This window comes from Armatimonadota bacterium, assembly GCA_028871815.1.
In the GTDB taxonomy this organism is placed as follows: Bacteria; Armatimonadota; Chthonomonadetes; order Chthonomonadales; family Chthonomonadaceae; genus REEB205.
Genome location: JAGWMJ010000003.1, coordinates 57672 through 115342 on the forward strand (window position 1 = coordinate 57672; position 57671 = coordinate 115342).

Annotated in this window: 53 protein-coding genes (2 of these 53 cut by a window edge); 28 read left to right on the forward strand and 25 right to left on the reverse strand. The window is 60.6% G+C overall.

Translation table 11 applies throughout. From position 1 onward, the window contains the following. The 3 genes from KGJ62_04690 to tsaB all read left to right on the forward strand — a co-directional run. On the forward strand, window positions 1-629 hold the 3' portion of the coding sequence (locus tag KGJ62_04690; protein MDE2125867.1) for a DUF2961 domain-containing protein. Its footprint begins 2161 nt before the window's first position; the window shows 629 of its 2790 coding nt (coding positions 2162-2790); its start codon lies beyond the left edge, outside the window; its stop codon occupies window positions 627-629. Beyond that, window positions 626-1090 (forward strand): tRNA (adenosine(37)-N6)-threonylcarbamoyltransferase complex ATPase subunit type 1 TsaE, encoded by a 465-nt coding sequence (gene tsaE, locus KGJ62_04695; protein ID MDE2125868.1) that lies wholly within the window; start codon window positions 626-628, stop codon window positions 1088-1090. The genes KGJ62_04690 and tsaE overlap by 4 nt, the downstream gene beginning before the upstream one ends. A 92-nt stretch (window positions 1091-1182) precedes the next feature. Beyond that, on the forward strand, window positions 1183-1896 hold the full coding sequence (gene tsaB / locus KGJ62_04700; GenBank protein MDE2125869.1) for a tRNA (adenosine(37)-N6)-threonylcarbamoyltransferase complex dimerization subunit type 1 TsaB: 714 nt from the start codon (window positions 1183-1185) through the stop codon (window positions 1894-1896). Here the strand turns inward: tsaB and sucD are convergent. Together sucD and KGJ62_04710 are read right to left on the reverse strand one after the other, a co-directional pair. Continuing rightward, window positions 1872-2753 (reverse strand): succinate--CoA ligase subunit alpha, encoded by an 882-nt coding sequence (gene sucD, locus KGJ62_04705; GenBank protein MDE2125870.1) that lies wholly within the window; start codon window positions 2751-2753, stop codon window positions 1872-1874. The genes tsaB and sucD overlap by 25 nt on opposite strands. Next, window positions 2754-3269 (reverse strand): hypothetical protein, encoded by a 516-nt coding sequence (locus KGJ62_04710; GenBank protein ID MDE2125871.1) that lies wholly within the window; start codon window positions 3267-3269, stop codon window positions 2754-2756. Between the two features lie 218 nt (window positions 3270-3487). On the opposite strand from KGJ62_04710, the gene KGJ62_04715 reads away from it, so the two are divergent. The 5 genes from KGJ62_04715 (at window position 3488) to KGJ62_04735 (ending at window position 8182) form a co-directional block, all read left to right on the forward strand. Beyond that, window positions 3488-4237, forward strand: a complete 750-nt coding sequence (locus KGJ62_04715; protein ID MDE2125872.1) for a DUF1080 domain-containing protein — start codon at window positions 3488-3490, stop codon at window positions 4235-4237. A gap of 194 nt (window positions 4238-4431) precedes the next feature. Next, on the forward strand, window positions 4432-4887 hold the full coding sequence (locus KGJ62_04720; protein MDE2125873.1) for a DUF1844 domain-containing protein: 456 nt from the start codon (window positions 4432-4434) through the stop codon (window positions 4885-4887). After that, window positions 4880-6328 (forward strand): bifunctional UDP-N-acetylglucosamine diphosphorylase/glucosamine-1-phosphate N-acetyltransferase GlmU, encoded by a 1449-nt coding sequence (gene glmU / locus KGJ62_04725; GenBank protein ID MDE2125874.1) that lies wholly within the window; start codon window positions 4880-4882, stop codon window positions 6326-6328. Before KGJ62_04720 ends, glmU begins: the two co-directional genes overlap by 8 nt. Before the next feature lie 31 nt (window positions 6329-6359). Then, a complete protein-coding gene (locus KGJ62_04730) occupies window positions 6360-7325 on the forward strand; it encodes a ribose-phosphate pyrophosphokinase (GenBank protein MDE2125875.1) in 966 nt (321 codons plus the stop codon). A gap of 20 nt (window positions 7326-7345) precedes the next feature. Continuing rightward, complete coding sequence (locus KGJ62_04735; GenBank protein ID MDE2125876.1) at window positions 7346-8182, forward strand: MBL fold metallo-hydrolase; 837 nt, start codon at window positions 7346-7348, stop codon at window positions 8180-8182. On the opposite strand, the gene KGJ62_04740 is transcribed toward KGJ62_04735, so the two are convergent. Continuing rightward, window positions 8179-9162, reverse strand: coding sequence for a hypothetical protein (locus KGJ62_04740; protein MDE2125877.1), 984 nt, complete (start codon window positions 9160-9162; stop codon window positions 8179-8181). The two genes, KGJ62_04735 and KGJ62_04740, sit on opposite strands and share 4 nt — an antisense overlap. 68 nt (window positions 9163-9230) lie before the next feature. On the opposite strand from KGJ62_04740, the gene trxB reads away from it, so the two are divergent. The 6 genes from trxB (at window position 9231) to KGJ62_04770 (ending at window position 14047) form a co-directional block, all read left to right on the forward strand. Continuing rightward, window positions 9231-10226: a thioredoxin-disulfide reductase gene (trxB, locus tag KGJ62_04745; protein ID MDE2125878.1), complete on the forward strand. Its 996-nt coding sequence runs from the start codon at window positions 9231-9233 to the stop codon at window positions 10224-10226. A gap of 155 nt (window positions 10227-10381) precedes the next feature. Next, entirely contained in the window at window positions 10382-10690 is a 309-nt protein-coding gene (locus KGJ62_04750; protein MDE2125879.1) for a hypothetical protein, read from the forward strand. Window positions 10691-10698: 8 nt separating this feature from the next. Continuing rightward, window positions 10699-11484, forward strand: coding sequence for a segregation/condensation protein A (locus tag KGJ62_04755; GenBank protein ID MDE2125880.1), 786 nt, complete (start codon window positions 10699-10701; stop codon window positions 11482-11484). Further along, the gene (scpB, locus tag KGJ62_04760) at window positions 11471-12043 is read left to right on the forward strand and encodes an SMC-Scp complex subunit ScpB (protein MDE2125881.1); all 573 of its coding nucleotides are present in this window, start codon (window positions 11471-11473) and stop codon (window positions 12041-12043) included. Before KGJ62_04755 ends, scpB begins: the two co-directional genes overlap by 14 nt. A gap of 35 nt (window positions 12044-12078) precedes the next feature. After that, the gene (hslU, locus tag KGJ62_04765) at window positions 12079-13602 is read left to right on the forward strand and encodes an ATP-dependent protease ATPase subunit HslU (protein ID MDE2125882.1); all 1524 of its coding nucleotides are present in this window, start codon (window positions 12079-12081) and stop codon (window positions 13600-13602) included. 79 nt (window positions 13603-13681) lie between these two features. Beyond that, on the forward strand, window positions 13682-14047 hold the full coding sequence (locus KGJ62_04770) for a VOC family protein (protein MDE2125883.1): 366 nt from the start codon (window positions 13682-13684) through the stop codon (window positions 14045-14047). Window positions 14048-14133: 86 nt separating this feature from the next. Here KGJ62_04770 and KGJ62_04775 read toward each other — a convergent pair whose 3' ends face one another. The 3 genes from KGJ62_04775 to KGJ62_04785 form a co-directional block, all read right to left on the reverse strand. After that, window positions 14134-15426: a DUF1501 domain-containing protein gene (locus KGJ62_04775; protein MDE2125884.1), complete on the reverse strand. Its 1293-nt coding sequence runs from the start codon at window positions 15424-15426 to the stop codon at window positions 14134-14136. 30 nt (window positions 15427-15456) lie between these two features. Further along, window positions 15457-16836: a DUF1800 domain-containing protein gene (locus tag KGJ62_04780; protein MDE2125885.1), complete on the reverse strand. Its 1380-nt coding sequence runs from the start codon at window positions 16834-16836 to the stop codon at window positions 15457-15459. Between the two features lie 352 nt (window positions 16837-17188). Further along, window positions 17189-19423, reverse strand: a complete 2235-nt coding sequence (locus KGJ62_04785) for a DUF5060 domain-containing protein (GenBank protein ID MDE2125886.1) — start codon at window positions 19421-19423, stop codon at window positions 17189-17191. A gap of 137 nt (window positions 19424-19560) precedes the next feature. On the opposite strand from KGJ62_04785, the gene KGJ62_04790 reads away from it, so the two are divergent. Then, a complete protein-coding gene (locus tag KGJ62_04790; GenBank protein MDE2125887.1) occupies window positions 19561-20379 on the forward strand; it encodes a deoxyribonuclease IV in 819 nt (272 codons plus the stop codon). 12 nt (window positions 20380-20391) lie between these two features. Continuing rightward, entirely contained in the window at window positions 20392-21156 is a 765-nt protein-coding gene (locus KGJ62_04795; GenBank protein ID MDE2125888.1) for a phytanoyl-CoA dioxygenase family protein, read from the forward strand. Between the two features lie 5 nt (window positions 21157-21161). Here KGJ62_04795 and KGJ62_04800 read toward each other — a convergent pair whose 3' ends face one another. The 11 genes from KGJ62_04800 to mnmE form a co-directional block, all read right to left on the reverse strand. Then, entirely contained in the window at window positions 21162-22607 is a 1446-nt protein-coding gene (locus KGJ62_04800; protein MDE2125889.1) for a SpoVR family protein, read from the reverse strand. Continuing rightward, on the reverse strand, window positions 22604-23773 hold the full coding sequence (locus KGJ62_04805) for a DUF444 family protein (protein ID MDE2125890.1): 1170 nt from the start codon (window positions 23771-23773) through the stop codon (window positions 22604-22606). The genes KGJ62_04800 and KGJ62_04805 overlap by 4 nt, the downstream gene beginning before the upstream one ends. A gap of 28 nt (window positions 23774-23801) precedes the next feature. Continuing rightward, the gene (locus KGJ62_04810; GenBank protein ID MDE2125891.1) at window positions 23802-25748 is read right to left on the reverse strand and encodes a protein prkA; all 1947 of its coding nucleotides are present in this window, start codon (window positions 25746-25748) and stop codon (window positions 23802-23804) included. Between the two features lie 376 nt (window positions 25749-26124). Continuing rightward, window positions 26125-29238 carry a hypothetical protein gene (locus tag KGJ62_04815; protein ID MDE2125892.1) on the reverse strand — a complete coding sequence of 1038 codons (3114 nt, stop codon included), beginning with the start codon at window positions 29236-29238 and terminating at the stop codon, window positions 26125-26127. Further along, the gene (locus KGJ62_04820; GenBank protein MDE2125893.1) at window positions 29222-30586 is read right to left on the reverse strand and encodes a hypothetical protein; all 1365 of its coding nucleotides are present in this window, start codon (window positions 30584-30586) and stop codon (window positions 29222-29224) included. The genes KGJ62_04815 and KGJ62_04820 overlap by 17 nt, the downstream gene beginning before the upstream one ends. Continuing rightward, window positions 30583-31320: a 16S rRNA (uracil(1498)-N(3))-methyltransferase gene (locus tag KGJ62_04825; GenBank protein MDE2125894.1), complete on the reverse strand. Its 738-nt coding sequence runs from the start codon at window positions 31318-31320 to the stop codon at window positions 30583-30585. Before KGJ62_04825 ends, KGJ62_04820 begins: the two co-directional genes overlap by 4 nt. Further along, the gene (locus KGJ62_04830; GenBank protein MDE2125895.1) at window positions 31320-32030 is read right to left on the reverse strand and encodes a 50S ribosomal protein L11 methyltransferase; all 711 of its coding nucleotides are present in this window, start codon (window positions 32028-32030) and stop codon (window positions 31320-31322) included. The genes KGJ62_04825 and KGJ62_04830 overlap by 1 nt, the downstream gene beginning before the upstream one ends. Window positions 32031-32269: 239 nt before the next feature. Beyond that, window positions 32270-33379 carry a molecular chaperone DnaJ gene (gene dnaJ / locus KGJ62_04835; protein MDE2125896.1) on the reverse strand — a complete coding sequence of 370 codons (1110 nt, stop codon included), beginning with the start codon at window positions 33377-33379 and terminating at the stop codon, window positions 32270-32272. Window positions 33380-33442: 63 nt separating this feature from the next. Beyond that, the gene (gene rpoZ, locus KGJ62_04840; protein MDE2125897.1) at window positions 33443-33922 is read right to left on the reverse strand and encodes a DNA-directed RNA polymerase subunit omega; all 480 of its coding nucleotides are present in this window, start codon (window positions 33920-33922) and stop codon (window positions 33443-33445) included. Between the two features lie 152 nt (window positions 33923-34074). Beyond that, window positions 34075-35106 (reverse strand): zinc-binding dehydrogenase, encoded by a 1032-nt coding sequence (locus KGJ62_04845; GenBank protein MDE2125898.1) that lies wholly within the window; start codon window positions 35104-35106, stop codon window positions 34075-34077. Window positions 35107-35125: 19 nt separating this feature from the next. Next, window positions 35126-36547 carry a tRNA uridine-5-carboxymethylaminomethyl(34) synthesis GTPase MnmE gene (gene mnmE, locus KGJ62_04850; protein ID MDE2125899.1) on the reverse strand — a complete coding sequence of 474 codons (1422 nt, stop codon included), beginning with the start codon at window positions 36545-36547 and terminating at the stop codon, window positions 35126-35128. Between the two features lie 80 nt (window positions 36548-36627). On the opposite strand from mnmE, the gene KGJ62_04855 reads away from it, so the two are divergent. From KGJ62_04855 to KGJ62_04865, 3 genes are read left to right on the forward strand one after another with little or no spacing between them, the layout of a single operon-like run. Then, on the forward strand, window positions 36628-37605 hold the full coding sequence (locus KGJ62_04855; GenBank protein MDE2125900.1) for an SMP-30/gluconolactonase/LRE family protein: 978 nt from the start codon (window positions 36628-36630) through the stop codon (window positions 37603-37605). Window positions 37606-37607: 2 nt separating this feature from the next. Continuing rightward, window positions 37608-38477: a sugar phosphate isomerase/epimerase gene (locus KGJ62_04860; protein MDE2125901.1), complete on the forward strand. Its 870-nt coding sequence runs from the start codon at window positions 37608-37610 to the stop codon at window positions 38475-38477. Further along, a complete protein-coding gene (locus KGJ62_04865) occupies window positions 38474-39190 on the forward strand; it encodes a gamma-glutamyl-gamma-aminobutyrate hydrolase family protein (protein ID MDE2125902.1) in 717 nt (238 codons plus the stop codon). The genes KGJ62_04860 and KGJ62_04865 overlap by 4 nt, the downstream gene beginning before the upstream one ends. On the opposite strand, the gene KGJ62_04870 is transcribed toward KGJ62_04865, so the two are convergent. Genes KGJ62_04870 through KGJ62_04890 form a run of 5 tightly spaced genes read right to left on the reverse strand, consistent with a single transcriptional unit; the run spans window position 39180 to window position 45111 of the window. Beyond that, window positions 39180-39986: an inositol monophosphatase gene (locus KGJ62_04870; GenBank protein MDE2125903.1), complete on the reverse strand. Its 807-nt coding sequence runs from the start codon at window positions 39984-39986 to the stop codon at window positions 39180-39182. The two genes, KGJ62_04865 and KGJ62_04870, sit on opposite strands and share 11 nt — an antisense overlap. Then, the gene (locus KGJ62_04875) at window positions 39967-42066 is read right to left on the reverse strand and encodes a hypothetical protein (protein ID MDE2125904.1); all 2100 of its coding nucleotides are present in this window, start codon (window positions 42064-42066) and stop codon (window positions 39967-39969) included. The genes KGJ62_04870 and KGJ62_04875 overlap by 20 nt, the downstream gene beginning before the upstream one ends. After that, window positions 42053-42859 (reverse strand): RDD family protein, encoded by an 807-nt coding sequence (locus KGJ62_04880; protein MDE2125905.1) that lies wholly within the window; start codon window positions 42857-42859, stop codon window positions 42053-42055. The genes KGJ62_04875 and KGJ62_04880 overlap by 14 nt, the downstream gene beginning before the upstream one ends. Further along, complete coding sequence (gene zwf, locus KGJ62_04885) at window positions 42859-44463, reverse strand: glucose-6-phosphate dehydrogenase (GenBank protein ID MDE2125906.1); 1605 nt, start codon at window positions 44461-44463, stop codon at window positions 42859-42861. The genes KGJ62_04880 and zwf overlap by 1 nt, the downstream gene beginning before the upstream one ends. Before the next feature lie 60 nt (window positions 44464-44523). Next, complete coding sequence (locus tag KGJ62_04890) at window positions 44524-45111, reverse strand: hypothetical protein (GenBank protein ID MDE2125907.1); 588 nt, start codon at window positions 45109-45111, stop codon at window positions 44524-44526. Window positions 45112-45231: 120 nt separating this feature from the next. Here KGJ62_04890 and KGJ62_04895 point away from each other — a divergent pair, with 120 nt between their 5' ends. The 3 genes from KGJ62_04895 (at window position 45232) to mnmG (ending at window position 49728) form a co-directional block, all read left to right on the forward strand. Next, window positions 45232-47010 (forward strand): helix-turn-helix domain-containing protein, encoded by a 1779-nt coding sequence (locus tag KGJ62_04895; GenBank protein MDE2125908.1) that lies wholly within the window; start codon window positions 45232-45234, stop codon window positions 47008-47010. Between the two features lie 100 nt (window positions 47011-47110). Then, a complete protein-coding gene (locus KGJ62_04900; GenBank protein ID MDE2125909.1) occupies window positions 47111-47806 on the forward strand; it encodes a carboxypeptidase regulatory-like domain-containing protein in 696 nt (231 codons plus the stop codon). Beyond that, window positions 47803-49728 carry a tRNA uridine-5-carboxymethylaminomethyl(34) synthesis enzyme MnmG gene (gene mnmG / locus KGJ62_04905; GenBank protein MDE2125910.1) on the forward strand — a complete coding sequence of 642 codons (1926 nt, stop codon included), beginning with the start codon at window positions 47803-47805 and terminating at the stop codon, window positions 49726-49728. Before KGJ62_04900 ends, mnmG begins: the two co-directional genes overlap by 4 nt. A gap of 103 nt (window positions 49729-49831) precedes the next feature. Here mnmG and KGJ62_04910 read toward each other — a convergent pair whose 3' ends face one another. Beyond that, window positions 49832-50269 carry an acyl-CoA thioesterase gene (locus tag KGJ62_04910; protein ID MDE2125911.1) on the reverse strand — a complete coding sequence of 146 codons (438 nt, stop codon included), beginning with the start codon at window positions 50267-50269 and terminating at the stop codon, window positions 49832-49834. Between the two features lie 32 nt (window positions 50270-50301). Further along, entirely contained in the window at window positions 50302-52386 is a 2085-nt protein-coding gene (locus tag KGJ62_04915; GenBank protein MDE2125912.1) for a HEAT repeat domain-containing protein, read from the reverse strand. 151 nt (window positions 52387-52537) lie between these two features. On the opposite strand from KGJ62_04915, the gene KGJ62_04920 reads away from it, so the two are divergent. The 6 genes from KGJ62_04920 to KGJ62_04945 all read left to right on the forward strand — a co-directional run bounded on the left by KGJ62_04920 (window position 52538) and on the right by KGJ62_04945 (window position 56806). Next, window positions 52538-53095, forward strand: a complete 558-nt coding sequence (locus tag KGJ62_04920) for an HDIG domain-containing protein (protein ID MDE2125913.1) — start codon at window positions 52538-52540, stop codon at window positions 53093-53095. 26 nt (window positions 53096-53121) lie between these two features. Beyond that, on the forward strand, window positions 53122-54141 hold the full coding sequence (locus tag KGJ62_04925; protein MDE2125914.1) for a Gfo/Idh/MocA family oxidoreductase: 1020 nt from the start codon (window positions 53122-53124) through the stop codon (window positions 54139-54141). Next, window positions 54141-54512, forward strand: coding sequence for an MGMT family protein (locus tag KGJ62_04930; protein ID MDE2125915.1), 372 nt, complete (start codon window positions 54141-54143; stop codon window positions 54510-54512). The genes KGJ62_04925 and KGJ62_04930 overlap by 1 nt, the downstream gene beginning before the upstream one ends. Continuing rightward, window positions 54509-55525, forward strand: a complete 1017-nt coding sequence (locus KGJ62_04935; GenBank protein MDE2125916.1) for a sugar phosphate isomerase/epimerase — start codon at window positions 54509-54511, stop codon at window positions 55523-55525. The genes KGJ62_04930 and KGJ62_04935 overlap by 4 nt, the downstream gene beginning before the upstream one ends. Window positions 55526-55660: 135 nt before the next feature. Beyond that, window positions 55661-55876: a hypothetical protein gene (locus KGJ62_04940; GenBank protein MDE2125917.1), complete on the forward strand. Its 216-nt coding sequence runs from the start codon at window positions 55661-55663 to the stop codon at window positions 55874-55876. Window positions 55877-55996: 120 nt separating this feature from the next. Then, window positions 55997-56806, forward strand: a complete 810-nt coding sequence (locus tag KGJ62_04945) for a DUF1559 domain-containing protein (GenBank protein MDE2125918.1) — start codon at window positions 55997-55999, stop codon at window positions 56804-56806. 12 nt (window positions 56807-56818) lie between these two features. Here KGJ62_04945 and KGJ62_04950 read toward each other — a convergent pair whose 3' ends face one another. Next, window positions 56819-57671, reverse strand: partial view of an ABC transporter permease gene (locus KGJ62_04950; protein MDE2125919.1) — the 3' portion only. Its footprint extends 350 nt past the window's final position; the window shows 853 of its 1203 coding nt (coding positions 351-1203); its start codon lies off the right edge, out of view — the gene reads right to left on this strand; the stop codon is at window positions 56819-56821.

Here is a 57671-nt window from a genome sequence, read left to right on the forward strand (position 1 = left end):
GCAAAACCCAGGTTTCAATCGATGGGTTGCCTGCGGGCACGTTCGGGCCGCTTCCGGCCACGTGGGCGGGTACTTCACACCGCATGTTTCTGGGCCAGATGAACCTCAGCACGGGCGAGCACTTGCTCACTTTCGCACGTCGGATCGGGTCCACAATACCGCTCACACTGGACTACTTTGCGGTGAAGTCGGGCAAGTATCCATTCAGCGTGGAGGCGGAGGATCTCAAGGTGCTCAGCGCTGATGGCGGCGATGCGAGCACGCAGCAACTGCCCTCCCCGGACCACGCGTGGAGCGGCGATGCGCAGTTCTGGTTCGTGGCGGATCATCCAAATGCGTCGGCGACGCTCCAGCTGCCTGTGGCTGCGCCTGGTAAATACACGCTGGTCGTATACTTCACTACGGCAAAGGACTATGCCCAGGTACAGACGCTGGTGGATGGCGCGCCCGTAGGTCCGGTGGTCGACTGCTACACGCCAACCGTCAGGCCAAAGGGCCGTACCGTACTTGGTGAGGTGACGCTTTCCGCTGGCGATCACAAGATTACCTTCCGCGCTGCCGGGAAAAATGCTGCATCCACCAACTATCTGATTGGAGTAGATGCTATCGGACTTGAACCCGTGAAGTGAGTGAAGAGTTCGTATGCGTTTCAGCCGCCATGACGGAGGCGGCCGGCGAACGGCTGGGCCGCGAAGCCGAGGCGGGTGACCTTATCGGCCTACAGGGCGGCATTGGTAGCGGAAAGACAACATTCGCTCGCGGTATCGCCCGGGGGATCGGCATCGAAGCGAGTGTTACCAGCCCTACATTTACTCTGGTTAACCAGTACTCCGGGCCTATCGCCATGCTGCACGTAGACGTATGGCGATTGGACGATGCCGACGAGGTTCTTTCGTATATCGAGGCGCAGACAAACGCGCCCGCGATCACCGTTGTCGAGTGGTCCGACCGGCCCTCCGCCAATTTGCTTCGGCCGGATGTGACCATCCGGCTGGTACAGGGCGATTCACCGAATAGTCGCCTTCTTACCGCCGTCACGAATACCGCGCGTGGGATAGCCCTTGCGACCGCACTGCGGGCATCCGCGTAGCGAACCACGGAACTCATGCCACGTGTTACCGATGCACCACGCCGGTCCATTGCCGGAATGCCGTGTCATACAAGAGCGGAGAATTGATCAGTATGCCCGCACCGAAAGTGCTCGCACTTGAGACCTCAGGTGAGATCTGCTCTGTTGCTGTAGCCGTCGGTGCGTCTCTTCAATGTGAGCACACATTCAGCCACCGCATGACGCTTTCGATACGCCTGATGGGGGTTGTTGACACTGTACTGGAGTGTGCAGGTGTCGAGCTTTCAGATCTGGACGCGCTGGCGTGCGACGTAGGGCCCGGCTCGTTTACCGGGGTACGGATCGGGGTTGCTGCCGCTGCGTCACTCTCCATGGCCACCGGGTTGCCGGTATATGCGGAAACGGCCTTAGGCACGGTGGCGGCGCGGTTGATCGGTACTGGCTTGAGTGAGGTAGTTGCTGTTGTTCCACACAATCGCGGTGCGGTATCGGCCCAAAGGTTTCGCAATGGTGTGGAAGCCATAGGCCCTCCGGAAGCGATCGCCTTCACCGAGTTCGCTCGCTATCTCGGAACGCAAAACGATGCGGTGGTGCTCTGCGGGCCGGGCGCAAGGTCCACTTTGCCGCATCTTCACACGGGCATACGCATAGCTGCCGAGGAGTGTCCGCAGGCACGGGAGATTGCGATCCGTGCGGCCCGCCGAATTACCGGTGGCGAAAGCGGACTGGACCCGGAAGAGCTACGTCCGGTGTATATAGCGCCGCCAGCGATATCCACGCCAAAGGCTGTGGTCGGGCCGCGTCAGGCTCCGCCGCCGAGCGCCTGACGAACCAGGTCCGGGATTTGACTGGGAGCATCGGCGATGACAACGCCCGCTGCTTGAAGTGCCGCAACCTTGGCCGCCGGCGTGCCGGATGATCCGGAGATAATGGCGCCGGCGTGGCCCATTCGCTTACCCGGTGGCGCGGTGCGGCCGGATATAAAGCCGACGACGGGCTTCGTCATCGTGCGGATGTATGGCGCGCAATCCTCCTCGTCGCTCCCACCTATCTCGCCTACAAGCACTACTGCCCGGGTCTGCGGATCTGCTTCAAACATCGGCAGCACATCCCGGAACTTGGTTCCAATCATTGGATCACCACCGATTCCTACGCCGCTCGATTGGCCCAAGCCGGCGCGCGTCAGGCCATCGGCGATTTCGTAGGTAAGGGTGCCGCTCCGCGACACCAACCCGACCGGCCCTGGCGTGAAAATCTCCCCCGGTATGATGCCGGCCTTGCAGATGCCCGGGCTTATGAGGCCGGGACAGTTAGGCCCGATGAGGCGTACGCCGTTCTTCATCCGCAGTACCGCATTGACCCGTATCATATCCTGGGTCGGTACGTTCTCAGAGATGCACACGATCAGGCGGATTCCGGCGTCGGCAGCTTCCAGAATAGCATCCGCCGCATTGAGTTTGGCCGGTACGAAGATCACGCTGGTATTTGCCTCGCCGGCAGCCACTGCTTCACGCACCGTGTCGTACACCGGCACGCCCTGAGCCGACTGTCCGCCCTTACCGGGTGTAACTCCTCCAACGACATTCGAGCCGTAGGCAATCATGTGGGCCGTGTGAAACCCACCATCACGCCCGGTGATGCCCTGCACAATCATTCGCGTCGATGCGTCAATCAGAATCGCCATTTACCTAGTTTGCTCCTGTGTCGCGTCCACCGTCACATCACCCATCAAAACGCCGTCGGAATCGTAAAACCCCACGTCCGGCGCAAATGCGATACCGCTGCAGGCACCGGCCACCACTTGTACAAGGTCGGCAAACGCATCCCAGGCAGGATGATCGTCATCGGCTGTCATCGCAGGCATCACGGCAACGGTAACCACCGAATTCACCGCCAGAAGCAGTGGCAGCAACTCAGCCTGAAGGTCGCGATCGGTAGACCTGTTCAGCCAGACGCACGCTGCCGCAACTGCTGTTTGAGCCGCCTCGTCGGTCGCAACCGCCCCACGTTCCAGATACCATGTGTCGTGCACCTCAGGCTCTTCCCAACGCACAAACGCTGCTTCCCAGTCGGAGGATGCAAGCTCGGCAGGTGTTGCCGGTCCAGCGCCGGAGACCGAAAAACTGACGGGCATGTCTGAGGCGTGAAGAGTACCCAGCAACATCTCGAGGGTGGGGTTCGGGCCGGCAGGAGCGAACACATATATGGTTCCTGGATCGAGCATCGTGGTATCAGCGCCCCGAACCGGCCGGTAACGAGATTTGGATTATACCTGCCGAGATGTCCGCCGTCCGCCGGCGTTGTTGCGGGTACTCCGGCAGGATTCTTCTGTCCTCGGTGCGAACTGCCGTGGACGTGCCCGTGGCGCCGTTCGCACTGCGGCTACGGGTTAGCAACCATTTGGAGGACCTCCGATTCATGCGTCTCACTTTCGTTGGGTGTACAGCCGGCATCGCACTGATGGCGTGCTTCAGTCAGCTTGCTGCATTGGCAGGACCGGTCCGTCGGCAAACCAGTGGCCCGGTCGGGGTAGGAGCACTGCCGCCGAAGGTACCAGGAGTCCACGTTCTTTTCAGCGGTGACCCGGAGCAGGTTACAGCAAACTTCCGCAACTTCGGCGCTCCCGGCCCGGCATCCTGGACCGTGAGCAACGGCGCCATGATCGCCGCCAACGGAAACATCGTAACGAGGCTCAAGCTCACAGATTTCCAGCTGCATCTGGAATGGAAGGAGCCTTACATGCCTAATGCGCACGGTCAGGAGCGTGGAAACAGCGGAATTGGCCTGGATGAGCGCTACGAAATCCAGGTGCTCGATTCGTACGGCATCGCCTCGCCGGGCAGCGGTGATTGCGGGTCGGTTTACGGGCAATCGGCCCCCCTGATCAATGCGTGCAAACCGCCGCGCGTATGGCAAAGCTACGACATCATCTTCCGCGCGCCGCGCTGGGATGCAAACGGCAAGAAGACTCAAGACGCCCGTGTCACCGTGTTCCAGAACGGAATGATCGTGCAAAATAACACGCGCATACAGGGCACAACCGGCATAGGTCGCGGCAGCGAAGGAAACAGCCCAGGCGGCATCATTCTGCAGTACCACGGCAATCCGATGTCGTTTCGCAATATCTGGGTGGTATCTCTGCCACTCAGTGGCGCGGCGCACTACTAGAACCGAAACGGAGGGCCGTACCATTTTCTTCCCGTATGGCCCCACCGTACATAAAAGCCGCAATCGCGCGCCTTAATCCGGCGCCGGCTTTTGCGCGAGCGCGCGGCTGGAGCGCGGGTATACTCATTTGAACCCACGCCGGCTTAAGTGTGCCGGCATCAGCTCCACAGCGTTATCCAGGAGAACCGCGTGCGATGAACGAGGAAGATGCGCCAGGATTTACGGTTGTGGATCGGCGCAGCAGCGGCGATGATGTTGTGGAGGCAACGGACGAAACCGTCGCTTCAATGCCGGAAGTTGCACCCGACGTCGACCAGACCGATGCGGAGCCCGAGCTGCAGATGCCGCCGCCCGAGTACTTGCTCAATCTGGCATGCCTGAGCCTTTCGGTTACGGAACTCTGCGCTACGCTGGTGTTTGTACTGGACCAGAAAGCCCGTATCCATATGGGTCTCCTGGCGGACCCCAATACGGGTGAGGTGAAGGTTAGCCTGGATGACGCCCGCCTGGCGATCGACCTTATCCAATTCCTTGCGCCAAGGGTTCGTCGTGAGATACCGCCTGAGGCAGCCGCAGAGCTGGATCGGCGCACCAACGATTTACGAATGAACTTTGTGACTCGCAGCCAGGGTCCCACGAAAGATGGGTGACGCCACGCTTTCCGACTCGACGGCGGATGATCGACGTCCGCTGGCGGCCGTGGTGCTGGCGGCGGGAAAATCGACCCGGATGCGCAGCGCCACGCCAAAGGCGCTGCACAACCTGTGCGGCATACCCATGGCGCAACACGTTGTCAGAGCGTGCAGGGCCGTTGGGGCCGGCAATATTCACGTAGTTGTTGGCCACCAGGCAGAACTGGTCCGCGCGGGCCTGGGTGATGACGTGGAGTACGTTGATCAACCGGTCCAGCTAGGCACCGGAGACGCTGTTGCGCAATGCCGGCCGGCGTTGGGCAGATGGCAGGGCGACATCCTGGTGATGGCCGGAGATGTGCCGCTTATCCGCGGCGACTCGCTTGAATCCATGCTCCGTCTGCATTGGGTATCTGGAGCCGCGGTAACACTGTTGACGGCGGTGCTCCCGGATCCTACCGGGTATGGTCGCGTCGTGCGCAACGAACAGACGGACGAGATAACCGGCATCGTCGAGCACCGCGATTGCAGCCCGCAACAGCTGGCGATCCGCGAGGTGAATCCCTCGATCTATGTGTTCCGCGCTGATGCCTTATGGACCGCTCTGGAGCGCATTACCAACAACAACCAACAGGGCGAGTACTATCTGACCGATACGCTCCATCTGCTGCGAGATATGGGAGAAAAGGTCGCCGGTCTGCCGGTACGCGATCACACCGAGGTATTCGGCGTTAACAACCGGATCGAGTTGTCACAGGCCGCTGCGATACTGCGCGGACGTATCCTGGACGCGCTGATGTTGTCGGGCGTATCCATCACCGACCCGGCGACGACCTGGGTGGACCTCGACATCACGGTTGGCGAAGATACGGTGATCGAACCGAACACACTGCTTTCGGGCAATACGCATATCGGGGCGGGATGCGTGATTGGCCCTGGAGCGCGCATCGTATCCAGTACCATTGGCGACGGCAGCGTGATCTGTAGTTCTCAGGTAGTGGATAGCCGCATTGGCGCAGGATGTAAAGTGGGCCCATTCGCACACCTTCGGCCTGGGACAGTACTTGGTCAGGGTGTGAAGATTGGCGACTTTGTAGAGATCAAGAATTCCCGTTTGGAGACCGGCGCGCAGGCTTCGCATCTGGCCTATATCGGTGATGCCGAAATAGGCCGCAGTACAAACATCGGCGCCGGCACAATCACCTGCAACTACGACGGCGCCCACAAACATCGGACACGAATCGGCAGCAACGTTTTCGTCGGCTCCAACTCCACGCTGATCGCGCCGCTGGAGATTGGGGATGGGGCGTTTATTGCAGCAGGTTCGGCTGTTCCGGAGGATGTTCCAGCCGATGCGCTCGTGATTGCACGTGCCCGGCCTGTTACGAAGCCTGGCTGGGCCGCGGCGCGACGAGCGCAAGCTATGGCCACAGCCTCGCCGCAAAAGCCGCAGCCTTAGGCGACACTGAAGACCCGACAGGAGCTTTCGCGTGGAATTCGATTCAGGCTTCCGCATCTTCGCAGGTAACGCCAATCCGCAACTGGCCAGGGACATCGCTGCCGTCCTCAAGGTTCAGCTTGGTGCCATTACCGTCAGCAGATTCGCCGACGGTGAAAGCCGCGTCAAGATCGAGGAGAGCGCCCGTGGGCAGGATATCTTCATCGTGCAGCCGACCTGCGCGCCGGTGAACGACAACCTGATGGAACTGCTCATCATGCTGGATGCATTCCGTCGCGCTTCGGCCCGAAGAATTACCGTTGTGCTGCCTTACTATGGTTATGCCAGGCAGGACAAGAAGATCAAGCCGCGGGAACCGGTTACGGCACGACTTATCGCCAATCTGATTTCGCAGGCGGGCGCCACGCGCGTACTCTGCGTTGACCTGCATGCCGGGCAGATACAGGGCTTTTTTGACGTGCCGGTCGACCACCTGTACGCCGGACCCCTTATCGCCGAACATCTCGTGGAGGAAGACCTGAAGGACGGAAACACCGTGGTTGTCTCCCCGGATGTAGGCGGGGTAGCGCGAGCGCGCGCTCTGGCCGAGCATCTTAGCACGCCCATAGCGATCATTGCTAAACGGAGACCCGAACCGAACAAAGTTGAGATCATGGAGATCATCGGCGATGTGGCCGGCAAGCGGTGTGTAATGATCGACGATATGATCGACACGGGTTCCAGCATCGTGCAAGGCGCCGTCGCGCTGATGGACCGTGGCGCTGAGGAGGTGCACGCCTGCTGCACGCACGCCATACTAAGCGACCACGCTGTGGAGCGGCTCAAGGAGTCACCGCTGAAATCGGTAGTCGTTACCGATACAATCCCGGTCCCGCCGGAACGCCGATTTCCGCGCCTCAAAGTGCTGTCGGTGGCCAATCTGCTGGCCGAGGCGATCCACCGGATACATGACGATATGTCGGTAAGCGAGCTGTTCCGACATTATGCTGCGCACTAGAAGTGCAGCAGGAGTCGACCGTGGCAAAGGTTCAGATAGCGCGGACGAATGCGGCGCTGATCGCCGATGTTGACGGCACATCATCGCGAGCGGGTGGCGGTTGCTTCTGGTGGCTGGGCCAGCACTCGTTTATCGTTAAGGTTGGCGGCAGGGTTGTGTACATCGATCCTTTCCTCTCCCCGTTGCCGGCGCGCCAAACACCGCCGCTGCTGCTGCCATCCGATGTGACCAATGCCGACCTGGTGCTTGTTAGCCATGGCCATCTCGACCACCTGGATCCTTTTGCCCTTCGTGGAATCGGCAGCGCCTCGCCGGATGCCGTGTTTGTTTGCCCGAAAACGGAGGCGCACCGGCTCGTAGAGGAGGCGGGTATCGCAGAATCTCGCATCCGCGCCGCGTCGGCAGATGAGCATCTCCACGAGGCAGGTTTCGCGGTCACCACCATCAAGGCGAAGCACGAGTTCTTCCATGAGGACCCCGAACTCGGCTTCCCGTTTCTGGGATTCGTACTGGAGCGCGATGGCGCCCGCCTCTATCACGCCGGAGACACAATACCGTGGGACGGGCTGGAGGCTCTGCTGCGGACATGGCCTCGCCTCGATGCTGCTCTGGTTCCGATTAATGGACGGGATGCCGAGCGCCTGAAGAACAACATAATGGGAAACCTGACGTTTCAGGAAGCGGCAGAACTAGCAGGCGAGCTCAATGTTGGTCTTGCCGTGCCCGCGCACTACGACATGTTCATTGGCAATCAGGAAGACCCGGCCCGATTTGTGGATTTCCTGGAGGCTAAGTATCCGCACGTGCCGCACTGGGTTGGTTCGGCGGGCGAGTGTGTCCCGTTTGGAGCGCGCTAGGCGGTCCTGCCCGAATGGTAACCGTCGGGTCTTGCCGGAACGCTGCCAAGTTCCGCACAGCCGCGCTCAACGCTTTCCAGAATGGCCCCATGGAGCGCCGGTTTAGCCGCGGCGATCAACGTGCCGAAATTCGAAGGCTGCGTATCCAGCAGATCCCACCGATCGATCGGCAGACCGTGAGCGTCCGTAACACAGGCGCCTGCCTGGAGAGCGATGTACGCGGCTGCCGCCGCGTCATATGGGCACAAAGCGATCGGTCTCCCGTCGCCGTACGCATTGAATCGAGGCTGTAACCAGTCAAGCTCATGCAGCAGTCTGGCGCGAACGTCCACAACGGCCGAAAGCTGGCCAGTGGCCAGGCGGGTCAATTCAAACGCAGTGCTATTCAGTACAAAGAGACCGCCGCGGAGCGTGCAGCCGCTCACTACCTCATTTAGCACGCGGAAAACCACGTCGAGCGGTGCGCCAACCACATCCACAGCGACTCCCGCTCTGCCCGGCTCCGCCCCTTCTCGGAGCAGAACCGGCAGTTCATGCCCGTCGTACCGGGATCTGGTCACGCTGCCACCCGAAGCAGCAATGCAATCGCCGGTTAGCAACTCCACAACCACGGCGGCATCCACGTCGCCGAAACATGGCCTTGCCAGCCCCGGAGCTGCCGCGATCGAAACAACGCAGGCTTCCAGACCTGCCATTGCGCTGCGCGTGCCGTCAATCGGATCGATGATCAACACCCTCTCATACGAACTTCTGCCGCCAGGTACCCGCAGCCCGCGATCCTCCGTATACACTGCCCAGGGCAGGTGCTGCCGAGCCATGAAGCCTTCAATCGCTTCTTCGGCGACTTCGTCGATCTGAAAGGTGGTGTCGCCGCTTGATGCCTGGCCGGTGACGGTGCGTCCAGTTGCCGAACCAAGAAAAGGCAGCACCGCCGTGCGGACCGTATTCGCAAGCTGGGTCATCAAACCACAGGTATTCACAGGCGCCTATCCTCAGGTATCGTTAGCACACGCTCGCGATGGGGCGGCATGAAAGGCAAGTTTACCGTATGACGCGTGACCTCATTATCCTCGGCTCGGGACCTGCCGGCTACACAGCGGCACTCTACACCGGCCGCGCCAATCTGAAGCCGCTTCTCATTGATGGCGGTGCCGGGCATGGTCAGGACCTTCTCGGTGCTGGTGGGCAGCTTACAATCACCACAGAGGTTGAGAACTACCCTGGATTCGAGCACGGAATACAGGGCCCAGAGTTGATGGAGATCATGCGCAAACAGGTGCTGCGTTTCAACGTCGATCTCGTGGAGGATCTGGCAACGCGCGTGGATCTTGGCAGCCGACCATTTAAGGTATGGGTCGGCGACGAACTGTATGAGTCCAAAGCGCTTATCGTCACGACTGGAGCGTCGGCGAAATGGCTGGGCTTGCCGGAGGAGCGGCCGGTCTGGGAAGGCGGACTTGGCGGCGCCGGTATCTCTGCGTGCGCAACCTGCGACGGCTTCTTCTTCCGCAATATGCCGGTTGCTGTTATCGGTGGTGGTGACACGGCGATGGAGGAAGCGCTGTACCTCGTGAACCATGCCGCGCGCGTTTTCGTCATCCATAGGCGCGACACTCTGCGAGCGTCCAAGATTATGCAGGACCGGGCGAGCAATCACCCCAAGATTGAGTTCCTCTGGAATAAACGAGTGGCGGAAGTACACGATCCTGCCGAAAAAAAGCTTTCTGGTTTGACGTTGGTGGATACGGAGACGGGCGATCGCTCGGAGCTTGCAGTGCAGGGCATGTTCGTAGCTATCGGTCACAAACCGAATACGGACCTGTTTGTCGGACAGTTGGAGTTGGATGCTGCCGGCTACATCGTGACCCACCATAACGTTCGTACCACCCGATTCGGTGTTTACGCGGCGGGTGACGTGCAGGATCCCGAGTACCGCCAGGCCGTAACGGCAGCAGGAAGCGGCTGTATGGCGGCAATTGAGGCCGAGCGACTGCTTGAGCTTGAGAGGGCCGTCGGACCAGAGAATGCGGCTGCCGGATGGTGATAGCTCAGCGATGACGCGTGCGCAGCCGCTGCATGACCCTGCGTGTCGCGGCGTCCGCGCTGGTTTGCATTAGCTCAATGCCGGTTCCATTTTGTCCTGGGAAAATGCGAATGCTATCTTGTTTGCGCTGTTCAGGCCGTTCGAATCGCGCTTCTTTGCCATTTGGAGTCTGCTCGATCACGTGGGTTGCTGAAGGGAATGCCGAACGGTACCATGCCGTCACGGTGCTGTACGACGCCGGAGTATTGTATACGGCAATCGAAACCGTCGGCATCTCTACGCGCATCGGCTGGCCACTGTCGTCGATGAGTGGCTTCGCGCCCGGGAACAGAGGCATTCCCATAAACGCGCCGGCCGCGCGACTCGCCGGCGAGACCCTCATTCGCGACGCGCATCCACATATGGTGAACGGAATAACGGCGGAGACCAGCAACGCACACCGACACCACACGGTGCGACAGTAGGTCCGGCGATGGCTCAAATCAATCTCCAAGGGTCAAACGTAAGTGCGGCTGGCGTTACGATAAGCATTCCCGTATTCGAGGGTCCGCTCGAACTGTTGCTGCAGTTGCTGCGCCAAAACCAGGTAGAGATCTATGATATCCCAATCGCCGTGATAACCGCCCAGTACCTTGAGCTTGTCAGGCTGGTTCAGCTGCACAACCTGGGCGAGCTCGGAGACTACCTGGTGATGGCGGCCACGCTCATAGAAATCAAGTCACGCATGCTGCTGCCGCGGCCGCCTTCCGTTGATGCAGACGATGAAGACGACCCGCGTGCCGAGCTGGTGGCCAGATTGCTCGAGTACGAAAGAGTTCGCGATTCAGCCGAGTATCTCGCAGAGTGTGAGGCAGCACGACGAGATCTCTGGTTCCGGCTTGGCGGTTCGGTTGTAGACGGGTGGGCAATCCCGCTGGCGCAACCGGATGCCGACCCGATGACTTTGCTCAAGGCCCTACAGCGAGTTCTGGCGCGTGTGGGAATCGAGGATCGCGAATCCGCGCCGCCTCTGACACGGCGCCGCGTTTCACTTCGCCTGAAGATGGCGGAGGTGCTGCAACAGTTGGAGAGCGCATCGGGTTCCCTGGCCTTCGATGATCTTTTTAACGTCGAAACGCGCATCGGCGAGATTGTAATCACATTTCTTGCCCTGCTGGAACTGATGCGGCGCGGCCGCCTACGTGCCGTTCAACGGGCACATGACGCGCCGATACGCATCCGGCTGACGCCGTCGGAGGAACGCGTTGCGACGCACTGACGCAGCCGCTCCTGTATCGCCGGAACAGACCTTCGTACCGGTGACGGAAGGACTCCTGTTCGCAGCCGATCGTCCGCTGACGGTTGAGGAGGTTGCCGCGGCGCTCGAGACCGAGCCATGGCTCACCGAGGATGTGCTGCGGGCCGTTCGCAGGCATCTGGATAGTACTGGGAGCGGTTTGCAGCTTCTTCAGATCGCCGGCGGATGGCAGCTGGCCACCAGGCCCGAGCACGCTCCAGTGATCGCCCGCCTGAGCCAACAATCCGCCCAACGCCTATCCAGAGCAGCACTCGAAACTCTCTCAATTGTGGCTTACCATGCCCCTGTCACCATCCCGGAAATCGAGGCTGTCCGCGGTGTATCGTCGGGCTCGGTACTCAAGACGCTGCTGGATCGCGGCCTGATTATCGAGCAGGGGCGCAAGGATGCTCCCGGCCGACCAGTTCTGTATGTCACCACCGATGAGTTCCTGCACTACTTCGGGTTGGCAACTCTGGATGATCTGCCGCCCCTACCAGTCGCGGAAGCCACCTCGGAAGCCGATACGGTATCGGTATAATATCGGTTCGCACCAAGGGACTGTCGCACGTCAATATGCCAGAAATCACCGAAGACCTTACACCGAGCCAGATTGTTCTGGAACTGGATCGATATATTGTTGGACAGGCTGCCGCAAAGCGAGCCGTTGCCGTCGCGCTGCGCAACAGGTACCGGCGCCGCCTTATGCCCGATGACCTCCGCGACGAAGTAATACCGAAAAACATCCTGATGATCGGGCCAACGGGCGTTGGCAAAACGGAGATCGCCCGGCGTCTTGCCACACTGGCCGCAGCTCCATTCGTTAAAGTGGAGGCCACCAAGTTCACAGAGGTCGGTTACGTAGGGCGCGATGTGGACTCGATGATTCGCGATCTCACGCAGGTTGCGGCCCGGTTGGTGGAAGCTGAGAAGCGCACAGAAGTACGTCCGGAGGCACAGCGTCGAGCCATCGAACGCCTACTGGATATACTACAGCCGGCCTCTGGGGAGAGTGCGGCTGCCAAGCAGCGCCCACGGGAGGGTGAACCCGGCGACGTCATGGCACAAATGCGCCGATTGGTAGGTTCGATCTTCTCAAGCGAAGATGGTCCGGTGGTTGCGCCGACCGTGCCGGAACCGCCGGCAGAGCCGGAGGCCGAGCTCACGCCGGAAGCCGCCGATAAGAAGAAACGTGACGCTGAGCGCCGAGCAAGAATCCGCGAGCGGTTGAAGGAGCAACTGTTAGCGGGGACACGCGACGAGGAACTGATAAGCGTCACCGTCGCGGATCGCGGGCGTCCACCGATGATGCAGTTCTTCGGGCCACAAGGGATGGAAGAGATGGGCATGGATATGAGCAGCTCATTGGGCGGGATGATGCCGCAAAAGCGGCGAACGCGTAAAATGACGATCGGCGAGGCAAAGGCCGTCTTTACCGAGGAGGAAGCTGCCGCGATTATCGATCGTGACGCGGTGATGAAGGATGCGGTGCTGCGCACCGAACAGACCGGCATCGTATTTGTGGACGAGATCGATAAGATTGCGGGAAAGAGCGGTCCTGGTGGTGCCGGCGGACCAGACGTTTCGCGGGAAGGCGTGCAGCGCGACATCCTGCCAATTCTCGAGGGATCGACGGTAAACACCAAATATGGGCCCGTAAAAACGGACCACATCCTCTTTATCGCTGCCGGAGCCTTCCATGTGTCCAAACCGTCCGACCTGATACCGGAACTCCAGGGCCGCCTGCCGATCCGGGTTGAGCTTGAGAACCTGAATCAGGATGACTTTGAGCGGATCCTGGTTGAACCCAGGAACGCGTTAACGCGGCAGTACACCGGGTTACTTGCAACCGAGGGAGTTACTTTGGAGTTCACTGCCGAGGGCATTGCCGAGATAGCCCGGGTTGCGGCCGCGGTCAACCGCTCCAGTGAGAACATCGGCGCGCGGCGATTGCACACCGTGATGGAAAAGCTGCTGGAGGATGTGTCGTTTGATGCTCCCGATCTGGACTCTCCCGTGATCCATATCGATGACGAGTATGTTCGGACGCGATTGTCCAAAATCGCAAGCGATGAAGACCTGAGCAGATACATCCTTTAGATCGCCAGGTTGCGGAACCGAGGTACATCCGTTGGTTAACGGGAAGCAACTGGCTGGGCCCTCCTGCACAATAGCGCCGATGCTCTCAGTGCGGCGAGGCTCGGATGCAGTCGATTTCTATCAGCGCGCGTTTGGCGGCGCCGTTGTATTTCGGATTGACGCGCCGGATGGAGCCGTTGTCGCCCGCCTCGCCATTGCAGGCGCTGAGTTCTGGGTTGCTGATGAATCCCCGGAGCACGCCAACTACAGCCCGGAAACGCTGGGCGGCTCTACCACGCGGATGGTGCTGGTGGTGGAAGACCCAGACGGTTTGCAGGCGGCGGCTATTGCCGCCGGCGCTGCCGAGGTTCAGTGCGTTGAGGACAACTACGGCTGGCGTCTGGGCCGGATTGTAGATCCCTTCGGGCACCACTGGGAGATCGGACACCCGCTGGAAGCCGGATGACGGGTGGGCCGTAATGTTGAGGCCGTAGGCCCGTGTCGCATGCCGAGGTGGCCCGGTGGGCCCGGCAGCAACCGGACTCTGTCCGCCTATACGAAGGGCAAGTGATTGAAGCTGCCGTTCAGGATTGAGGCTGACGGCGTTTTCAACCAGACGTCCATCAGGGTGGCGTACACCTGCCGGAAGTCGACATTGTACTTCAGGTCGCCCTCGTCCAGATCGGCCAACGACGGATACTCACCGTAAAGGCCGCCCTTGACTGCGCCGCCCATCACGAACATCGGGCCGGCCTGGCCGTGATCCGTTCCGGCCGATGCGTTTTCCTGAACTCGGCGACCAAACTCCGAGAACGTCATCACCACCACATCATTCTGCGCACCTATCCGCGACAGCTCCGCATAGAAGGCGGCCAGTGAGTCGCCGACATCCTTCAACACACGGGCCTGTGTCGGTGGTTGGTTGGCATGTGTATCGAACCCGCCCGTCGATACGTAATAGACGCGCGTTCCAATGCCGGCGCCGATCAACTGCGCCACTGCCTTCAGGTTTCGCGCCAGAAGTGAGTTTGGCATGGCTGCTGGAACCAGCGTGCTGTTTGCCGGCGAGCCCGCATCCAACGCCTGGCCGCTGGGCGTCCCCAGTTCTTCGGCAGGAGCTGGTTTGGCTAGCAGCACCTTTCGGACCCTCTCGCTTGTGGTGTAGGCGTCCAGCCCAATTTTGCGCACCAGATCCACCACCGAGTTCGCCATGGTGCCCTGCTCATAAAGCTGTGTGAACGCCCGGATCTCGGGGACCTTCTCTGGGTAGGCGATTGTCTGCAGCTGGTACGACTGCGGGTTTTGCATCGAAACAACCGAGCCAAAGTCGCTGTGAAGCGTCTTCGGCACTTCACCGCCGAAATTGACTCCGATCAACGGGTTGGACTTCAAGTGGCCGTCGGCATCAAACCAGCGGCCCAACCAGCCGTCAGCTTCTACTCTGGCAGTAGGATCGGCCGTCTGCCATATCTCCATGCTCCGGAAATGCGAACGATTTGGGTCGGGATAACCGGCGCCCTGCACAATTGCCAGCCGTCCCTGATCGTAGATCGGCTTCAGCGCTGCGAGGGATGCGTGCAGACCGATCTTTGGTGAGATGCTTACAATGTCCGCGGCGTTGACGCCGATTGTGGGCCTATAGCGCCGGTAGAGTGGATCGGTATAGGGAATGACGGTGTTCAACCCATCGTTTCCACCACTCATCTGCAGCACCACAAGGATTCTGCCATTGCTTCCGCCAGCCGCCGCCTGTGCCGCCGCTCGGGCAACAATGGAGGGAGCTGCCATTCCAAGCGATACGAATGTGAGTCCGTTCTTGATACATGCCCGGCGAGTGAGTTCCATCTCGTATTCCTTATGCCTGTCTGGCGGCGCCTATACCAGCTGATATTCCGGCGTCAACATAACCATATGCAGCAGTCCATGTATCTTGCGAACAGCAACGGCGCGCTCGCGTCCCGGTCCGTTGATGTCAAACGGCTCCTGGTCGCCATCCGGGCCGGTTTCGAGATAGGTAAGCAACACATTGCGAGTTGCCGCCGATAAGTTCCGGTTCATGAGGCGCATCGAGCAGTAATCCACCGCCTCTTCGGGCGACGTGATCACGCCGGAATCAAGCTGCTGGTGGATGTCGCGAATGAGCGGTGCGTTGGCTTCGTTCATCCTGGCGAGTTGCATCGCGAAGTTGAACCGCGTGAGCAGTGTGGTGGTGTTGATCCACGTCATTCCACCGTCCCAGCCCTTGACGTTTGGCGGGTTGAACAGCTCCTGCCCCATAGATTTCATGGCGTAGGGTGCGGCGCGCATCGGCCCCTCCGCCCCTGTATTTCGAAGGGTCCCAACCACAAACTCGGCGGGGCTCCTGGCCTTGCCGTATACGGCAAGCGGTGAATAGAACTGATCGGAGCGAAAGATCGCTGCCATCACCGGCTTGATCTCGAACCCGCTCCGTGTAAACAGCTGTGCAAACGGCTCTACATCCTCCGGAGTCGGATGGTCGTGTACAAAGAACTTGAACAGCTTGGTAGCGATAAACCGCGCGCAGGCGGGATTATCCACGACCATGTTCACAACGTCGCCGCCGTCCCAGTTGCCTGTTTGGCCCAGAAACGTCTTCACTCCATCATCATGAACACGTGGTCGAAAGAAGAACCGTCCCGTCAATGGCTGGCAGCTCCAGCCGGTGAATGCCCGGGCGCCCTCGTGAACATCCTCTTCGGTATAGTTACCGATGCCGAGCGTAAAGAGCTCCATCAACTCGCGGCAATAGTTTTCGTTTGCGTGGCCCTTGCGGTTTGTCTGGTTGTCCAGATAGAGGATCATCGCAGGATTCTGAGAGACCGCCAGCGTCAGCGCTTTGAAGTTGCCCAGCGCGTGCTGACGGAACAGCTGATTCTGCTGGAACATCAACAGAGGCTGGTTTACTTTCGAAAACCCGGTGGCGAAGTGGCCATGCCAAAACAGCGTCATCTTCTCTTGCAAAGGATTTGCGCTGCGCACCATCTTGTCAATCCACCAAACCTGCAGATCGGCAAAGTCGCGAAAATCGACCAGGTTCTCCATCAGCCGATCTGCCACGTGATCGTATGTGATCGAGGAGGGGTCCGTGTCAAAGCTCAACAAGCGGTCAATCGTCTTCTGAATGCCATCGCCCACCGCGGCCGTGACCTCATCGTGCGTAGCGCCGAAACCGGCCCGACGGAACAGGTGTGCGATCCTGTCGTACTCCGTGAGAGTTGTTGCCGCACCGCTCATAGCGTGCTCCTGCTGCGTACAGAGTTCCGCCCGAAAATCGATGCCGTGCCGGGCGGCACGCGAGTGTAGACGCAACAATAAGTGAAATGTTTACTGGCAGCAGAATGGTTACGCCCCAATTTGCGTGGCCCGGTACTCAGGGAGCGTTTTAGACTGGGCACACCGCAATAACAGGGTCGTGTGGCTTCGGCCGGACAGGTCCTTCGCTTCGCTCAAGACGACGGTTGGCGGCAGGCGTGGTGGCGCAGACCAAACGGCACTGCAAGCGCAGAGGCGTGGCCAGCACAGCACTCCGCTACAAGGCCAGGCCGCCGGCGAGCGGCCGTGACGCAACGATCACACAGTAAGAGGCTCAGCGGTTCGCGCGCTTGCCTGCCTTGCGGGACGCGGTCGCCGCGGCGCTTCTCCGCGTCTCGACGTAGAACGCCACATCGCGGCTTACGGCCGGCACATCCACATTCTGCTGAGCGGCGGCTGAACGTGCCGCGGTAAAGTCGGTACTTCCGGCCAATTTCCCCGCAGAGGTGTCCCACCAGGTGATCCTGTAACTGCCTGCAGCCAGGTGAGGCAGCATCAGTTTGCCGGCTGCGGGCGCGTCGGCGCGGTTGTACAGCCAGCCCGCTGCATAGTTGCGGGTCGCCAGCATCTCTCCGCCAAGGGCGGAAGCGTAGTGCGTTAACGCGATGCGGTTCAGCGTAACCCAATCTGCGCCGGTGTTGGAGATCGTAATGGTGTGGCTGCCCGCCGGAACCGGAGCGCTCAAAACGGCGTCTTTGCTTAACGGCGCGTAGTCGGCATTGCCGGGCGCGAACGATCGTGAAACGGGCACGCCATCCACGGCGACGACTAACCGAGCGCCAGACCTGGCGACCTGGCCAACGGTCACCCTGCATGTGCCGGGTTGGTCATAGGTCACTTTGAAGGTGAGCGGCGCCGGCTGCATGTCACGGTGCCCGATACCCTGTAGAAACGACGGAAACCGATCTATTCCAGTGGGCGGTCCCTCTGGCGTCACAGTAAATGCGGACGCCGCTGCCGAGGCAGACGCCCATCCACCACCAGGTGCAAATGCCAACGTCGCTAGATTCTGAGTCGTCGTATTGGCGGTTATCGGAGTCAACCTGCCACGGGATAACATGCCTGAGGCATCCAGGAAATCGGCCGCTGCTCGATAGGTGGAGTAGAGGTTCTGCTTATCCACCGCGTCCCAATCCCACCAGCACGCTGCGCCGGCAGCTCCACTGAACAGGCTTGCCCACAGCCCGTTATGCAGTGCCGGTTCGGCAGGTCCGCTGAAGCTGGTCGACCCGAACTCACCAACGAAAACGGGCTTGTTGAAGCCGGCGGGTGGGGCGCTCCCCAGCGCAGTGATCAGGTCCGCCGCGTAGACGTGGCGTTGCGCGTAGTCCACCGTTTGCCAAACGTCGCTCGAATACGGTATGGATGGCGAAGCGCTGGTCGTGATGAGATGCTGCCACGGGTCGGTTGCCCGAAGGTAGAGGGCCATTTCGCGGTGCCACATCGCGATGTCGTCCCACTTCTTGCCATGGGCGGCATCCGTATTCTCTACCTCGTTAAACAACTCCCACGCCATGATATGCGGCGAGTATCCCCAACGAGCCACAATGTACGAAAGCAGGCGCTTGGTATAAGCGCGGGCGGTGGGATCGGTAAAGAACGCATCCGGCCGTGACAGAAAGCCTCCAGTCTTGATGTTCCAGGGATTGTCATGCCAGGCGGGATTCACGTTACTGGAATCGGAAAACCCTCCGCTACTCGCGAACATACCGTGGTAGAAAATGGTGACCTGGAGATAGATTCCGTACTTGTCGGCCGCCTGAACGATCGCGTCCCATTTGCGCGCTGCAGGCAGGTCGATATCACCCGCCGGAACCTTATTGGTAGCCGATTCACCGAGGAGGTTGCGCCCATCCCACTCGGTCATCCAAACGCGCGCCCAGTTCTCGCCGGCAGCATGCATTTTTGCGAACATCGTCGGGATATCGGGGGCGCCGGTGTTCTGCCATGCCTGGTCTTGCCCTAAGGGGAAGAACCGTCCGCCGTCGCCGAAAGCAAAGGCGCCGTGATTTGCCAAATCGATACGGATGAAGCCAGGTCCAGGCTCGCCGGTGACATTCCACGACGCCGGTGTGAGGTTTTGTTCGTGGACGATCTGCTTGTTCACCAAAACGGAGACTACGGACCAGGCACCCGGAAGGGTGGGGCTGTACCGCATCCTCCAGGTCGACTGGCCATCATAAAAGGCGGTAACGTTGGCGGTTCCTCCGCTCGGCCGCTTCAGCGTTACCTGCACCAACTCGGACGTCGGATCGAACGGGTTTCCCTTCAGGCCGGCGAGGCTGAACGAACACTCGATCATTGGATATACGCCCTTGCCGATCACGCGGTCTGCCTGCGTCTGACCCCCACGATATCCGGCCCCGAGAGGCGTGTTATACGGTGATCCGATGTCGCCGCCAAGACCCTGGCCCAGCGTGGAGATATCCTGGGCGCCGCCACATCCGCCCAGCAACAACGCAACTGCGAGCACGCCGATAATCGCAATCCCGGACCTCAAGATAGACAAACGAGGGCAATCCGTTTCCCATACACGCTCAACTTTGTATCGCGTTACAGCCATTTCGCACTCCAATTAAACCCATTATAACACAGCCGGGCCCGCCGCAAAGGAGCCGCGGCCACAGTTGGAGAAAGATGCCGGTGATGTTAGCCGGACCGCACATTGACCCACCACTCGCGGCGATACCAGCGCTTCTGAATGAGCACCGGCTGACCTGCTTTCAAACCACCCTTCGCAACCCAATCCGCCTCGGCAAAGATGGCGTACCGGATAAGGCCGATCAGGAAGCCTGGCAGGCACGGACCAGCACGCCCGCACTCTGGGGCATTGTTCACGCCTCCCTGATCACCAACCTGGCTTCCACCGATCCCCGGATACGAAATGCTTCTGCCGGCGCGCTCGTAGCGGATGCCAACCTTGCCGCACGGTTGGGCATGCAAGGCGTGTGCTTTCATGTTGGCTACGCCAAGGGCCACGCGTCGCGTGAGGCGGCGCTCGAGGCCGTCTGTTACAAGCTGCGCGAGGTCGTCTCCAGGCTGGACCGTGGTGCGCGAGTTCTGCTGGAAAACGGTGCCGAGCGCGGTGAACTGGGTGAAACTGTGGCCGAGTTGGCTGCTGTTATAAACGGAATCCAGGCGTCGTCTGCATCCGTAGGCATTGTGCTGGATACCTGCCACCTGCATGTTTCCGGCTTCGATATGGCGGCAGCTGACTCCGCCGACAGGCTGGCCGGCCAGCTTGAGGATGCCGGACTGCTTGGGTTTGTGACCGCCTTTCACTTGAATGACGCACTGGCGGAGTGTGGCAGCTACCGTGATCGCCACGCAATCCCAGGCCAGGGCACCATTGGCGCCGGCCTTAAGCGGCTGGTGGCTAATCGAGCGTTTGCCGAGATGCCCTGCATCCTGGAGCTCAAGCTGGATGGCGCCCTCGCCGGCATTTCGTGGTTGCGGTCAACTTGATGGAGACAACCGATGCAGCTTTCTTACGCACAGAAGAGGCAGTTTGTGGATCTTGGCTACGTGGTTGTTCCTGGGGTGGTGCCCACGGCTCTCGTAAACGCGGCGCTACGTGCCATCAACGCTTGTCTCGACCAGGGACTGCCGGCCGAGCGCATGCAAGAGATGCGGGCGCAAAGCTACTGCAAAGAGATTCAGACGCAGCCTGTTATTTCAGACCTGTTTAACCGGTCGCCGGCGCACGCGCTGCTTGAGTCGATGGTCGGTGAGGGCACCATACCAGAGGCCACGGGCGCCCAGATTGCGCTCCGCTTCCCATCGCTAGCCGATCCTCCGCGACCGCCTTCACCGCACATCGACGGCATTCACACCCCCACGAACGGTGTGCCAAAAGGTGTGATCCAGAATTTCACGGGCCTGGTTGGCATCTACCTCTCCGGCGTAAATGAGGAGTATGCCGGCAATTTCGCCGTTTGGCCCGGGAGCCACGCCCGGCTGCAGCAGTTCTTTCGCGACACGAGTCCCGAGGCAATCCTGGATGGTATGCCGAAGATTGATCTGGGCGAGCCAACACAGATTATGGCTCAGGCCGGAGACGTTGCAATCTGCCACTATCTGCTGGCGCACAGCGCATGTGCCAATGTCTCGCCGTTCATCCGTTATGCCACCTACTTCCGGATGCACAAGCAGGGCCACGCCGAGCGGCTTCGGAGCACGATGGTGAATATGTGGGAGGAGTGGGACGGGCTGCAAGACATGCTGCTGGAGGAGGGGCGGTGAGCCGCTTACGGAGCGTGCGACGCGGCTGTATCACCATCGTGGCATAACACTACGTTTTGGCCAGACTGGTTGGTGGCAAGGTGTACCGGTTTTCGCCAAATGCGTGCGAGATACGCCAGAGTTCGTGATGTGTAATCTACATCCAGGTCCTTGCCGTCCCACGCATGCCGCAGCAGTAACTCGCCGCGGTGCATATAGTCGTCATCCTCAACAGTGATGATCGGTAAGCCGAAGTTGGTCATGCTGTCCACCAGGGTATCGCGTACCTTCTCCCAACCGGCGTCCTGCACTACCCACCTGGCTTCGCCACCAGAGTCATCGCGCCGGTACGTGTAGAGGTCCAGCCTCTCAACCAACGCGCGCGTCAGGTACTTACGCAGAAAGGTTACATCACACTCCATACTTCGAACCTCGAACAGCTTCTCCATGCCGCCGCCAGCCGCACGCTGGATCGGTTCTCCGCGCCAGTTTTCCTCTGGCGCCTCGTCACTGGTTTCGCCGTTCCAGCGCCGCTCGATGTCCCGCAGGATGGTGTAACCCACATAGTAGGGGTTGATGGTCATGCGTGATCCCGGGGAGATGACCGAAGCATGCAGCCGGCGGAACTCGAGGTGCTCCTCCGGCGTCAACGGAAGACTGGTGAGAATTCGCTCATGCCAGAACGAGGCCCAGCCCTCGTTGAGGATCTTTGTGCGCATTTGAGGGATGAAGTAAAGGGTCTCATCGCGGACGATATCGAGGATGTCGCGCTGCCACCGCGCCAGACTGGGCGCACGGTCACGCAAGAAACCGAGGAGATCGCGCGTCGGCTCCGGGGCTGCAGGTGAAGCGTCTCCGGCCGGCCGCTTTTCTACGCGGATATTCCATAGGTCATCGTATTCCGTGCCGGACAGCGAGGATGGCGCCTTACCACTGCCTTCATCCGGTTCAACCGGCGGGCGAAACTCGGCAGTCAGGCCCGGGTCAAAGTTGTCGGCAAGCGCAAGCGCTCCGTCGAGAAACAGCTCTACGGTATCCGTGCCGATGGTCTCCTCATACTTTCTAATCCGGTTACCATGTACACGAACCTGCTCGACCATCTGTCTGTTCGTACGCTCAAAGTAGGTGTTGTTCTTGAAGAAGTCGTTGTGCCCCAGCACATGCGCCACCACAAACTTGTGCGCGAGCATAGAGTTGCTGTCCAGCAAGAACGCCTGGCACGGATCGGTGTTGAACACAATCTCGTAGATGCGGGCAAGTCCGTATTCGTAAAGCGTCTTTTGGTGATGGTAGTCGCGGCCAAACGTCCAGTGCGAGAATCGCGCGGGCAGCCCGTAACTACCGAGCTCGTAAATGACGTGGTCCGGCGCCACCTCAAAGTGGGTTGGATAGAAGTCGAGGCCGCTCTGATGCGCTGCCTCCTGAATCAGGTCAATCCACCGTTCCAAATCGGCCCTTTCGGATGCGTTCATGATGCCACCTTCGCCATGACGCCCGGCTGCCGGCTGAAGAACCGTTGGAGAGCCGGCCAAACATCCTCGCGCGAGTTGATCTTGACCAGACACACACGTGGCTCACCGGCAAAAGCCTCGGCATAAGCCTGGCCGAGCGGGGCAAACTCGAGAGACCTGCTCGCAACATCCTCGGCGATCTCGCCGTAGCCCACGAGATTACAGATCTCCACCATTTGGCGCATCAGATCGACACATTCTGCGTCACCCCAGTTGTAGCCATCGGAGAACAGGAACGGATAGATGTTCCACTCTCTAGCGTTGTACCGACGCTCAATAATCTGCAGCGCCAGCCTGTACGCTTCACTCATCCGCGTTCCGCCGGAATCGCCGAGGCCAAAAAACGTATGCTCGTCTACCTCGTGCGCCTCCGTGTGGCACGTGATGAATACGATTTCAGCGCTCGCGTACCGGGTCTGGAGAAACCGCAGCATCCAGAAATAGAACGATCGGCATATATATGCCTCAAACTCGCCCATCGATCCGGATACGTCACGCATCGCGAATACCACCGCGTTGCGGTGGGGCTCCGTAACCATCTCCCAGGTCTTAAACCTCAGGTCTTCCCGGTGCACGCTCCAGCCCGGCGTACCGCTCCGCGCATTGCGCCGCCATGCCTCAAGCAAGGTCCGTTTGCGGTCGAGGTTGGAAGCGATTCCGCGCCGGCTGATGCTGTTGAATTCCGCCTGCTCGGACGGAATCTGCTGCACGCCACGCTCCTGCAGGTTCGGTAAGAACAGGTCCTCAAAAACCAGTTCCGCAAGCTCCTCCACCGTTAGCTCCGCTTCGTAGAAGTCGACTCCCGGCTCGGTCCCCGCCTCCTTGCCGGTTCCTTCCGCGGAAGCTGGCGCACGCCCGATGACGTCCCCCGGGCGTGTGCCCCCCGGACCCTGGCCAACATGCTCGGTGTCGTTGTCACCGTATCGGATTCGCGGCAGCTCCAGCCCTCGCACCGGCAGCTTGACGATTTTGCCCTGGTCAGCGGTGATGATATCCTGCTGACTGATAATCGCGCCAAGGTTACGCCTAATAGCCTCTTTAACCTTTTGGTTGTGCCGCTCCCGATCTCGATCCGCGCGGTGGTGCAAGTCCCACGCATCGGTGCTCAGCGAGAAGTCAGCGTCCATTTGTCCAGCCTCCCAACGCCGCCGCCCCTCACCGGTTCAGCAGCGTACCAACATACCGCAGCAGCTCATTGGCCGATTCCGGCACATAGCCCTGTTCACGGCACATGCGCTCTACCACTTCGTTGACCTTCTTCTGCTGCTCGATGTCCGGCGTCTTTGTGTTTGTAGTTATTTTTACGATATCCTTGAGATCGGTGAACAGCTTCTTTTCAAGCGCCTCGCGCAACCGCTCGTCCGAGGCCACGCTAAAGGCCTGTCCGCGACGCATCAGGGAAGCGACGCTGCGCATAATGCCTTCCCGGAACTCGCGCTTGGCGTTCTCGGTGACGCTGATCTGCTCTTCAATGGATCGCATCAACCGCTCGTCGGGATCCACATCCTCGCCGGTGATCGGGTGCTTCACCTTCTCATGGTTGCAGAACGCCTCCACGTTATCGATGTAGTTATCGAGCAGGGTCCGGGCTGACTCTTCGTAGGAGTAGACGAACGCGCGCTGCACTTCCTTCTTGGCCATCTCATCGAACTCTTTGCGGACTTCGTCGATGAAGCCCATCAGCCGATGCCGCTCCTCCTCGCTTGTGGTGTACTCCACCACGCTATCGCGAAGCGAGCGCAGAACGTCGATTGGTGTAACGAAGTGGCGGCCACTCTTCACCAACACGGCGGATATCCGGTTGATGATAAACCGCGGTGATACACCGTTCATGCCCTCATCCTGAAACTCGTCGTGCAGTTCTCGCACGTGTCTCTGGTCCCAGTCGCCGACCTGCTTTTCGCCGTCGTAAAGCTTCATCTTGGCCACCAGCGAGAGCCCGGCCTTCCGGCTGGCTTTCAGCCGGGTGAGTATTGCGAACATGCTCGCGACTCGCAGCGTATGCGGCGCAATATGGATTCGCGCCAGGTCAAGATCCGATCCCACGTCGTGGACGTCGCTTTGACCGATGAGCTTTTCGTAGATACGAACTTCCTCAGAGACACGCAGGTTGTATGGCACCTTGACCACGAAGATGCGATCTATCATCGCCTCGTTCTCTTTGTTTCCGAAGTAGGAGTTGTATTCGTACTCGTTGGTGTGCGCGATGACCATGACGTCGCAGTAGATCAGCGCAAACCGGCTCGCTTTGATAGTCTGCTCTCCCGCCACGGTATTCAACTCGTACAGGAACCGCTTTTCCGCCTTCAACATCTCGATGAACTCCATAACACCACGATTCGCGATGTTGAGTTCGCCGTCAAAGTTGTAAGCGCGCGGATCCGACTCGCGTCCGAACTCGGTAAGCGCCTGAATGTTGACGCTGCCGGTGAGCTCTGCCACATCCTGGCTTTTTGGATCCGCAGGTTTGAATGTGCCAATACCGACGCGGTTCTTTTCCGAGAAAAAGATCCGTTGCACCGGTACACCCTGCGTGTTGCCGTGCCACTCATGGTCCAGCCGGTACCTACAGACCGGGCATAGGTCGCCTTCGATATACACCCCATAATCGCGCCTGAAATCGGCGCGCAATTCATCCGGAACAAGATGCAGTGGCTCTTCATGCATCGGGCAGTCACGGATGGCGTACATGGCGCCGACGTCGGTTCTGGAGTACTGCTCCATACCACGCTTGATCAGCGAGACCAGCGTCGACTTTCCGCCTCCAACGGGTCCAACAAGCATGAGGATCCGCTTGCGAATATCCAGCCGGCGTGAAGCCGGGTTGAGATACTCTTCCACAAGCTGCTGCAGGGTCCGCTCCAGGCCGTACAGTTCGTCAAGGAAGAAGCGGTACCGCCGCGGCTGGCCCTCCGGCGTCTCCTCCATACCCGCCGCCATAATCATGTTGTATGTTCTGGCGTGAGCAAGGTCCACCACCGCACGCTTCTTGCTGACGATATCGAGATACTCGGCAAACGTGCCTTCCCAGGCAAGCGCGCGCTCCTGGCTCCGCTGCTCCTCGACTCGCTTCAAAAACTCGGTCGGATTCTGCTGTTCCATCTTCCTGGCTCCCATACTCTAAGCACAACTGCCACCGAAGTACCGCGCCGATTAATGAATACGCCCCGGTTCTGCCGAAAGGCATCACCGGGGCGCGTAAACGTTACTGCTGTCCGCGTCTGTGCCGACGCACTCGGTACTCGGTTCAGTACCTACCCGGTGCCCGCCCAATCCGACCGTCTGGTGGCGTCATCCGATATTCTTTCCTTTGCAGCGCATCCTCTATGAGGAGTGCTGACAACCTGTAGTACTGAATCACGGTGGCTGAATACACCCGTGACTGTACCGTATATCACATCTGAGCTACTGCGGCCAAGCGTACCACATCGCGTTTTTGGCGATAGATCGCTGCACCGTGTTCCATGTGTGTGGCCACTCATCGCCAACTGACGCGCACAACAACACCATCCGGGTCGTTTGGCCAAACGACGAGTACCGATCTACTGCCGTCATCCTGGATCAACTGTACAGGAATCTGCCGGCCAAGCATATCCACGCCACGGGCACCGATGGGCGTGCGACCTGCGGCAGAAATCCGAGCCGCCCCGTCAACGCCACGGGGACCGCGTACATACATCCCCGTTCGATCGGTGCTTTCCATTGTGGCCACAGTGCGGCCAGAGATAAAGTTGATATGTGGAATCGTGGGATGCGTAGACAGCTGGCACAACAGAGCCGTAGAGTGCGCCGGTAGATCACGAGTATCGGCTACCGCCAGTGTGGGCGAAAACAGGTCGATGGTAGGATCCGAGACGTGCACACCGCGGGCCCAGGCATGAATGGCCGTAAACTGGCCGCGCTGCACCCTCAAAGCGCCCGGCTCGCTGTAATCACCCCCTGCGAGCTGGTAGGCATACTGCGTAAGCGCGCGCAAAAGCCCGGCGGCACGCTCGCTGCTGCTGAAGAACGCCGCGGGTACGCCGACATTAATAACGGCGCCTTTGCCGAAGCGCTGCATCCAGATTACACTGCCGCCAGACCGCAGCGTATAGAGACAACCACTCGTATGGTTTGTATTATGATCAATGCCAGAATACAGCGTTGCCGGCCAGGTGGCGCCGATTCTCAACCTGGGGAACGCCCGCGCAAGCGGATCATCCGGTCCCGCAGCGAGCAAAGTGTGACCCAGATCGGGCTGAACCGAGGCGGCGCCTACAGAGAACCCGCCCGCAATATCCAGCCGGAGCGTCACGTGGGCGCCAGCAGGGATGTTATCGAATCGGTAGGTCCAGTTGCCGGAGCCTGCTACCGTGCGCGCGCCTTCAGCAATGCTGCTGCCGTTGTCGTATTCGATGAAGCGGTTCTCAAGGTCCGTCCCAACAACAAACGCGGCGGCAAGCGCTCCGTTGATGTGCAGCTCAAGGCTATAGAGTTGTACCGGAGGCTGTCCGGAAGACCCCGTGCTGAAGTTCAACGCCACACTGCCGCCTTTGGAGCATTCCGACGATATGTCAACCGAACGATTCAAACGGTTGCCGGTTAGGGACCCGCTCGGCGCGACCAGCACCGGCGCATACTGCCGTCCGAGCTCCGCCGGCCCGTTCACCGTATGCGGTGCTCCCGCGTCGCCAACGCCGCACGCTTGCAGGAGGCTTTGTCCCGGCGTTGTAGCTCCTGCGCCGAGCCACCAACTGCCGGGCACCGCGTTGAAGGGATCGGACCCCCCGAACAGTACGAGACTTCCGCCATTTCGCACCCAACTGGCCAGCGCCTGGTCCGTGGCGGCCGAGAGCGGCTTCTGGTAATCGAAACTAAGCAGCAGCGTCTTGTAGCCTGCGAGGTAGCCAGGCGAGGTCACACGGTCGAGGCTGAGCGCCTGGACGGGTACGCCTCGGCGCAGCAGCGGCAGCGTGAGGCCGAAAAAGCCGTCCAGCGAGTCGCCGGAACCCGGTCCGCGCTGCCACTGCATGGTGTCGGATGTAAACGCGCCGATACCCGGTGGCCCAGACGACTGAGTTTCCGCTTGCGAGTCGCCAATCTGCTGGAGCGCGGCGACCACGCTGTCAACCTCCAACGCGTAGTCCGGCGGAATCCGACCATAAACGCGCTCGGGCCAGGGCATCACTTCCCAGGCATTTACGGATGGAAACATCAGCGCTGCTGCCGCGGTCTCCTCGTAGTGTGAGCGATAGTCCTGCATGGTTCGCGCAGGATCGTCCTCAACCGGGTCCATCAGGAACCAGAGCTTCTTGCCGGTTCCGCGCATCAACTGGGCCAATGACGAGTACTCGAGCCACGCAAGCGAAAACGTCCTGTCGCGCCGTATGCCGGCGTACGGCACCGGCGTGCGGGCTGTACCGGTCCAGACCTGGCCGACAACCTGCTGCACCTGCGGCAGCTGCGCGATTGCTGCTTGAGGGCAAACGATGCCCCACATCGCATAGTTCAGTGGACTGTGGAATGCTACGAGTCGCTTTGCGGTTGGCGCGTGATTCTCTACGGATGACAAAACGTCGCCAATGTGAGCGGCTTCCAGCTTGGCCATCGTCTGCCCTGCGGCCCAACGCGCCGCGGCACTGGATGCAGGATCTTGCCACGCCTGACCTGTCATTGCCCGAAATGCCGCTTTGAAATCCGCCTCATATCCGGCGGACGCCCAATACTCCGGCTCCTCCAGGCACACGCCCTGTGAGCCGGCATCCAGTGCGCTGATAAACGCCGAGCTCTCTGCAGCGCTTCGTGCAGGTGTTGGCGTTACGTAGTAGCTATCGGCAATATGCAGTGGCTGACCATTTGCGGAGCGCTGTACCCCGCCGGGATGCGCTTTTGCGAACGCTCCATTTGCGCGCGAACCTCCCATTGTCCACACCCGATAGCCACGCTCTTTCCACGAACCGATTACGAGAGGATCGTCGGTGTAGGCGAACACCGCGTCTGTCTGTAAGTCGATCTGCGGAGCCGCGGCCTGGGGCGTTTGGGTGACGGTAACCGGCGAAGCGGGGCGGCGCACCACGTGAATTGGTGGGTGGTCTGTCAACCCCTGGAGCAGGAACTCAGGCACGGAATCTGGTAGGCCGGGATGAACGGTAGATGCCAATGTCTGGCTGTACAATAGGCTGGACATGTTCGCGGCGCCGGACTTGGCCGATACCATAACTTCCACGGCGGCTCCGGTCCAACCAGCAGGCATTCTCCAGGTCGTAGTCTCGGCTCCGCCGACGTGCGAAGATGTCGACGGCAGCGGTTTTCCGTTCGGATCCAGTGGCGCCGCCGACAGGCCGGCTGCCGTGGCGTTTAACGTGAGACTGCAGTCGGACCCTCGGGAGGCGGGTAGGGCATAGACGGCGAAGGCGCCCGCCGGAAACACGCGCAGCGAGCCACTAAGCGTGGTTGCGCTGTTCTTGACGATTGCCGATGCCTCGGCTGGCTGGCCGGGAATCAGTGAGACCGGATAGAGGGGCGGAATGGCCATGGAACACGGTGAGGATAGCGCCGCGGCCAGCAAGAACACCAGCAGTGCGATCGGGTGGGCGTTAGTTATTCGGCGCATTTAGTGGTGAGTGGCCGGGCAGAATTCGGCGTGGAAGCGTACCGTCACGGTGATTCAGCAGGAGATCCGTAAACCCCTCGTAAGCCTGTTCCAACTCAGTAGCAAGCGCTTCCGTCGCTCCGGTGTCCGGAGCCTGCTCCGCGAGAGCGGCGGCCCAGTCTGCTGCGGTTTGCGCGGCGGTAGTTCCCGGCGTTTCCCAAGGAAGCTCCGCCGACTCGGCTAGCATACCGGAGATATCCGGAGTTACCGGTTGCGGCTCCGTTGAGCCGGTTTGCAAGCAAAAGAGGAGCATGCCGGAACGCGCCGTAGCCAACTCCTGCAAATCCAGTTCGGATGCGAGGTACTGGACGTCCCACGAATGCGCCAGTACAAGAAGGCCGGGAGCATCGCCGTCTATGTTGCTCCCGGGCGACCATGGCGCTGTTGAAGTTGGGCCGTTGGACAGCAAGGCGGCGATGTGAAGCGCCAGTGGCTCGGCCGCCGGACCCAGCCACGACACGCACTTCGGTCGCAAGTCCAGCAGGCTCAGCCACTTGCACAGCCCGGCGCACAACAGGGCCACGCTGGCGACCTCCAGACGGATGGCGGGGTACCGCCCATTGAAGCCAACATCTGTTGGAGACACGCTCATTACGGCGCCACGCGTCTGCGCATAGTGCCATTCACGGATACCGGGATCGGCCACGGTTGTAAACTCACGCACACGCGCAATTAAATCGGCTGTCTCTTCCAGGGCCTGCTCGTAGTCGGCCGCATCCGAAAGCGCTTCTCTGGGAGCGGCCTCCAACACGCGCTCGGCGTCATCGCACTGGCGAAGGAGCGCGTAGCATTCCGCGAGCTCCAACATCAGCCACCCCGGCAAACCAGACAGCAGTTCACTAACCTTGTGATACTCCAGCACCGCGGCTTGATATGCGCCGCTCTGCATATGCGCCCGAGCCAGCGTTGTGCCGAGGGCAATCTGGAACTCGGTGGTATGCGGTGCGGCGAGGTCGCGCGCCCTGATGAGGAATGGAAGCGCGACCCGCGGATTGCCCAGTTCCTGAAATCGGGCGCCGATGCGGAAGTAGGACTCTGCGTTACCGCGCTCGGCCTGCAGGCGCTCAAATAGCGATAGTTCCTCCGACGCCTGCTCGCCGGAAAAAGCCATCGCCGTCCGCATCATTGCGAGCACATTATCGATCACCGCATCCGATGAGACGTCCAGGTAAAACACTTCCGAAAGACGCTGCAGCGCCAGTGAGGCGCCTTGCGTCATAAGCGCTCGTGCCTCGCCGATTATCGCCGCAGCCGGGTCTTCAGGCGATCGATAGACGTTATCATCAGCGCCGAGCACCGGCGGGCTCATTTGGCGTTCCTTCTGCATGCATACAGGATTTGGCTCACCGCCACTAAAGCGGCGGTTTCTGTCCGTAGCGTGTACGTTTCGAGTAGTGCGGGAGAAACGTTGTGGTGGCGTGCGGTTGCAATCTCCGCGTCGGCCCAACCGCCCTCGGGACCGATGAATAGATCGAGCTCGGCCGGCGACCCCATTCGCTCCAGTACCACGCCAAGCGGATCAGAATCTCGAGTTGAAAGCATAATCCCCGGCGCCTTGTGGCTTTCAAGCGCCTGGGAAAGGGCTTGCGGCGCCTGGATGCCCGGAATGTCAGCTCGTCCGCACTGTTCGGACGCAGAGCAGAGTATTGCCTGCCACCGCGCCATCTGGTGCGGAGTGCGCGATGCTTCCGGGCGCCGAACGGTCCGTTCCGTTATTATCGGGATAAATCGCTTCGCGCCGATCTCGGTGCAGCGCTGCAGCACCGTTTCAAAGCGGTCGCCCTTCACCAGCGCCTGGAAGATATTCACACACGGTGAGATTGCTGGTGGTGCAGCCGCCGGGCCCTGTATCTCGGCCCGTACGAGCACCGGCGTTGCCTCACGAACTATTGTGGTAAACGCCGTTCCATCTCCCGGCTGCACAATAAGCAGGTCCCCTGAAGCGATACGGAGGACGCGAACCAGATGCTCGGCGGCCGAGCCCGCGATGTGGACCTGAGTGTCATTGATGCGCTGCCGCTCCACAAAAACCCGAATCGACATCAGATCGCACTGCCAATCCGCAGCAGCTCGCGCTGCACGGCTGCCAGCGCCCCAGTGTCACGTCGGGCGGCCGGATCGGCAACCAGCGAAAGTGCGACCCAACCATCTCGTTCGACAACATCCGGACTGACCAGGCCCACGTCTGCCAGTGCTCGGCAAATCAACGGCGCCTGGTCCGCTACAAGTCCGCTGAGCACCACCGTGCCCCCGGGCACAACGGCATCCGCAATTCTGGCAGCCAACTCCAGAATGACGCCCGCGACGATGTTGACGACTACAATATCGCAATCGTCGGCCAGCCTCCAGAATTCCGTTGGGTCCAGTACCTCTACGGTATCGCGAAGCGCGTGCAGCTCCACATTTTGCTGGGCAATCTCCCTGGCCAGGATGTCGATGTCGGTCGCCAGCACGCAGCTTGCACCAAGCAAACCGGCCGCAATGGCCAAAATGCCGGTTCCTGTACCAATGTCCGCCACCCGAGCCCCGTCAAAGACTGCCTTCTCCAGCGATTCTAGCGCAAGTTGTGTTGTGGCATGGGAGCCGGTACCGAACGCCATTCCGGGATCGATCGTGATGAGGCAGTCTCCCGGTGCAGATTCCGGCTGCTCCCACGGCGGCGCGATAACGCAGCGCCGCCCGATCCGACGCGTCGTGTGGTATTCACGCCACTGTCGCGGCCAATCGGTCTCGGGTTCAACAACTGCGATCATCGAGGGCACTTCAGTGCAGAGGCCGTAGGCTGGAAACAACGCCAGCCTTTGGTGAATAGCTCGCAACCGCGGTGTCAAGTCGCGGTGAACCGGCAACCAACCAATCACAACCGGGTGGGCGTCGGACCGCAATTCGGTTCCAGCAGCGCCGTGCTCCATCAGCAGGGCGGATACAGCGTCCAAAGCAAGTAGGTCGCAAAACACCCGCAGCCGTAGCAGCCGGCGACCACTCGCGGCCGTCAATGCTTGAAGATGCGACCAAGCAGGCCGCGATTGTCACCGGTCTCGCCGGGATCTTCACCGAGGGTCGTCGAGAACTGCTTTAGAAGCTCACGCTGCTCATCGCTGAGTTTCCTGGGCACCGACACCTGCAAAAGCACGTGCTCATCGCCCTTACCTCTGCCTTGTACCACTGGCAACCCGTGGCCGCGGAGCGTGAACTCGGTTCCGGGTTGGGTGCCGCTGGGGATGGTAAGCTCTTCATCGCCGTCCAGAGTGGGAACCGGCACCACTCCGCCGAGCGCAGCCACCGGAAAACTGATCTCGACTGTGCAGTAGAGTTCCGTACCGTCACGACGGAATACCTCATGATCATCAACGGAGATGACCACGTAAAGATCACCGGATGGCCCGCCTCGCTCGCCGGCATCTCCATCGCCGGCGAGACGAAGCCGCATGCCGGTATCGATTCCCGCAGGCACCTTCACGGTACGCTGTTTCTGGTTCCGGACGCGGCCCGAACCGCGACACGCATCACACGGCGAGGCAATCAATTGACCCGTGCCTCCGCAATCACGGCAGGTTGCACTTGCAACGAACGTGCCGAGGATGGTGTTGGTTGAGTGCCTTACCTGGCCGGTTCCGTTGCAAGATCCGCACACCGTCGGCGCCGAACCAGGATTGGCGCCGCTTCCGGTGCACTTCTCACACGTTTCCATTCTGGAGATCTTCAGCGGAACTTCGCATCCGCGTGCCGCTTCCTCCAGCGTGATACGAACGTCGGCCCGGAGGTCATCGCCACGCGCGCCACCGGCCGGACCGCGGCTGGCCGTCCGTTCACCGAAAAACGCGTCGAAGATGTCGCTAAACGGACTGTCACCGGGAAAGCCGGAGGCGCCGCCGTTGACACCGGCGTGACCAAACTGATCGTAACTGCGACGCCGGTCTTCGTTACTTAGGACGTCGTAGGCTTCCTGGACTTCCTTGAACCGATCCGGAGCGTCGGCGGCCTTGTTGACATCTGGATGCAGCTTCTTCGCAAGGTTCCGATAAGCGCGCTTGACGTCGTCTGAACTTGCATGGCGTTCCACACCCAAAACGTCGTAATAGTCGCGTGGAGTCGTCGCCATAACAACTGGAGGGGCAGACTAGCCCAAGTGCTGCCGGTTCCAACCGGCAGCCGGGCCCGGTCTCTATTCAGTCTCCTCGTTGAGGTCGGAGAGAAACTCGTCATCCTCCTCTTCCTCATCCGATCCATCCGGCTCGCCAAGCCCAAGCGCTTCTGCAATGCGCAAGCCGGTTCCGCTTGAGTCGTCGATGTCGTCCAGACTGTCGGGATCGGCGCTCCGCAATGCGGCAGCCTGTGCCGCTGCGCTATCCATCTCGATATCCAGGCCAAGAACAGAGCCGGCGCCAATAATGTCTTCCAGGCTGGGCTCCGCCGGTTTGAGCGATTTCTCGTGCGCGATTGCCGTGGCATCTTCTACACGACGGCTGCGCACAGCTCCCTGTGCGATCTCCTCCAGAGCGATAGTAAGGGGATTCATGGACTGCGTTACGATCAATTGCGGAGCGCCATCTTTCAACTGCCGTGCGCGCTTTGCCGCCAGAATAACCAGCTCAAACTTGGAAGGAAAGGCGTCCAGCTCATTCGGATTGGGGTAGATGCTCATAGGGCTCCTGAACTATTCGAGTTGTGGTCCGGCAACCATCCACTTAACCTTACCATTGTGGAGGCAACGGCGCAGGCGTGTCAATAGGCTGACCGGGACTAAAGTGATTCTACGTAAACCTGAGGCACTTCAGCGCCAAGCCGGTACAACCGCTATGGCGTGAGCAGGCTCTTTGCCACTTCCAAGGAGTCCATTGCCTCGAACGCGGCTTGCCACTCTGCAAGTGGAAATACGCGCCGCATCGGAGCAAGGTTCAATGCCCCGCGCTGCATCAGGCCGAGGACGCGCTCCCATGTGGCCCAGGTGTGTGAGAATGAGCCTTGCAAACGCAGCGCCTTCTGCACAAGCGGGTCCAATGATGCGTTGAACGGCTCGCGTCCCCAGCCAACCTTGGTAATCTGGCCACCCGGGCGTGCGAGGGCGAGACACTGCGACAGTACGGATGACACGCCTGTGCAATCTACAATCAGGTGTGCCCCGAGGCCATCACCTACACCTGCAACCAGCGCGGCAAGGTCAACGGTGTCACCGGCTATGCTCATATCGGCGCCGAGCGCCTTTCCGAGCTCCAGACGCCTGGCATCACGTGAGAGCCCCGACAGGATCAGTGTTCCCGGGGATTGGAGCCGGCACATCTGAAGCGCCATGAGCCCAATGGTTCCTGGGCCCATAACGATGACGGTGTCACCCGGTTCGATTCGTGAAAGCTCGAGGACGGCATTGGCGCCAACCGAAGCCGGCTCCGTCATTGCCGCATCCTCAAATGAAACACCGGTCGGAATGCGGTGCAAGCAGCGCGCCGGAACGCGAACATAATCCGCCATCGCACCGTCGATTCCGTAGCCAAAACCGAGCCGCTTCGGACAGAGATTGTAGGCGCCCGTGCGGCAATACGCGCATTCACCGCATATTACGGCGGCAGTTTCACTCACGACGCGGTCGCCGGGCCGGAATTGCGAAACACCGGAGCCGCATTCGGCGACCTCGCCACAGAACTCGTGCCCGAGCGTTACAGGATAGTTGACGGGCCATGACTGCGACGCATGCCACTGATGCAGGTCGCTGCCACAGACGCCAACGCACTTCACGCGTAGTAGTACCTCGTTGGGACCTGCCTGCGGCAGTGGTCGGTCCTGAAGCTCCACGCTATGCGGCTTGTTTTCAAGGTTGGTGACAGCGCGCACGGGATTCCCTTATAGCCGGTTATTTGCCGATGCAGAAGTTTCGGAATATCCGCTCGATTATATCCTCGGATGCGGCTTCACCGGTAACCTCGCCCAATGCATCCAGAGCCCCGCGCAGGTCAATTGCGATAAAGTCGGCAGGCATCCCTGCGAGGCATGTTTGCTGGGCGGAGCCAACCGCTGCCGCAGCCCTGGCAACAGCCAGTCGATGCCGCTCCGCCAGAATCAACGCTCCATCCGGGCGCTCGTCCGCGTGACCACCGTACGAGGCCTCGGCAATCGCCGTGATCAGTTCGGTCCGCCCTTCACCGGTGAGAGCCGAGACACATACCGGGCGCGCCGCGGCGCACCAATCAGCCACGCGTCCCGCAGTTTGCCGGCCGTGATCGTGGCCAGCGATGTCAACCTTGTTCAGCGCCACGACAACAGCCGGTGCGCTCGCAGCAGCGTACTTCACAATCGCCTCGTCCTCTACTCCGCAAGGGCCGGAGATGTCGCAAACCGCGAGAGCAACGGAACAGTGTGATAGCTCGCTCCGTGCGCGGTTCACTCCGGCAGCTTCGACCGCGTTCTCCGTCGCCCGAATGCCGGCAGTATCAACAAGCGTCGCTGGCAGGTCGTGCAGGTTTACCTCCTGTTCTATCGTATCGCGCGTGGTGCCGGCGATTGGTGTTACGATAGCCCGGCTCCGCTGCGCCAGGAGGTTCAGGAGAGACGACTTTCCGGCGTTCGGCCGGCCCACAATCGCAATGCGAATGCCGTCTCGTAACACGGCTCCGTACCGAGCTGTCTCGAGAAGAGCGGCAAGGTCCGCACCGGTCTGCTGTAGCCGGCGGGCAACACTCTCGTGCTCAAAGTCTCCGGCCTCATCCTGAAAGTCGATGGCTGCTTCTATTTGCGCTGCTATATCCAGCAAGCTGTTTCTAGCTGCGGAAACGGTCCGAGACAGCGCGCCGTCCAGTTGTGCATGCGCCGCCCTGGCGGCGGCTTCCGTGCCGGCGCCAATTAGCGACGCGACGGCTTCGGCCTGTGCCAGATCAACGCGGCCGGCGAGAAACGCGCGTAGAGTAAACTCGCCGGGATCGGCAGCGCGTGCGCCGGCCGCTAACAGCGCGGAGAGAACCGACTGAGGTACAACTCGTCCGCCATGGCAAGAGATTTCGGCCAAATGCTCACCCGTATAGCTGCGCGGCGCGCGAAACAGCGTGGCAAGCGCTGTGTCAATCACTAAAGCACTCTCGCCTGCCGCAATAGTCACCAGCCTGGCATAACGTGCCCTGGAGCGACTGAACGCCGGTCCGACGCGCGGAGCCAGTACGCGATCACAAATCTCGGGCGTTGCCGGACCACTTACCCGTATCACGGCAATCGCACCCGCGCCCGGCGGTGTGGCTATTGCAGCAATAGTATCCGAAAGGCGTAGCTCGAAACCTCCGTTCATCGCGCCATTTGTCCGGGGGCGGTCACCAGAAGGATTTGCAGCATGCGCGGCCGCATTTCAAGTGGCCGAAGAGGAGCCGCATGATCAGTCGCCGCACGCTGCTTATATCCGCCGTGGGCAGCCGACTTGCGGCGAAATCCGGCCGCCACTTTCAGCACTTCAGGAAACACGCCATGCTATCCACCTTTGAAAAGGTCGCGGAGAATCTGCAGTTTCCCGAGGGTCCGGCATGGAATGGCCGAGACGCTCTGTTCTGTTCGAACTGCAGTGCCGATTATATAACCCGAGTTGATCTGCACAACAACTCTTCCATCGCGTTCCGGGCCGGCGACGCAACCGGCACGTTCCGGTTCGAAAAGACAAACGGCATGACCTTTTACCAGGATGGCTCACTGGTAGCGTGTGACTTTGGCCGGAACGCGATTGTTCGCATCAAGCCATCTGGCGTCTGCTCGGAAGTTGCTCGCACAATCGGAGGCCGGCCGCTGGAGGCGCCGAACGACCTGGCATTCGATCCCCATGGCAACCTCTACGTCACCTGTCCCGGCGGCTCCGGCAAGGCAAACCCGGTTGGTAGAATCTACCGAATCGCTCATGGCGCCAACACAGTATCACAAGTTGCCGCCGACATGGCGTTTCCGAACGGTCTGGCCTTCTCCGCCGACGGCAAAGTGTTATTCGTTGCGGAGTCTCAGCATAACCGTATCGTCCGGTTCCGCGTTAACGACGATGGTTCGCTGGGAGATCTGGAGCCGTTCGCCGATCTTTCCCCGGCAGGAAACGGTGAGCCGGACGGCCTGAACCTGGACATTGCCGGCAACCTGTGGATTGCACACTACGGCGCCCACCAGGTGCTGGTAGTGGATACCTCCGGACATATCGCCAAAACCATACCGCTGGCTCACAACTCCGACGGCGGGCCGACAAACGTTGAGTTTGGGGGTCCGCAAATGGATTTGCTCTTCGTTACCGATCCTGGTGCGGCATGTTTATGGCGAGCGCACGTGGATACGCCCGGTCTCCGACTCTTCTGTTCACCGAAGGACCAAGGATACTAAAGATGTACAAGGCACTTGCACCGCATGCCATCGGCATGAATCCAGTCGACCTCGAAACGGCATTGAAGTTGGCCGCCGAAAGCGGTTTCCAGGGTCTTGAACTGAACGCGCGCGATATTGCATCGCGTGTGAAAGCCAAAGGGTCCGACAGCGTCAAGTCCCTGTTCCACGCGGCAGGCGTTGTACCGGCCGCGTTCGGCTTTACAGTCGACATCCGTGCCGAAGAGGATGCGTACCGAGTTTCGGTGGGCGAGCTTGCGTCTCTTGCCTCCGCCTGCGCTTCTGTTGGCTGCCTCCGCACGGGCACCTGGATACTTTCTGGATCGAACGAGCTGGACTTCTCCGCTAATCGCGACTTCCACTTAAAACGCCTGACGCCTGTTGCGACGGTGCTCGCGGATTGCGGAGTTCGGCTGGCTCTAGAGTTCCTTGGCCCGTTAACCATCCGGGAGCGCTTCACGCATCCATTCGTCTGCGACCTGGCGGGCATGCTCGAATTGGCGCACGATGTTAGCCCGAACACCGGGTTATTGCTGGATGCGTGGCATTGGTACACATCCCATGGCACACTCGAATCCCTGCGAGCTTTGACGAACGAGAATGTGGTGATGGTGCACGTAAATGACGCCCCCGTTGGCGTGGAGATAGATGCCCAGGTGGATAACACACGCGCGCTGCCCGGTGAAACCGGCGTCATCGATATCGCAGGTTTCCTGAAGGCGTTGGACGCCGCAGGCTACGACGGTCCCGTTACGCCGGAACCGTTCAAGCGCTCGCTGAGCGAATTGCCCAGCGATTCCGATCGGGCCCAACTCGTTGGTTCGGCCATGGACGCCATCTTCAGGAGCGCAGGAGTGACGCCGATCGTATGAAACTGATTCTCTACATCGGCTTTGCACAGCCGGACGAGTGGGAGGGTTGGGCAGGCACCTATGCCAGGCACGCGCGCCGATTTGAGGAGGCATCCGGGGCTCTCGCAATAGTAGTGCCGTATCACCAAATCGACACCGCTCGCATCGCGCAGCTGCGCCCGCATGCCGTGGTGATGAGTGGGTTTGCACGTTCGTTTGAGGCGTACACAGCCGATGAACTGGAAGGGGCCGTAGAGTGGCTTTCGGCTCCGCAGTTGCCAACATTGGCCCTTTGCGGAAGCCACCAGCTGCTGGGCAAGGTGATGCTGCATGGCCAGTTGTGGAGAAGCAAATTGCAAGATGAGCCGATGCGCAGACTACGCGACGGCGAACCGATCTGCAATCCCGACTACCATCCCGAATACTATATGGAACGTGGTGTATACCGGATGGAGTTAACCGAGGAGGGCAGAACCGACCCGCTGTTCAGCGGAATAGCCGAACCAGCCTTCGTTGAGTCGCACTATTGCGAGTTGAAACGCGTGCCCGATGGATTTGATTTGCTGGCCTCAACATCCGATTGCCGTATTCAGGCAATGCGCCGCCGCGGATCGGTGGTGTACGGTCTGCAGTTTCATCCTGAAGACGCGTCCGCGCGCTTTCCTGCCGGCGCACAGTTGCTTCAGAACTTCTTCCGCACTGCCGGCGCCGCCGTGGAGGGCGCTACGGCCTGAACGGGCCGGACCGCTCCACCAACAGGCCACGGAGCGTGGTGACGGTCTCAGCCGGCCCGACGACAAACGGCGCGTGGGTTGCGCCTTCTGCGAGAATCCTGTTGATATCCAATGCGCCGCCGGCCAGGTATTCGGCCACACAGCCGGCTTCCGCTGCGATGCACAAAGCCGCGGCCATGTCGTAAGCGCCCTCGCGCAGGCCAACCAAGGCCGTCAGGCTGCCGGTGGCGGCATATACCAGATCGAGAGCGATGCTGCCGAGGCAACGGACTCGGCCAGGCATCGCGCCGGTGTCCAGATTCTTGATGGCGGCGCTTGTGAATCCGACCGTATCCTCCGCATGCAGGGAGGTCCGGCCGCGGGACATGAACTGTACATTGCCTTGCCATGCTCCACCACCGCGGATTGCCGACCACACTGTATTGAGCCTGGGAGCACAAACGGCCCCAGCCACCGCGACGCCATCGTCGATCAAACCAATAGATACACACCAGAACGGGATGCCGAATACCAGGTTAGTGGTGCCATCTATCGGATCCACGGCCCATAGCGGTCCGTCGGTCTTCCCGCTCCGGCCGGTCTCCTCGCCGAGGAACCCGAATTCGGGATAGTCGCGCATCAGGCGTATGCGGATAAGGTCCTCCACGCCGCGATCCACTTCGGTTACGTATGAGCCGTCTGCCTTGAATGCCGGATTCATGTTCCGGCAGAGCTGAAGGGCCAGCGCTCCAGCCTCCACGGCGAGCGCACACAGACCGTCCATGTCCACAACCTGCTCAACGCGGTCCGGCAGCATCAGGTCCTCCTGGTTTTATGCGTGCGGAAGTTACAGAAAGGCGGACATTACCAAGCGCCACAGTTGGATGCCCGTAAGAAAACCGCATTGCGCGGACTGGCGTCTGCAAACGCAGGTTCGCGTCCAGCGGAACGGCAAAACGATAACGAGGCGGCATGGCGCAGATCAACACGTACTCTCCCTCGGTCAGATCGTTCACGCTAAAGCTGCCATCCGCGTTGGAAACCACCGAGTTTACAATCCAACGGAGCGCGAATGGACGCGGGTGGTAGGGAGGAAACACCCCGAAGCGATACGGCGCCAATACGTCGCGTAACGAGCGAAACACTACCGGTTCCAGATCTGGTGGCAGCCCATTCAAGCGCACAGGAATCACGCCAACCTGGGCGCCGGCAACCGGGACACCATTCAAAAGCAGTCTACCGCTTACTTCGCCGCGATGAAATAGCGGTCTTTGCGAAGCGGTACGGCTGAGAAAACTCGCGGGCATGCCTGCCGCGCGATAATACCGTAAAGCGAGCTTCGTATCACCGAAGCGTAAATAGAGGTCACCATACATACGTGTTGCGAAGCGGTTGAACGTTACGAATCTGTGCGGGTCACACCAGGCGTCCAGAATCGCGCGGTTGGCCGGAGTTGCTGCACACGTGAAAAGCATCGAGCGTAGCGTCGCGCCGTCCTGCTCGGCGTGCGGCGAGTTATCCAGATCCAGGAGCAGTGCCCTCATTGCGCCTGTGTCATCGAAATGGATGGTGGCAACATTAAACAGCTGCTTGACGGCTTCCCAGGAGAGTGCTGTTTGGAACCGACGCCGCCGCAAGAACGCCATTGTGGCCGCAGCTGATGCCAGACTGCCGCTTACGGCGTCCTCAGTAAAGCCGCTCTCCCGACACGTTATAACCGGCTGTGGGCGTCCGGTGAAAAGCAACAGGCTTCGATTGGGTTGGGCGTCACTGGCGCCAACGGCGATATGGGCGGCTGCAGCGAACGCGGCGCCGGCACCGGTCCCATCCGGCACGCCCGAAGCGGGTATTGCTGCACTGTACGGAACAGGAATGCTCCGGCGCAGTCGCCTGGTGATATCCATCCTGGAGGCCAGGTGACTCTCCGTGAACGGCTGCCGGATGGAGGCACCGGCTCCGACACAGACAACCGCTGCAATCAGCGTGAGGAGGCGGTTGTGCAGACTCTGGCGAGGCGCCAACAGCGCCACGACAACCAAACAGATGGCCGCGGCGGTACAAAGTCCGCCGGCAAGCCACGAAAATGCAATTTGCCGCAGGTAACGCAGATTGAACGTGCCGAGCATCTGGTAATCCACTAAGAGCGGGCTGAGGCGCACTGGAGCCGAGCATGTCATCGAGAGCAGTGAGCCAAAGCCGACCACCGCGCCTACCGCGGCGGAGCGCAGCAAAGGACCGCGACGGGCGATCTGACCGGGGTCACCGAAGGCGCCAGCCGGACCAACCAGCATGCCGGCCACCGCGCCGGCCGCAAGCCAGGCGAAATCGGCGCCGCCGTGGACAGGGAATATCACGTGCGAGATGGCAGCCACAAATGCGACACTTACGGCAGAGACCAACCAAACGCCGAAAGCACCCCTGGAGATCATGAGAGCGCCGTGCACCCGGTTCGAGCCGTCTCGACCGATGGAGACCGGCCGAAAGTTAGGATTGACGGCAGCCGAAAGGGCAATAAGGGCCGCCAGCAGCCAGCAGGCATTAAAGGCGCCGCGCGCTACAGGGTTGAAATCCGCCAGCATCGCCGCAGCTTGTACGAGAGGCGACGGCCAATTCAGGAGCACCGGTACCGGCAAGCGAGGGTTAAGCTCCTGAAATGCTAGCTCGCCGCCTGGCACGAGTATGTGCGCCGCCACTGCAGTAATGAGCGTGAGCGCCAGATATGGCAGCACGCATAGAACGGCGAGAAGAATGTAGAGGGAGGTGCGTCTTCTGGCCGGCCGGCGGGTCGCACCCACAGGTGTTTTGGTGCTGTGCACCGCGATCTGCGCGTACTCAGCGATGTCTGCCTCGGCTATGCCCGAGTCGCCTCCGCCATCGTCAACGTCAGATGAGGCCATGCAGTTTGGCCCATTGCCATTCAATCGCTGCCAACACGCTAAAGTAATCGAGCTGGCATGTCAATGGCGGCGTGATCTCCAGCTTCCTCACGATCGGTACAGCAATGCGCGCCGCAGAAGCAGCGCGCGCAGGCAGCGTGAGGTCGGCGGCTTTGCGCACGAATTGCCGGATTTGGCGGTACTCGATTGGCGTCAGCCGCTCCAGATGATGCACGTAGGGCGTCATCGCGGCGACCGCAGCTTCCGGACGTTCGGGCCGCATCCAGCTTCCGCTGCCGACCGACCTATCGGCCACTACAACGGTCCCTGCCGCGAAGTCGCCAATACGCTGATTGGCACTGCTGAACCACATTGCCGCAAGCGCCGGCGTGCCGCTGAGTATCAGTACGGAACCCCCGGGCAAGTTCAGTATGCCGAAATCGACAAAGCGCAGCAGATTGCGAATCGTGCTGGAGAGGAAATCGATCCGGCCGCCACTGCGACGCATTGCCCGGAGGTGAAAGAGTCGCTTTCCGGGAGTAACGCCGGACCACAACATCTCGAAAAAAATGCCGTACCCAAGCAAGACGGCGTAGATCAAAATGAAAGTCAGGGCAGCGCCAAAATTGGCCAGAAACGCAAAATAGCCAACGGACGCCCCAACGATCAGCCGTATTGCTGCCACAATCACCATACAAAGCAGCACCTCGATGATGAAGTCGATGATGAAAGCCGCAAGCCGCGACACGAATCCGGCCGCATCGTAAACAACCGGCACATATTCGGCAGTGAGTATCTCAACGGTCCGCGGCATTAACGGGCTGGGGCGGGCGCCGGATTGTTGCGCCAAGCGCGTCCATCGCGGCGCAAGAGTTCCTCCGACTGCTCCGGGCCCCACGAGCCTGCGGCATAGTTCGGAAATGGCTGAAAAGGCCTTGACGCGCTCCATACGTCCATAATCGGCTGCAGTACCGCCCATGCGGTCTCTACGGCGTCGTCCCGGTTAAAAAGGGTAGGGTCGCCGTGCATCGCATCTAGAAGCAGCGTCTCGTAGGCCGTAGCGCGCTGCGCCTTGAACGCCGTGGCATAGCTGAAGTTCATCTCCACCTGCCGGAGGTGCATGGTTGGTCCCGGCAGTTTGGCCCCGAAATGAAGCGATATCCCTTCATCCGGGTAGATCCGGATCACGATGTGGTTCGGTTCGATCACATCCTCCGGACTGAACTGAAAAAACAAGCTTGGCACGCGCTTGAACTGAATGGCAATCTCCGTCGTCTTGGAGCGCAGCCGCTTTCCGGAGCGCAGATAGAACGGCACATCGGCCCAGCGCCAGTTGTCCACACACAGCTTCAGCGCCACAAACGTCTCCGTGTAGGACGTAGGTGAAACACCATCCTCCTGTCGGTAACCGCTTGCAACACCACCGTCGATATTGCCAGGACCGTACTGTCCGCGAACCACGATGTCGGTCAGGCTCTCCGGATTGATTGGCACGATGGAGCGCAGGACGTCGGCCTTGCGATCCCGCACGCTCGAGCCGGCATATCGCACAGGCGGCTCCATGGCAACTGTAGAGAGCAACTGCAGCAGGTGGTTCTGAAACATGTCGCGCAGGCAGCCGGCTTCCTCATAGTAGGCCGCCCGGTGTTCCACACCGAGTGTTTCGGCTGCCGTAATCTGCACGTGGTCGATGTACTGCCGATTCCATATCGGTTCGATCACGGTATTGGCGAACCGGAACGCCAAAATGTTCTGCACGGTCTCTTTGCCGAGGTAGTGATCGATGCGGTAGATCTGCTCCTCGTCGAGAACGGTATGAATGTCCTGGTTGAGCTTCTCGGCTGTCGCCAGGTCGTGGCCGAATGGCTTTTCGATAATCACCCGGGTCCAGCCGTTGCCGCTGGAGATGCCTTTTTGCACCAGGTTATGCTCACCCAGGCGGGCAACTATATCTCCGTAAAAGCTCGGCGGAGTCGCCAGGTAGAACAACCGGTTTGGCGCATCCCCGTGTGCCTTTTCTATCTCTTCCAGCTTGGCCGACAGTGCCTCATATCCGGCAGCGCCCTCGAAATCTGCGGTGATGTAGTGAAGTGAGTTGATGAACGCGCTGCAGACGGCTTCATCGTATGTATCGGCCTCGTCGCTGCTGCGGATTGCTTCCTCCATCGCTTCCCGAAACGTCCGGTCCTCCATCGGCGACACGGCGAATCCGATCACCGCGCATCGTTCGGGGAGCATATGCGCGCAGGAGAGGTTGTAGAGCGCAGGGATCAGTTTCCGGTGTGTCAGGTCGCCGGAAGCGCCAAAGATAACGAGCGTGCATGGGTCCGATGGGCGCTCCAGGATCGAGCCGCCCTGCGCGGTACCGGCCGCTGCGCGAGCGTCGACCACGGCAGGAGCAGATTCCGAAGTAGTCATCGATTGATCAACCTTCCATTTGTTCTGTAAACTCTGTAACGCGATATCGCCGGGTCCATTTTACGGTTGCCCCGCATGCACAGATGCCGCCGCCGGCCGCCGCAGCCACGGAGTCATCGACATGACCTCCAGAAACGCTGTTCTGGCGCCGATCGCGAGGTGCTTAGGCGTTGACGCATCCACGTGGACTGCGTTGGCTGCATCGTTTCGCGGAAGTCCCAGTTCGGACCGCTGTTGGCCAGGCGGGACAAACAGCTTGCGCAGCTTCCACGTATCGAACCGCAGGACGCGATTTGACCGCGTGTGCTGCAGAAGAGCGATTTCCATGCGTTCCGCCGGGTGTGCCGGGTGAAGGAACTCCTCCGGGGCGCCACTCAGCCATCGCAACATCTGAAGCAGGCCATCGCCCTTCGCCGTACGACGCGAACCAGCGCTCAGAATGGTAAAACCGCTCAGCCTATGGCCACCTGGCGCCTTCGTGTCGCTGTTCATTGCCGCGGCAGTCTGCGCCCATGACAAACCACCGGCCTGCGGGTCGGTGTCGATCGCAACAAGCAACGCCGACAGCCTGAATGCCGCTGGATCGCTCTGCGGCACGGCAACGCCTGGCCGCCCAAAGCTCCATGATTTCTTCTCGGTTGCGGTCAATCTTGCATCTTCCGGGTTCATATGGTACTATAATAATCGCCAGCCAGCGCTTTTACGATCCCCCTGTCGTAAGCCACCCCCCTTTGCCCCCAGGCAAGCGCTGAAGCGGCTCGCCGCACTATGGATCTTTCTACGCGTTCGGGCAGGCGTGAGCAGGGGCTGCGCATTCAGGGAGCGATTGAGCGCGCCGGCATGTCGGCTGAAGAGTTGGCGGGCCGCGTCGGTTGCTCTCGAGCGCTTGTTTACCAGTATCTCTCCGGGGCCACTCTGGCTCAGCCCGATCGGCTGCAGCGGATTGCGTCGGTATGTGGCGTTGACCTGGCCCTCTTTTATCAGGATGACGGCCCAGACGTGCGCCGAACTCCGCCGCCCGATGTTGAAGATCGGTTGCGCTCCAGCCTGGAAGCCCTGGAAGCACTCGCACAAGCGCAGCAGTCGCCTGCAGACCTCCACGCGGCAGCATCCGCCTGCCAACAGGCTCTCACACTGGCCCAGCAGCTGAACGATACAGGCGCCCGCATTCGCGCCTTCCACAGGCTTGGCGCCACCCGGCTCGCTCTGGCCGAATACCCGGAAGCTGTGGAGGCACTTTCGCAGGCCGTTTCGCTCTCCGCATCGTCCGGCGACGCCGGCGCTGAGATCGCGGCGCGCCAGTGCCTGGGAGCCGCGCTTATCTCGCTTGGTCGGGACGCTGACGCCGAGGCGGAGTTTGTGCGCACCTCTGCGGGTCCGACCGTAAGCGGGCGTTGGCGCGGCACGCTGTCGCTCGGCGGAATTGCAGAGATGCGTGGCGACTATGCTACGGCAATGGCTCGCTTCGACGACGTAGCGGCGATGCTCGAAGACGCAGCGACCGCGGGCGAGCTTTCGGCCGCGGAACTGGCAACCGGCCTTCTGTACGTGAACATGAACCGCACGAATGTCTATCTGGATGGCGGTGACTTTGAAGGCGCGCGAACACTGGCTCAACAGTGCCTCGTGGATGCAGAATCGCTCGGCATTGCTGCCCAGGGACTGGAGGCGCGGTTCAACCTCGCATGGTGCGATTTCGCCACCGGGACGCTGGCCGATTCGTGGCGTGGGCTATTGGCTTTGCGGCAGCTGGCACGCTTTCTGGGAGATGGTGGTCGGGAGGCGTTTGCCAACGCCTGGCTTGCAATTCTGCTCAGCGCCGCTGGTGACGCCGATGCTTCGGTCACATGTGGCAAGGAGGGGCTGGCGCAAGCATTGGCTACCGGAGATCGGCGCGCCGAACTGTATGCCCAGTTGGGACTTGCCGATTCCTACTCGGCGGATGTGCGAAGGCGTAACGAAGCCCGGTACCATGCTACGCAGGCGCTTGCGGTAACCGTGTCGCAGCGTCAAGAGCGAGGCGAGATCGAGTGTCGCTTGCGGCTAGCTCGACTTGCCGCGCTGGAGGCCAATCGTGCGGACCTCGAGCACCAGGCCAGCCTGGCACTGGCCGCAGCCCATCGATTGGGAGCTCGCCATCTGGAATGCATCGCGATGGTTTGGTCAGGAAATAGCCGGCTTGCGGCGTCGGATGTGCCGGAAGCCGAGCGCCTTGGTGCATCGGCTAATGACCTGGCCCGAGAGATCGGTTCTGCGGAGGGTATCTGGCGCAGCCACTCACTGCTTGCCGCCTCTGCAGCCCGGCGCGGAGACACTACTGCCCAGGAGCAGCACCTGCGCAGCAGCGTCGATATGCTGGAGTCGCTGCGCGCACAACTCCGTATTGCCGGTCTGCCGGATACACTGATGGAGAATGGGGAGTGTCTCACAGTCTACGCTGAGCTGCTTGCAGTTCTGCGGGCAGCCGGCAGAGACGATGCCGTTGCGGAACTGCTGGAACTGGCCGCGTGGCCGCCACTTGCGGATGAGCCGGGCGCGATACGCTGACTTCCAAAGCCTGGCATAACGAATTTCGATTTCACAACGTCACAACAACATGACGAAACCTCCGACCCTTCGCCAGGCTCGCGCTCCACGCGTCGAGCGTATGATTGCCATCGCCGTCGCCATGTTGCCGTTCGTCGTCTCCGGATGCGGCGGCAGTTCAGGGTTCACGGGAGGCAGCTTTCCGCCGGCGCTGGTTGGCCGCGTCGTGGATGCAACCTCGCCGGTACAAAAGCCGATACCCGGCGCTTCCGTGGTGATTACTGCCGTTCCCCAGTCCGGACGGGCCGTCAATCTGAGCGAGGTTACCAACGCTACCGGGTCGTTCTACTTCCCGCGGGTTGACCTGGGAGCAGCAACGGGCGCTGTTACCGTGTCAATAACCCCGCCAACCAACGCATACCGGCCGGAGCAGGTCTCATTTGTCATGCAGCAGTCGATCAATGGCGATCTGCTAGTCTGTCTGGATCCCTCCGTCGGCGGCCACACCGGCGCAAGCCTCGCACTGCCCGTTGAGTCGTTCAAGGTTGGCCAGACCGCCTCGCTCAACGCGCAACTTCTCGATGCGGCCGGTAAGGCGGTAGCCGTTCAGCCGACCGTGCTTGCACTCGGCAACCTTGGTGTTGTCAACCCAGACGGAACGTTTACGGCCATCGCAAGCGGATCCGGCGTCGTCGCTGTGTTCTGGTACGCCTTGCCGCCTGTTACTCAGGCGATTACCGTTACCGAACCGCCCGTGAGCACTGCGCCATCCGGTGGCGCCACCGGTGCCTCCAGCGGTGGAACCACCACGAAATGAGGCGGCCGCCAGGGTTCCAGGTGGTCGTGATCGGGGGCGGGCATGCGGGCTGTGAAGCTGCGCTGGCAGCCGCACGGTTGGGATGCCATACAGCCTTGTTGACGCTGGACCCGCAACGGATCGCCCACCTGCCCTGCAACTGCTCGATTGGTGGCCCGGCCAAAGGGCATCTTGTGCGGGAGATCGATGCGCTTGGTGGGGCCATGGCGCTTGCCACCGATGACAGCCTGACGCATATCCGATATGTAGGCACTGGGAAGGGCCCTGCAGTGCAGACACTGCGCGCTCACGTGGATAAGGAGCAGTACCCTGCCGCCATGCGGCGCCTGATAGACGCCGAGCCCAACATCACCCTGATCGTAGGCCAGGCCATGGACCTGGCGGTTAGTCACACTTCCGCAGGCGTGCCGCGTGTTGACGGTGTTATCACGGAACGTGGCGATACCATTCGCTGTGGACGGATTGTGATTACCACGGGAACTTTCCTGAACGGGCTGATGCACTGTGGCGCCGTTCAAACTCAAGGAGGCAGGCTCGGGGAGGCGCCGAGCATTGGGCTCTCGGCCGCGCTGCAGCGGCTCGGCCTGAAAATGGGCCGCTTCAAAACCGGAACCACTCCGCGGGTTCGCCACAGCACGGTGGACTATCTGGGCCTCACGTGCTTGCCCGCCGAGGAGTGCGCGCCATTCTCGTTCCTCTGTGAAAAGCTCATCGGTCGTCGCCCGCTGCTGCCTTGCTTTGAGACGCACACGACCAGCGTCACGCACGACTTCGTGAGGGAGAACCTGCACCTCAGCGCCATGTATTCCGGTGCGATCCACGGTATCGGTCCGCGCAACTGTCCGAGCATCGAGGACAAGGTTGCTCGCTTTGCCGATAAGGAGTCGCACCCCATATTTCTGGAGCGCGAGACGTGGGATGGCGAGAGCATCTACGTACAGGGAATATCCACCAGTCTGCCACACGACGTTCAGCGGGCCTTACTGACAACTATACCGGGACTGGCGCACGCCGAGATGCTGCGGCCCGGGTACGCGGTGGAGTACGATGTCGTTTTTCCAGATCAACTCCAGAGCACGCTGGAGGCACACGACATTGGCGGCCTCTATCTGGCGGGACAGATCAATGGCACCTCCGGCTATGAGGAGGCAGCTGCTCAGGGACTGGTGGCCGGCATCAACGCCGGTCTGGCTGCTCGTGGCGACAGCCCGCTCATACTGGACCGGCAATCGGGCTATATCGGCGTACTGATCGATGACCTGGTGACGCGTGGCGTTACCGATCCGTATCGTATGATGACCTCGCGCGCCGAGCATCGGCTCACCATGCGGCATGGTAATGCCGATGAACGCCTTACCCCTGTTGGCCGCACAATCGGTCTGGTTTGCGACGCGCGTTGGAGCAGGTACCAGCAGCGGAAGGCGGCGATCGAGCAACTTGAGCACCACTGCAATACGCATTGGGTTACGGGCACGCACAGTGCGCTTTTGGATACTTTGCCTACCTCGCCGGTGAACGGAAGGCGCACATCGCTCACGGAGCTTCTTCGGCGGCCCGAGGTCTCGATGGACGATCTGCAGGCAATCTCCGAAGCAGCTGGCTGGCCATGGCCAGGCTGCAGCGTCGCCGGCGCAGCGGATGAAGTGGAAACACGGGTCAAGTACGAGGGCTACATTGTTCGGCAGCGCCGGCAGATTGATCAAATGGCCCGACTGGAGCAGGTGATCATACCCGCGAGCATCGTGTTCAACGAGGTGCCTTCCCTCTCGCTCGAAGCACGCGAAAAGCTGACACGCATCCGGCCCGTTTCGCTGGGACAAGCAGCGCGTATACCCGGGATGCGACCCGGTGATCTGCAGTTGTTGCGTTTGGCGATTGAGCGCTCACACCGAGTTGCGGCGCTGGAGCCTGCCAACGCGTGAGCCGCATAGACGCGCAAAAACCGCAATCACACACGTAACCACAGTGATGGGATGCCGAGCCGGATAGATTCACAAAACGTGAGCTAGCACCGGTCGATGGAACTCAGTCGGCGGCATCTTGCTCCCCGCCGACAGGCTTGATCGCCGCGAATAAGGCCCTTAACTCGGCCGGAAACCGTACCGTAAGGCCGGCATGGTCCAACAAAACCTGCCGCGTCTCGCCCACGGCCAGGGTTTCGGTACCTCGATGTACGCTGTACTCAAACTTGACGATGCGGCTCGTTACCTCGGCGACGATCACGCGAACAACCAGCTCGTCGTCATAACGCGCCGGCTTCATGTAGCGGCACCGCGCTTCAACCACCGGCATCGAGTATCCAGCGGCTTCCAGCGCACTGTAGTTCAGCGCGTTCACGCGGCAGAATTCGCTGCGGGCCGCCTCAAACCAGATGAAGTAGTTCGCATGGTGCGCTACACGCATCTGGTCGGTCTCCGCATAACGCACCCGCAGCGGCCATTCCGCCGGCGCAGACTCCGGCATGGCGCCCACCATTCGGTTACGCTTATCGGCCGTTATCTCTCCTCCTGGCCGAGTTGCAGCCTCGCAGTCTGATCGCCATCCGGCCGAAGTAACTGCACCGGGTCGCTATCGGCGCTGTGACCGGCCGGACGAACCAATTCGTGAGACGGAGTCACGCTGCCGCCGGACGGCCGCAGCAGTACAGCCGCGTCGGTATTCATTCCCCGTATTGCAGCCGCTGCATCTCGGGCACGCTTTGCATCGGCGCCACCGGCAGCGGCAATGCGTTCCAGAACCGGCAGCGCGCGCATGTCGCCTAATGTGACGAGGCCCGCGATACCTGCAGCCGGCAGCCCGGGAGCATAGGAGTTGGCGATGTCGCATAGCGCATCGAACGCAGCCGGCAACCTGCGCGCTGCAATCGTATTCGCAGCTGCAAATCGGATCGGCTCGCCGAAATCGATTGCCACAGACTTGCGTTGGCCGGCTGTCTCCTCGCTGCCATACTCCACCCCGAATCGCACCACGCGCAGCGCTGCCACCAGCGTGGTCTCCGTTTCGGGCGATATCTCCAGTCGCCTATCGCTCAAGAGGTTGCAGCAAGCTGCTCCATACGCGGAAACGGGTCCGAGCCCAGCGACTGGCGCGGTTAACAGGCATGTTGAGGCACAATTGAGACCTAGCCTGAGCATTGGCTCCATGTCGCGAGATACAGGTAGGGCAGGCGACGATTCGATGCGTTCATTGCGCAACGCTGCACGCATCACAGAGCCCCACTTCCTCAGCGCACGGGCGGCGCGAACGCCTGCATCCGGCTCGCCGACCGCGAGCGCCTTTGCCACAGCTACCGGACTTTGGCGTACTACAACCTCAGCAATGCAGAAGGCAAACTGTTCGCCAAGGCGATCTCCGAGGCTGGAAAGCGCCGTGGATGCCGCATCACGCACTCCACCATCCACCGCGCATGCCGCACAGCGCAGCGCATTGATCGCCTCATCGCGCGGCATCCGGCTTGCGGCTGCCAATGCGGCAACTTTATTGATCGCACCGATGCGGATACCGCCTAGAGTGTCACCCCGTGTAAGCTGTGCCGCCAACTTCGCCGCCATCTCGGCCGACCCCGGCGATGCTGCCAGTGCGTCGAGCCAGGTCAGCGCCGGGCCGGCGGGATCCGATGTCCTTTCAACGCCAATGGCCGCCGCCAGAGACGCAGGTAGAACCAGTTGCTCTACGTCGAGGCGGTAACGATGGCCGTCCGAGCTGGAATCCGCCAGATTCAGCAGATATCCCCGGACGATCTCCTGCCACCCTGATGGAGCGGAAGCCGAAGCCACGCGAGCGCCATGGCAACTGGCGTAACCAGCAGCCAGGGCGTCGAGAATTGCCGGGGCAGCCGCCGCAGTGCCAAGCGTCACGGCAAGGCCATCCGCAGCAAGGTCTCGTACTGCTTGCTCCTCGTCGTACAATAGACGACCAAGAACCTGCCGCGTATCCGGGTGCGATACACTCGCCAGGCTCCGCGCCGCCATTAACCGAACCTCAGATGAACCTGACTCAGCCATTTGAGCCAGTGCTGAGACAGCTTCCGCCCCAAACAGCGGCATCAGATTGAGAAATGCAGCGGGTGATTCGAGACACGTAGCCGTGATTGCAGGAATCGCCGCCGGGTCGCGCCAATTTCGCCAAACTGCCGCGATCACGGAGCGGGTAGGCGACAGACCCAACGCATCGTCCGGCTCGGAATTACGAACAAATGGTTTCGCAGTCGCTTGACTCCATGCCTCGATAAGAGGCTGCATCATGTGCTCACTGCCAGATGCAATCAAGGCATCACGGAGCGGCCCTACAAACGTGCTCCAGTGGTGATTGTGCCGCGTCAACCTGTCCAGAAGCAGGCTGTCATCCTCGGACCCAAGTCGGATTGCGGCCGCTGCGGCGGCAAACTGCGCACGGGGAGCGATGCCGCAACGGCGAGCGATCATAACCTGCGGGAGAGCCGCGCGACCTTCCGCTACGAGTTGTTCAACACAGGACGAGATGCCCAGGCTGGCCACTGCGGTCTGCGAAAGCGCGCTAAAGATGCGCCCCTGTGCGGCAAAGCCCCCATTCGCTGGTGCATTCGGTGCTGGTCTGGTCATTCAAGAACCCGAAGGCGCGTGCTGCTTCGACGTGCGAACCAACAGAGTGTAGCACGCGCCGTGCACGAAGGATTCCGGCCGTATCCGAGCGAACCGACCACATTGGCAGGGCCGTGCGCTACCGGCGGCGCTGACTGCCCCACGTTCAACAATGCCCAAGCAACGAGAAGATGCCTGGAACCTGCTGTGCAGCTGGGTCTCATCCGAAAGCCTTCGGAAGCACTGCCTGGCTGTTGAGGCGGCGATGCGATTCTACGCAGGCCAATACGGTGAGGATCAGGAGGTATGGGGATGCACCGGATTGCTTCATGATTTTGACTATGAGCGCAACCCGGATCCGCCGAACCATCCAACAGTTGGCATGGCAATACTCCGCGAAGAAGGCTGGCCCGTCGAGATGATCGACGCAATCGGCGGCCACGCCGAGTACCTCGGCATCCCGCGACTCACCCGGCTGGCGCATACTCTCTACGCGGTTGACGAGTTGTGCGGTTTCATCATGGCGGTAGCATATACGCGTCCAAACCGGACTCTGGCTGAGGTTGAGCCAACCTCGGTGCTGAAGAAGCTGAAGCAGGCATCGTTTGCGCGAGCCGTAAACCGCGACGACATCGTTCGTGGCGCAGCTGAACTGGGCTTGCCGCTGGAGGTCCACACGGCGAACTGCCTCACGGCTATGCAAGGCACCGCTGCCGAACTTGGATTGTAATACGGGATTAGGAGGGAGTAACTCGCATGTCGGATACCAGCATCGGCATTGCCTTACTGTCGTTCGCTCACGTACATGCCTCCGGCTATGCCGATGCTGTGCACGAGTCGCCGGATTGCAAGGTTGTGGCGATATGGGACGAGGATGAGGGCAGGGGACGAATTGAGGCCGACCGGCGCGGCACAACGTTCGTAGCCGAGCTGAACGATGTGCTGGCGCTTCCCGATGTTGAGGCCGTGGTGGTCAACGCGCCGACGGCCATGCACAAAGAGATTCTGATCGCGGCAGCGAATGCCGGCAAGCACATATTCACAGAGAAGTCACTGACCATCAACACCGAAGACGCCACGCAGGTAATGCGGGCGGTAGAGACCTCCGGCGTACGGTTCATGATCTCGCTGCCGTCGCGGACACGCCCGGAGAACCTTTTCGCCAAACGCTTACTGGACGAAGGCAATCTTGGCGAAGTCACGCTGATGCGCGCGCGCATCGCACACTCCGCCGCGCTCGACCGCTGGTTTCACGATGGCACCGACTGGTTCGGTGACGAGGCTCAGGCAGGTGGCGGCGCGTTCTTCGACCTGGGATGCCACCGCGTTGACTTGATGCGCTGGTTCCTCGGTGAGCCTATCTCGGTTGTAGCGCAAAAGACCAACCACTCCGGTGCCTACAACATCGATGACAACATGGTAGCTGTGGTTACATTCCGCAATAAAGCGGTGGGAGTCATTGACGTCAGTTGGGTTCAACGCCAGGGTCCGAATCCCCTGGAAATCTACGGCACCGACGGTTACCTTTCGATCGACGGCTCGCCACTGGGACCACGGATTCAATTGGCTTCCAGCCGCATCTCCATGGGCGATATCACGGGGTATGTTTCGCCAACCAGGCTTCCCCCGGCGCTGCCATCGCCAATGCAGCAATGGATCTCGTCGATCAAAGACGGCACCGTTGCTACCATCAGTATTTATGACGGCTGGAACCTCGTGCAGCTCATGGAAGCCTGTTATCGGTCAGCGCGCGAAGGACGCGAGATAACTCTGTAGTGCTGGACGACGAATGCTTTGACGCCGTGTGGCAACTGGTTCGGACTGTACCGCCCGGGCGTGTAGTTACCTACGGTCAATTGGCACAGGCGGTAACGACTGCACGCCTCACACCTAGACAGGTAGGTGGCATCATGCGGCAGGCGCCTCCCAACGTTCCGTGGCACCGCGTGGTGGGCGCCAACGGACGGTTGCCAATAGCGCGACGGAGCCCGGAACTGCGCGCCGAGCAGCACGCGCTCCTGTTGGCGGAGGACGTGCCGTTTTCGGGCCAGGGTGAACAGGTGGACCTGTCCGAGGCGCAGTGGCCGCTGGACGATTGCCACTCTAATTCGAAACCATCGCGGCGGGAGAGCAGAAACAACCCTTGACAGATTCCGATTCCGTAACCGTACAGATTGCCGTCAACGGCGCGTTTCTCACACGACGTTGGGAGGAACCGGACAACTGGATGCGGCTCACGCGCGAGTGCGGCTTCCCGGCCCATTCGTTCTGCGCCGATGTGCTCGATCCTTTCTTCTCCGGCGACTCATCGTTCCGCACGGAGCAGGCCGTGGCGGCACGGCAGGCGGCAGATCGGTATGGCGTTACCATTTGCGATCTCTACACGGGTATGGCGACGCACCGGTTCCACGGCCTCTCGCATTCCGACGCCCGCGCTCGCGACCGAATGTGCCGGTGGATCGAGGATGCCGCCGGCCTGGCCCATGAAATGGGTACGGACCTTGTAGGTGGGCACTGGGATGCGCTCTCCGTAGAGGTACTGGCCAACCCAGTGTTGCGCGCGGAAGCTACCAACCGGCTGCACGAAACTTTCCGCAGTCTCTCCCGCACGCTAACGGCAAGTTGCCTGCGTGGCCTGATGCAGGAGCAGATGTACATTCCCAGTGAGATGCCCTGGACACTCAACGAGTGCCAAACGTTCTTGCAAGCGGTAAACGAAAGTCGCGGCGATGCGGTTCCGGTCGGTGTTACGCTGGATGTTGGGCATCAGGCTGGCAGGCATTATGGCTTGTCTGGTCCCGACCTGGATTACGGAGAATGGCTCCGGCGTTTTGGCGCTTGCTCGGAAGTTATCCATCTACAGCAAACCACGCCGGACGCATCCCACCATTGGCCGTTTACCGCTGAGTTTAACCGCTTAGGCCATATACGGATGGAGCGCGTCCTTGAAACGCTATTTGAGAGCCACGCCGCCTGGAGCAGCAACCCCATATCGAATGTGCTGCCACGTGCGCCACGGCATTGGCTGGTTCTGGAAGTCATCCCGGGCTCAACAAAGACGGAAACGGCACTGCTGTCGGAGCTGACTGCCAGCGCCGAATACCTGCGGCGCTACGTACCGGAATCTGGACTGGATTGGTCGTTCAATCTACCAGTTTAGCCTCGTGGAAACGGCCGTACTATTAATTCTTGACTTTGGCCGAACCTGGATGCCGAAGTTTCCGTCAAACGGATTGGAGCCGACGGACCGGCACACGATTGCCAACCCTGACCGCTCATCAAGAGACTTCTTTCCATGTGCACTACTACAACCACAATACGCGCGCCGGAGGTCGCTCTCTGGCTTACCGAGGCGGACGCCATGGCGCTGCTGGATCTCGCTGTCCTCGCGCCATGCGACTATACAACCGACCAGGCGGCGGCCGTGGACCGACTGGTTACCGTCTGCAAGCGACTGTGCAGCGATCCAGATGCCATAGAGGCTGCTCAGCGGAAACGAGTGAACCGTTAGCGCGACCAGCGCGACCAGCGCGCACAGCGGGCATAGTTCGATCACGAATGCAGGAATTACGAGGCCGTGCCGCCAACTCACTATTGCGCGGTGGCACTAAACGCGCGCCGGTCTCCCGCTATGCACTCATGTAACCGCCGACCCGGCTTTACCCTGATCGAGTTGTTAGTTGTTATAGCTATTATAGCTATATTGGCCGCGCTACTGTTTCCGGTCTTCTCCCAGGCTCGAGAATCCGCGCGTCAGATCGCGTGTATCTCCAATATGCGTCAGCTGGGCCTCGCGCTCAGCATGTACTCCTCAGATTATGATGACGTATGGGCGCCCGCTGAAACGCTAGGGGGCGGCGGGCCCGGCCTGAGCAACGTCGAACCGTGGATTGGCTATGACAACAACAACGCCCCCGGCGGGGGCGATGCCGATGCTCCGGCAACTCATCCAGACCATCCGGGTTTGCTGGACCCGTACATTCACAATCCCGATATCAAGCGGTGTCCCAGCATGCCGTCCGCCTGGCAGACCTCGTATGCGCTCAATGCCTGGTCTTCGGTGACGCCATCAGCATACTACACCACCAATCCCCAAGCTCAAGGGCAGGAGTTTGGTCCCGATACCGAATTCGAGTCCGTGGACCCCACAACGGGCGCATTCGTGTTCACCGGTGCGGCCGACAGCGCCATCGACGAGCCCTCCAATACATTGGTGATGTGGGAACACGCCTATCGTTTACCGATGTGCAACTGGCTGCAGCCGTACGACTGGTTTGGCAGCCCGCCGGACAACGCCAGCCTCCGCGCACATTTTCACTTCCTGCACCGCGATGGCGCAAACACACTCTGGGCCGACGGTCACGCCAAACGGATGGTCTACGGCCAGTTGAGGCGGCCGATGTTCGTCTGCAACAAGCAGATATATCCTCCGGGCTTTTAGGCAGTTTTTGACCTACGCCTTCAGGAGCACCGACTCCTTGTTGAAGAGCCGTGTGGCGAACCGGAGCGCCACAGAAGCATACACGCTCGAAGAGAGGATCGCGGTGGCAATGAAGACAGGGTGGTAAGCGCCCGACAGCGCCTGCTTGATGATCAGTGCTACATTCAGCACGGGTGCGAACGCCATTCCTATTCCAGCGTCAGTTCCAATAAACATCGAGGCCATGGCCGGAAGTACCACCATCATGAACAGGGGCGCCATATACGTCTGGGCCTCCTTCTGATTGCGGGCGAACGTTGAAACCGCCAGCAGGAGTGCTGCAAACAGCACAGCGAGCGGCAATATCACCGCCAGCGTTGTCGCTATCGCCGGAAGCGAGAGGCGCAATCCGCCCTGTGAAAGCCACGACATCGCCTTGCCGGGAATAGAGAAGGCGAGGATCATGCCCACCACAGAGAGCACGCTGCTCAAGATGCTGGCGCTTACAACCGCAGTGAACTTGCCAAGTACAATGTCGGAGCGAGACGCTGGCGTAACCAGCAGCGCCTCCAGGGTGCCGCGCTCCTTTTCGCCCGCCACCTGGTCAAAGGCGGCGTAGATGCCACCGCTAAAGGCCGCAAGCGCAAGAACGTACGGGAGCATGATCGCCAGGATCGCGGTGGCCGGTGTCCCGCCGTGGGCGAGCGGCTGCTGCACCATACGAATTGGGTGCGCGAAATCGGCAGGGATCCCGCGCGCGGCGAGACGCATCGTTACAATCTGTTGCGAAACTGCGTCCAGCGCGCCGGTAACGCGGGCGGCAGCCGCCTGAGAATCCTGGTTTCCTTCATCAGCCAGCACCGGCACGCTGATTGCCTTTCCTGCT

Excerpts from the sequence above, each read along its gene's own strand:
- tsaB (MDE2125869.1), top strand. The coding sequence starts at position 1,183 with ATGCCCGCACCGAAAGTGCTCGCACTTGAGACCTCAGGTGAGATCTGC.
- sucD (MDE2125870.1), bottom strand. The coding sequence starts at position 2,753 with ATGGCGATTCTGATTGACGCATCGACGCGAATGATTGTGCAGGGCATC.
- KGJ62_04715 (MDE2125872.1), top strand. The coding sequence starts at position 3,488 with ATGCGTCTCACTTTCGTTGGGTGTACAGCCGGCATCGCACTGATGGCG.
- KGJ62_04720 (MDE2125873.1), top strand. The coding sequence starts at position 4,432 with ATGAACGAGGAAGATGCGCCAGGATTTACGGTTGTGGATCGGCGCAGC.
- glmU (MDE2125874.1), top strand. The coding sequence starts at position 4,880 with ATGGGTGACGCCACGCTTTCCGACTCGACGGCGGATGATCGACGTCCG.
- trxB (MDE2125878.1), top strand. The coding sequence starts at position 9,231 with ATGACGCGTGACCTCATTATCCTCGGCTCGGGACCTGCCGGCTACACA.
- KGJ62_04755 (MDE2125880.1), top strand. The coding sequence starts at position 10,699 with ATGGCTCAAATCAATCTCCAAGGGTCAAACGTAAGTGCGGCTGGCGTT.
- hslU (MDE2125882.1), top strand. The coding sequence starts at position 12,079 with ATGCCAGAAATCACCGAAGACCTTACACCGAGCCAGATTGTTCTGGAA.
- KGJ62_04770 (MDE2125883.1), top strand. The coding sequence starts at position 13,682 with ATGCTCTCAGTGCGGCGAGGCTCGGATGCAGTCGATTTCTATCAGCGC.
- KGJ62_04775 (MDE2125884.1), bottom strand. The coding sequence starts at position 15,426 with ATGGAACTCACTCGCCGGGCATGTATCAAGAACGGACTCACATTCGTA.
- KGJ62_04780 (MDE2125885.1), bottom strand. The coding sequence starts at position 16,836 with ATGAGCGGTGCGGCAACAACTCTCACGGAGTACGACAGGATCGCACAC.
- KGJ62_04790 (MDE2125887.1), top strand. The coding sequence starts at position 19,561 with ATGTTAGCCGGACCGCACATTGACCCACCACTCGCGGCGATACCAGCG.
- KGJ62_04795 (MDE2125888.1), top strand. The coding sequence starts at position 20,392 with ATGCAGCTTTCTTACGCACAGAAGAGGCAGTTTGTGGATCTTGGCTAC.
- KGJ62_04800 (MDE2125889.1), bottom strand. The coding sequence starts at position 22,607 with ATGAACGCATCCGAAAGGGCCGATTTGGAACGGTGGATTGACCTGATT.
- KGJ62_04805 (MDE2125890.1), bottom strand. The coding sequence starts at position 23,773 with ATGGACGCTGACTTCTCGCTGAGCACCGATGCGTGGGACTTGCACCAC.
- KGJ62_04810 (MDE2125891.1), bottom strand. The coding sequence starts at position 25,748 with ATGGAACAGCAGAATCCGACCGAGTTTTTGAAGCGAGTCGAGGAGCAG.
- KGJ62_04815 (MDE2125892.1), bottom strand. The coding sequence starts at position 29,238 with ATGCGCCGAATAACTAACGCCCACCCGATCGCACTGCTGGTGTTCTTG.
- KGJ62_04820 (MDE2125893.1), bottom strand. The coding sequence starts at position 30,586 with ATGAGCCCGCCGGTGCTCGGCGCTGATGATAACGTCTATCGATCGCCT.
- KGJ62_04825 (MDE2125894.1), bottom strand. The coding sequence starts at position 31,320 with ATGTCGATTCGGGTTTTTGTGGAGCGGCAGCGCATCAATGACACTCAG.
- KGJ62_04830 (MDE2125895.1), bottom strand. The coding sequence starts at position 32,030 with ATGATCGCAGTTGTTGAACCCGAGACCGATTGGCCGCGACAGTGGCGT.
- dnaJ (MDE2125896.1), bottom strand. The coding sequence starts at position 33,379 with ATGGCGACGACTCCACGCGACTATTACGACGTTTTGGGTGTGGAACGC.
- rpoZ (MDE2125897.1), bottom strand. The coding sequence starts at position 33,922 with ATGAGCATCTACCCCAATCCGAATGAGCTGGACGCCTTTCCTTCCAAG.
- mnmE (MDE2125899.1), bottom strand. The coding sequence starts at position 36,547 with ATGAACGGAGGTTTCGAGCTACGCCTTTCGGATACTATTGCTGCAATA.
- KGJ62_04855 (MDE2125900.1), top strand. The coding sequence starts at position 36,628 with ATGATCAGTCGCCGCACGCTGCTTATATCCGCCGTGGGCAGCCGACTT.
- KGJ62_04860 (MDE2125901.1), top strand. The coding sequence starts at position 37,608 with ATGTACAAGGCACTTGCACCGCATGCCATCGGCATGAATCCAGTCGAC.
- KGJ62_04865 (MDE2125902.1), top strand. The coding sequence starts at position 38,474 with ATGAAACTGATTCTCTACATCGGCTTTGCACAGCCGGACGAGTGGGAG.
- KGJ62_04870 (MDE2125903.1), bottom strand. The coding sequence starts at position 39,986 with ATGCTGCCGGACCGCGTTGAGCAGGTTGTGGACATGGACGGTCTGTGT.
- KGJ62_04875 (MDE2125904.1), bottom strand. The coding sequence starts at position 42,066 with ATGGCCTCATCTGACGTTGACGATGGCGGAGGCGACTCGGGCATAGCC.
- KGJ62_04880 (MDE2125905.1), bottom strand. The coding sequence starts at position 42,859 with ATGCCGCGGACCGTTGAGATACTCACTGCCGAATATGTGCCGGTTGTT.
- zwf (MDE2125906.1), bottom strand. The coding sequence starts at position 44,463 with ATGACTACTTCGGAATCTGCTCCTGCCGTGGTCGACGCTCGCGCAGCG.
- KGJ62_04895 (MDE2125908.1), top strand. The coding sequence starts at position 45,232 with ATGGATCTTTCTACGCGTTCGGGCAGGCGTGAGCAGGGGCTGCGCATT.
- KGJ62_04900 (MDE2125909.1), top strand. The coding sequence starts at position 47,111 with ATGATTGCCATCGCCGTCGCCATGTTGCCGTTCGTCGTCTCCGGATGC.
- mnmG (MDE2125910.1), top strand. The coding sequence starts at position 47,803 with ATGAGGCGGCCGCCAGGGTTCCAGGTGGTCGTGATCGGGGGCGGGCAT.
- KGJ62_04910 (MDE2125911.1), bottom strand. The coding sequence starts at position 50,269 with ATGCCGGAGTCTGCGCCGGCGGAATGGCCGCTGCGGGTGCGTTATGCG.
- KGJ62_04915 (MDE2125912.1), bottom strand. The coding sequence starts at position 52,386 with ATGACCAGACCAGCACCGAATGCACCAGCGAATGGGGGCTTTGCCGCA.
- KGJ62_04920 (MDE2125913.1), top strand. The coding sequence starts at position 52,538 with ATGCCCAAGCAACGAGAAGATGCCTGGAACCTGCTGTGCAGCTGGGTC.
- KGJ62_04925 (MDE2125914.1), top strand. The coding sequence starts at position 53,122 with ATGTCGGATACCAGCATCGGCATTGCCTTACTGTCGTTCGCTCACGTA.
- KGJ62_04940 (MDE2125917.1), top strand. The coding sequence starts at position 55,661 with ATGTGCACTACTACAACCACAATACGCGCGCCGGAGGTCGCTCTCTGG.
- KGJ62_04945 (MDE2125918.1), top strand. The coding sequence starts at position 55,997 with ATGCACTCATGTAACCGCCGACCCGGCTTTACCCTGATCGAGTTGTTA.